This window comes from Klebsiella sp. JB_Kp042 (genome assembly GCF_040065275.1).
GTDB lineage: Bacteria > Pseudomonadota > Gammaproteobacteria > Enterobacterales > Enterobacteriaceae > Klebsiella > Klebsiella quasipneumoniae.
Map to the genome: position 1 here is coordinate 108,423 of NZ_JBEAJL010000026.1, position 57,494 is coordinate 165,916.

50 protein-coding genes and 1 other annotated feature (2 of these 51 cut by a window edge) are annotated in these 57,494 nt (G+C 57.4%); of the genes, 21 read left to right on the forward strand and 29 right to left on the reverse strand.

The genetic code is table 11. The features are described from left to right. Window positions 1-1,485, reverse strand: partial view of an acyl-CoA synthetase FdrA gene (locus ABLV54_RS08850; protein ID WP_050533057.1) — the 5' portion only. The gene continues 183 nt to the left of window position 1, outside the view; the window shows 1,485 of its 1,668 coding nt (coding positions 1-1,485); its start codon is at window positions 1,483-1,485; its stop codon lies off the left edge, out of view. 314 nt (window positions 1,486-1,799) lie between these two features. Between ABLV54_RS08850 and allD the strand changes: the two genes are divergently transcribed. Genes allD through allE form a run of 3 tightly spaced genes read left to right on the forward strand, consistent with a single transcriptional unit; the run spans window position 1,800 to window position 4,899 of the window. Then, a complete protein-coding gene (allD, locus tag ABLV54_RS08855; RefSeq protein ID WP_050533058.1) occupies window positions 1,800-2,849 on the forward strand; it encodes an ureidoglycolate dehydrogenase in 1,050 nt (349 codons plus the stop codon). Between the two features lie 21 nt (window positions 2,850-2,870). Beyond that, a complete protein-coding gene (allC, locus tag ABLV54_RS08860) occupies window positions 2,871-4,106 on the forward strand; it encodes an allantoate deiminase (protein ID WP_050533059.1) in 1,236 nt (411 codons plus the stop codon). Window positions 4,107-4,116: 10 nt separating this feature from the next. Then, the gene (gene allE / locus ABLV54_RS08865) at window positions 4,117-4,899 is read left to right on the forward strand and encodes a (S)-ureidoglycine aminohydrolase (protein WP_050533060.1); all 783 of its coding nucleotides are present in this window, start codon (window positions 4,117-4,119) and stop codon (window positions 4,897-4,899) included. 219 nt (window positions 4,900-5,118) lie between these two features. Here the strand turns inward: allE and glxK are convergent, their stop codons facing one another. The 10 genes from glxK to allA form a co-directional block, all read right to left on the reverse strand. Then, entirely contained in the window at window positions 5,119-6,264 is a 1,146-nt protein-coding gene (gene glxK / locus ABLV54_RS08870) for a glycerate 3-kinase (RefSeq protein ID WP_048334230.1), read from the reverse strand. A gap of 17 nt (window positions 6,265-6,281) precedes the next feature. Continuing rightward, window positions 6,282-7,592: a uracil/xanthine transporter gene (locus ABLV54_RS08875; RefSeq protein WP_050533061.1), complete on the reverse strand. Its 1,311-nt coding sequence runs from the start codon at window positions 7,590-7,592 to the stop codon at window positions 6,282-6,284. A 191-nt stretch (window positions 7,593-7,783) separates the two neighbouring features. Next, window positions 7,784-9,145: an allantoinase AllB gene (allB, locus tag ABLV54_RS08880; RefSeq protein ID WP_050533062.1), complete on the reverse strand. Its 1,362-nt coding sequence runs from the start codon at window positions 9,143-9,145 to the stop codon at window positions 7,784-7,786. A 131-nt stretch (window positions 9,146-9,276) separates the two neighbouring features. Next, entirely contained in the window at window positions 9,277-10,731 is a 1,455-nt protein-coding gene (locus ABLV54_RS08885) for a putative allantoin permease (RefSeq protein WP_050533063.1), read from the reverse strand. Between the two features lie 80 nt (window positions 10,732-10,811). Next, window positions 10,812-12,068 carry an MFS transporter gene (locus ABLV54_RS08890; RefSeq protein WP_050533064.1) on the reverse strand — a complete coding sequence of 419 codons (1,257 nt, stop codon included), beginning with the start codon at window positions 12,066-12,068 and terminating at the stop codon, window positions 10,812-10,814. Between the two features lie 54 nt (window positions 12,069-12,122). Next, a complete protein-coding gene (gene glxR, locus ABLV54_RS08895) occupies window positions 12,123-13,001 on the reverse strand; it encodes a 2-hydroxy-3-oxopropionate reductase (RefSeq protein ID WP_048334220.1) in 879 nt (292 codons plus the stop codon). A 119-nt stretch (window positions 13,002-13,120) separates the two neighbouring features. Next, window positions 13,121-13,897, reverse strand: coding sequence for a hydroxypyruvate isomerase (hyi, locus tag ABLV54_RS08900; protein ID WP_050533065.1), 777 nt, complete (start codon window positions 13,895-13,897; stop codon window positions 13,121-13,123). A 13-nt stretch (window positions 13,898-13,910) separates the two neighbouring features. Beyond that, complete coding sequence (gcl, locus tag ABLV54_RS08905) at window positions 13,911-15,692, reverse strand: glyoxylate carboligase (protein ID WP_050533066.1); 1,782 nt, start codon at window positions 15,690-15,692, stop codon at window positions 13,911-13,913. Between the two features lie 88 nt (window positions 15,693-15,780). Beyond that, window positions 15,781-16,599 (reverse strand): HTH-type transcriptional repressor AllR, encoded by an 819-nt coding sequence (gene allR / locus ABLV54_RS08910; protein WP_048334214.1) that lies wholly within the window; start codon window positions 16,597-16,599, stop codon window positions 15,781-15,783. 91 nt (window positions 16,600-16,690) lie between these two features. Then, window positions 16,691-17,173 (reverse strand): ureidoglycolate lyase, encoded by a 483-nt coding sequence (allA, locus tag ABLV54_RS08915; RefSeq protein ID WP_048334213.1) that lies wholly within the window; start codon window positions 17,171-17,173, stop codon window positions 16,691-16,693. 208 nt (window positions 17,174-17,381) lie between these two features. On the opposite strand from allA, the gene allS reads away from it, so the two are divergent. Next, entirely contained in the window at window positions 17,382-18,305 is a 924-nt protein-coding gene (gene allS, locus ABLV54_RS08920) for an HTH-type transcriptional activator AllS (RefSeq protein ID WP_048334211.1), read from the forward strand. 87 nt (window positions 18,306-18,392) lie between these two features. After that, the gene (gene mnmH / locus ABLV54_RS08925) at window positions 18,393-19,472 is read left to right on the forward strand and encodes a tRNA 2-selenouridine(34) synthase MnmH (RefSeq protein WP_050533145.1); all 1,080 of its coding nucleotides are present in this window, start codon (window positions 18,393-18,395) and stop codon (window positions 19,470-19,472) included. A 107-nt stretch (window positions 19,473-19,579) separates the two neighbouring features. Here the strand turns inward: mnmH and ABLV54_RS08930 are convergent, their stop codons facing one another. Then, the gene (locus ABLV54_RS08930; protein ID WP_101881455.1) at window positions 19,580-20,725 is read right to left on the reverse strand and encodes a porin; all 1,146 of its coding nucleotides are present in this window, start codon (window positions 20,723-20,725) and stop codon (window positions 19,580-19,582) included. Between the two features lie 91 nt (window positions 20,726-20,816). On the opposite strand from ABLV54_RS08930, the gene ABLV54_RS08935 reads away from it, so the two are divergent. Further along, entirely contained in the window at window positions 20,817-20,930 is a 114-nt protein-coding gene (locus tag ABLV54_RS08935) for a hypothetical protein (protein WP_072096483.1), read from the forward strand. Here ABLV54_RS08935 and ybbP read toward each other — a convergent pair. Continuing rightward, entirely contained in the window at window positions 20,907-23,321 is a 2,415-nt protein-coding gene (gene ybbP, locus ABLV54_RS08940) for a putative ABC transporter permease subunit YbbP (RefSeq protein ID WP_050533068.1), read from the reverse strand. The two genes, ABLV54_RS08935 and ybbP, sit on opposite strands and share 24 nt — an antisense overlap. Continuing rightward, window positions 23,318-24,004, reverse strand: a complete 687-nt coding sequence (gene ybbA / locus ABLV54_RS08945; RefSeq protein WP_032454210.1) for a putative ABC transporter ATP-binding protein YbbA — start codon at window positions 24,002-24,004, stop codon at window positions 23,318-23,320. The genes ybbP and ybbA overlap by 4 nt, the downstream gene beginning before the upstream one ends. Between ybbA and tesA the strand changes: the two genes are divergently transcribed. The 3 genes from tesA to ABLV54_RS08960 are packed head-to-tail and all read left to right on the forward strand — an operon-like array spanning window position 23,975 to window position 26,310. Then, a complete protein-coding gene (gene tesA / locus ABLV54_RS08950) occupies window positions 23,975-24,598 on the forward strand; it encodes a multifunctional acyl-CoA thioesterase I/protease I/lysophospholipase L1 (RefSeq protein WP_050533146.1) in 624 nt (207 codons plus the stop codon). The genes ybbA and tesA overlap by 30 nt on opposite strands. Continuing rightward, window positions 24,588-25,397: an SDR family oxidoreductase gene (locus tag ABLV54_RS08955; RefSeq protein WP_072096484.1), complete on the forward strand. Its 810-nt coding sequence runs from the start codon at window positions 24,588-24,590 to the stop codon at window positions 25,395-25,397. Before tesA ends, ABLV54_RS08955 begins: the two co-directional genes overlap by 11 nt. Before the next feature lie 58 nt (window positions 25,398-25,455). Beyond that, entirely contained in the window at window positions 25,456-26,310 is an 855-nt protein-coding gene (locus tag ABLV54_RS08960) for a co-chaperone YbbN (protein ID WP_050533069.1), read from the forward strand. A 106-nt stretch (window positions 26,311-26,416) separates the two neighbouring features. On the opposite strand, the gene fetB is transcribed toward ABLV54_RS08960, so the two are convergent. Together fetB and fetA are read right to left on the reverse strand one after the other, a co-directional pair. After that, window positions 26,417-27,199 (reverse strand): iron export ABC transporter permease subunit FetB, encoded by a 783-nt coding sequence (gene fetB, locus ABLV54_RS08965; protein ID WP_004204721.1) that lies wholly within the window; start codon window positions 27,197-27,199, stop codon window positions 26,417-26,419. Further along, entirely contained in the window at window positions 27,186-27,863 is a 678-nt protein-coding gene (gene fetA, locus ABLV54_RS08970) for an iron ABC transporter ATP-binding protein FetA (RefSeq protein WP_023288661.1), read from the reverse strand. Before fetA ends, fetB begins: the two co-directional genes overlap by 14 nt. Before the next feature lie 140 nt (window positions 27,864-28,003). Between fetA and ABLV54_RS08975 the strand changes: the two genes are divergently transcribed. Beyond that, on the forward strand, window positions 28,004-28,921 hold the full coding sequence (locus ABLV54_RS08975; protein WP_004204723.1) for an SPFH domain-containing protein: 918 nt from the start codon (window positions 28,004-28,006) through the stop codon (window positions 28,919-28,921). Beyond that, a complete protein-coding gene (locus ABLV54_RS08980; RefSeq protein WP_050533070.1) occupies window positions 28,918-29,376 on the forward strand; it encodes an NfeD family protein in 459 nt (152 codons plus the stop codon). Before ABLV54_RS08975 ends, ABLV54_RS08980 begins: the two co-directional genes overlap by 4 nt. Here ABLV54_RS08980 and cueR read toward each other — a convergent pair. Then, on the reverse strand, window positions 29,373-29,783 hold the full coding sequence (gene cueR, locus ABLV54_RS08985) for a Cu(I)-responsive transcriptional regulator (RefSeq protein ID WP_004204725.1): 411 nt from the start codon (window positions 29,781-29,783) through the stop codon (window positions 29,373-29,375). The two genes, ABLV54_RS08980 and cueR, sit on opposite strands and share 4 nt — an antisense overlap. A 106-nt stretch (window positions 29,784-29,889) precedes the next feature. On the opposite strand from cueR, the gene copA reads away from it, so the two are divergent. The 3 genes from copA (at window position 29,890) to ybaK (ending at window position 33,997) form a co-directional block, all read left to right on the forward strand. Continuing rightward, the gene (gene copA / locus ABLV54_RS08990; RefSeq protein ID WP_050533147.1) at window positions 29,890-32,391 is read left to right on the forward strand and encodes a copper-exporting P-type ATPase CopA; all 2,502 of its coding nucleotides are present in this window, start codon (window positions 29,890-29,892) and stop codon (window positions 32,389-32,391) included. A 130-nt stretch (window positions 32,392-32,521) separates the two neighbouring features. Further along, window positions 32,522-33,316 carry a TraB/GumN family protein gene (locus ABLV54_RS08995; RefSeq protein WP_135704115.1) on the forward strand — a complete coding sequence of 265 codons (795 nt, stop codon included), beginning with the start codon at window positions 32,522-32,524 and terminating at the stop codon, window positions 33,314-33,316. 201 nt (window positions 33,317-33,517) lie between these two features. Next, complete coding sequence (gene ybaK / locus ABLV54_RS09000; RefSeq protein WP_004204728.1) at window positions 33,518-33,997, forward strand: Cys-tRNA(Pro)/Cys-tRNA(Cys) deacylase YbaK; 480 nt, start codon at window positions 33,518-33,520, stop codon at window positions 33,995-33,997. An 87-nt stretch (window positions 33,998-34,084) separates the two neighbouring features. On the opposite strand, the gene ushA is transcribed toward ybaK, so the two are convergent. Beyond that, window positions 34,085-35,737, reverse strand: a complete 1,653-nt coding sequence (ushA, locus tag ABLV54_RS09005) for a bifunctional UDP-sugar hydrolase/5'-nucleotidase UshA (protein WP_032734896.1) — start codon at window positions 35,735-35,737, stop codon at window positions 34,085-34,087. 369 nt (window positions 35,738-36,106) lie between these two features. Between ushA and ABLV54_RS09010 the strand changes: the two genes are divergently transcribed. Next, window positions 36,107-37,327, forward strand: coding sequence for an MFS transporter (locus ABLV54_RS09010; RefSeq protein ID WP_023288656.1), 1,221 nt, complete (start codon window positions 36,107-36,109; stop codon window positions 37,325-37,327). Between the two features lie 225 nt (window positions 37,328-37,552). Then, window positions 37,553-39,229 carry a YbaL family putative K(+) efflux transporter gene (gene ybaL / locus ABLV54_RS09015; RefSeq protein ID WP_023288655.1) on the forward strand — a complete coding sequence of 559 codons (1,677 nt, stop codon included), beginning with the start codon at window positions 37,553-37,555 and terminating at the stop codon, window positions 39,227-39,229. 34 nt (window positions 39,230-39,263) lie between these two features. Here the strand turns inward: ybaL and ABLV54_RS09020 are convergent, their stop codons facing one another. The 9 genes from ABLV54_RS09020 to ABLV54_RS09060 all read right to left on the reverse strand — a co-directional run bounded on the left by ABLV54_RS09020 (window position 39,264) and on the right by ABLV54_RS09060 (window position 48,650). Then, window positions 39,264-40,568 carry an inosine/guanosine kinase gene (locus ABLV54_RS09020; RefSeq protein WP_032454205.1) on the reverse strand — a complete coding sequence of 435 codons (1,305 nt, stop codon included), beginning with the start codon at window positions 40,566-40,568 and terminating at the stop codon, window positions 39,264-39,266. A 63-nt stretch (window positions 40,569-40,631) separates the two neighbouring features. Next, entirely contained in the window at window positions 40,632-41,594 is a 963-nt protein-coding gene (gene hemH, locus ABLV54_RS09025; protein ID WP_023288653.1) for a ferrochelatase, read from the reverse strand. Window positions 41,595-41,722: 128 nt separating this feature from the next. After that, window positions 41,723-42,367, reverse strand: coding sequence for an adenylate kinase (gene adk / locus ABLV54_RS09030; RefSeq protein WP_002892184.1), 645 nt, complete (start codon window positions 42,365-42,367; stop codon window positions 41,723-41,725). Between the two features lie 222 nt (window positions 42,368-42,589). Further along, window positions 42,590-44,464, reverse strand: coding sequence for a molecular chaperone HtpG (gene htpG / locus ABLV54_RS09035; protein ID WP_023288652.1), 1,875 nt, complete (start codon window positions 44,462-44,464; stop codon window positions 42,590-42,592). A 111-nt stretch (window positions 44,465-44,575) separates the two neighbouring features. After that, a complete protein-coding gene (gene recR / locus ABLV54_RS09040) occupies window positions 44,576-45,181 on the reverse strand; it encodes a recombination mediator RecR (RefSeq protein WP_002892177.1) in 606 nt (201 codons plus the stop codon). Then, the gene (locus ABLV54_RS09045) at window positions 45,181-45,513 is read right to left on the reverse strand and encodes a YbaB/EbfC family nucleoid-associated protein (protein WP_008805448.1); all 333 of its coding nucleotides are present in this window, start codon (window positions 45,511-45,513) and stop codon (window positions 45,181-45,183) included. The genes recR and ABLV54_RS09045 overlap by 1 nt, the downstream gene beginning before the upstream one ends. 57 nt (window positions 45,514-45,570) lie before the next feature. Next, entirely contained in the window at window positions 45,571-47,478 is a 1,908-nt protein-coding gene (gene dnaX / locus ABLV54_RS09050; RefSeq protein ID WP_050533072.1) for a DNA polymerase III subunit gamma/tau, read from the reverse strand. Beyond that, window positions 46,174-46,238 (reverse strand) — a sequence feature (DnaX frameshifting element). It overlaps the preceding gene by 65 nt. A 92-nt stretch (window positions 47,479-47,570) precedes the next feature. After that, window positions 47,571-48,122 carry an adenine phosphoribosyltransferase gene (gene apt, locus ABLV54_RS09055; RefSeq protein WP_023288650.1) on the reverse strand — a complete coding sequence of 184 codons (552 nt, stop codon included), beginning with the start codon at window positions 48,120-48,122 and terminating at the stop codon, window positions 47,571-47,573. Between the two features lie 150 nt (window positions 48,123-48,272). Further along, the gene (locus ABLV54_RS09060) at window positions 48,273-48,650 is read right to left on the reverse strand and encodes a DUF454 family protein (RefSeq protein WP_004204740.1); all 378 of its coding nucleotides are present in this window, start codon (window positions 48,648-48,650) and stop codon (window positions 48,273-48,275) included. A gap of 69 nt (window positions 48,651-48,719) precedes the next feature. On the opposite strand from ABLV54_RS09060, the gene priC reads away from it, so the two are divergent. The 3 genes from priC to ABLV54_RS09075 all read left to right on the forward strand — a co-directional run bounded on the left by priC (window position 48,720) and on the right by ABLV54_RS09075 (window position 50,400). Beyond that, the gene (priC, locus tag ABLV54_RS09065; RefSeq protein WP_048296890.1) at window positions 48,720-49,247 is read left to right on the forward strand and encodes a primosomal replication protein N''; all 528 of its coding nucleotides are present in this window, start codon (window positions 48,720-48,722) and stop codon (window positions 49,245-49,247) included. 12 nt (window positions 49,248-49,259) lie between these two features. Continuing rightward, the gene (rsmS, locus tag ABLV54_RS09070; protein WP_004204742.1) at window positions 49,260-49,433 is read left to right on the forward strand and encodes a pleiotropic regulatory protein RsmS; all 174 of its coding nucleotides are present in this window, start codon (window positions 49,260-49,262) and stop codon (window positions 49,431-49,433) included. A 67-nt stretch (window positions 49,434-49,500) separates the two neighbouring features. Continuing rightward, window positions 49,501-50,400, forward strand: coding sequence for an Rpn family recombination-promoting nuclease/putative transposase (locus tag ABLV54_RS09075; protein ID WP_050533073.1), 900 nt, complete (start codon window positions 49,501-49,503; stop codon window positions 50,398-50,400). A gap of 35 nt (window positions 50,401-50,435) precedes the next feature. Here ABLV54_RS09075 and mscK read toward each other — a convergent pair whose 3' ends face one another. Beyond that, window positions 50,436-53,783, reverse strand: coding sequence for a mechanosensitive channel MscK (gene mscK / locus ABLV54_RS09080; protein WP_044521298.1), 3,348 nt, complete (start codon window positions 53,781-53,783; stop codon window positions 50,436-50,438). Between the two features lie 129 nt (window positions 53,784-53,912). Then, window positions 53,913-54,563, reverse strand: coding sequence for a multidrug efflux transporter transcriptional repressor AcrR (gene acrR, locus ABLV54_RS09085; RefSeq protein ID WP_023288646.1), 651 nt, complete (start codon window positions 54,561-54,563; stop codon window positions 53,913-53,915). A 142-nt stretch (window positions 54,564-54,705) separates the two neighbouring features. Here acrR and acrA point away from each other — a divergent pair, with 142 nt between their 5' ends. Both acrA and acrB read left to right on the forward strand, forming a co-directional pair. Then, window positions 54,706-55,899 (forward strand): multidrug efflux RND transporter periplasmic adaptor subunit AcrA, encoded by a 1,194-nt coding sequence (gene acrA, locus ABLV54_RS09090; protein WP_023288645.1) that lies wholly within the window; start codon window positions 54,706-54,708, stop codon window positions 55,897-55,899. A 22-nt stretch (window positions 55,900-55,921) separates the two neighbouring features. Further along, window positions 55,922-57,494: the start of a multidrug efflux RND transporter permease subunit AcrB gene (gene acrB / locus ABLV54_RS09095; RefSeq protein WP_023288644.1), read on the forward strand. 1,574 nt of this gene lie beyond the right edge of the window; the window shows 1,573 of its 3,147 coding nt (coding positions 1-1,573); its start codon is at window positions 55,922-55,924; its stop codon lies beyond the right edge, outside the window.

Here is a 57,494-nt window from a genome sequence, read left to right on the forward strand (position 1 = left end):
AGGGCTAATCAGCGCAACAGCAAGCAGCGCGGCTTCCGGGAGGCTATCGACCACCACCACGCCGGCATCTTCCAGCTCGGCAATTTGACGGGAACGACACTGCGGGTCATTTTCGGTACCGGTTACTGTCGCGATAACGTGCAGCGGACTATCGTCGGCCCTGGTCGCCCACGCCCGCTGGCATGCTTCGACCAGCGAGCCCGCCGGTTCGGCGGTGGCGCCATAACCAATCACCACATCCAACAGCAATACGCCCACCTGCGTTTGCTCGCCGAGGTCGGCAATCAGTTGGTTACGCAGGGAGGGATCAATCATCGGGTGTGGACGACCGACGGTGTAGAAATCATCGCCGAGGTCGACGACCTGGTGGCCCATCGCGTTGAGCATCATGCCCTGCGGGTGATGCTCATCGGGAGTGATGTTCAGGCGCTCAGCCAGCAGCCCGGCGGATTCCGCCGCCAGCGTGCCGCCGGTGTATAAACCGCGGATATGCTTACCCGCGACGGCGGTCAGATTTTCCTGATGGCGTACCACTCGCGCCAACAGACACGCCAGCCGACCGGCCTCGTCCAGCGTGCGGGCAAACCAGACGTTTTCATCGCGGTCGACTGGCGAGACATAGCCAAGAAACAGCGCCACCACCGGTTTAGCACTGCGTTTCATTGCGTTAATTATCTTCAGGCGCACCGCCTCAGCAGGTGGCTTGGAAACAAAGGCCAATACCTGGCTCTGCGCATCCTGGGTCAGCATTTCCAGCGCCGTTTGTGCACTAAGGCCCCCCACTTCCGCGCTCAGATCGCGGCCGCCGAGACCTATTGCATGGCTGATCCCTTCCCCGCCGAGGACAATCTGCGAGACAAGTTCCTGAATGCCGGTACCGGAGGCGCCAATCACCCCGATATTGCCCTCCGGTGCGACGTTGGCGAAGGCCAGCGGGGTGCCAGCAATCATGGCGGTGCCGCAGTCCGGCCCCATGACCAGCAGCCCTTTATCGCGGGCGCGGGTTTTGAGCGCGATTTCATCTTCCAGGGTGACGTTGTCGGAGAAAATCATGACGCTTTTCTCGCGACTGAGCGCCTGATGGGCCAGTTCCGCGGCATATTCTCCGGCAACGGAAATTAAGGTCATATTGGCCTGCGGCAGTTTTTGCATCGCACTTTGCCAGCGGCGAACCACGTTCAGACTCAGACTTTGTCCACTTCCCTGCGCCAGGGCGGATAAGGCGTCATCCAGACGGGCGATAATCATTTCCATCACCGTCGCATCTGCGCAATCGGTACGGATCGCCACGCAAATATCATTCGGCGTCGCCGTGGCAAAATCGTCATGCCAAAAACCGGTAGTTTCCAGCAGCGCTTTATTTGCCGGCGTGCCCATCATGACCGAAACATCGTCGACATTTTCTGACTCACTCAGCTTACGTGAAATAATCATTAAACTGACGGAATCCTGAAAACAGCCCTTTTTAATAAAGGCATGGATCATAATAACTCCCCAATAATTGCACCCATTGCAATTGAATGAGCATGGTTAATCTGCCATCAGGCTAACGGGATGGAATTATCAATGGCGTGACCAAAATCACATGAAGATTATTACCACAGGCTTTCAAACAAACCGCCTGACATTAGCAGTGATTTTTTAATAAATCGATTTCACGGTCATTTATGACAAATCCGTTACGATTATCAAATAAAATCTAACACTGGTCATTTAACTATACAGATCACAATTTCAGTTTCTTTTCCCCGTATTTTAGTCAGCAGTCAGGCTCTACACCGTCGTTAAAAGGAAGACAGATGAAAGTCAGTCGGGAAACACTACATCAGCTTATTGCTAATAAGCTGAACGCAGCAGGACTTACTCATAATCACGCGGATATTATTGCCGATGTGTTGGTTTATGCCGATGCCAGAGGCATTCATTCCCACGGCGCGGTTCGCGTTGAATATTATGCGGAACGTATTTCAAAAGGCGGAACCAATCGTCATCCCACCTTCACCTTTGAAAAGAACGGCCCCTGCAGCGGTATTTTGCATGCCGATAATGCCGCCGGTCAGGTGGCCGCCAAAATGGGCATGGAGCACGCGATAGAATTGGCCAGGGAAAACGGCGTGGCCGTGGTCGGCATCCGGCGTATGGGCCACAGCGGAGCGATCTCTTACTTCACCCGGCAGGCCGCCCGAGCCGGGCTAATCGGGATTTCGCTATGCCAGTCGGACCCGATGGTCGTGCCTTTTGGCGGGGCGGAAATCTATTACGGAACCAACCCGCTGGCCTTTGCCGCGCCCGGCGAGGGCGATGATATCATCACCTTCGACATGGCCACCACGGTGCAGGCATGGGGGAAAATTCTCGACGCCCGCTCGCGCCATGAAACCATTCCCGATAGCTGGGCGGTGGATAAAAACGGCGCGCCGACCCGCGATCCTTTTGCCGTTCACGCCCTGCTTCCGGCAGCCGGCCCGAAAGGCTACGGCCTGATGATGATGATCGACGTCCTCTCCGGCATTTTGCTCAATCTCCCCTTCGGCCGCCAGGTCAGCTCTATGTACGACAACCTGAGCCAGGGACGCGAGCTGGGCCAGCTGCATATCGTCATCAACCCGGCATTTTTCTCCTCCAGCGCGCTATTCCGCCAGCATATCAGCGACACCATGCGTGAATTAAACGCCATTACGCCAGCGCCCGGATTTAACCAGGTTTATTACCCCGGGCAGAACCTGGATATCAATGAGAAAAACAGCGCCGTCAACGGGATCGAGATCGTTGATGAGATTTATGACTATCTGGTTTCGGACGCTTTATATAACCGCTCTTATGAAACCAATTCCCCATTTGCTCAATAAATTAAAATACAGGAGTTGCGTATGGCTCATTATTTTCGACAGGCAATAGAAGAGACATTGCCCTGGCTTTCCGCTTTCGGCGCCGACCCGACCGGGGGCATAACCCGCCTGCTCTATTCGCCAGAATGGCTGCAGGCGCAGCAGGCATTCAAACAAAGAATGAGCGAAAGCGGACTAGAAACGCGCTTTGATGAAGTGGGTAACCTCTATGGTCGTCTGCCCGGCACGCGCTTTTCCGATGAAGTTATCCTCAGCGGTTCGCATATTGATAGCGTCGTTAACGGCGGCAATCTTGACGGCCAGTTCGGCGCGCTGGCGGCCTGGCTGGCGGTTCGCTGGCTAAAAGAGACCTACGGGGCGCCGCTGCGCACCGTGGAAGTGCTGGCGTTAGCGGAAGAAGAAGGTAGCCGCTTCCCTTACGTCTTCTGGGGCAGCAAAAATATCGTCGGCATCGCTAACCCGGCGGACGTGCGTGAGATTAAAGACGCCAAAGGCGTGGCGTTTATCGATGCCATGAAGCAGTGCGGTTTCAGCCTACCCGCCGCCCCGCTGGCGCCGCGCCGGGATATTAAAGCCTTCGTGGAGCTGCATATTGAGCAGGGTCGCGTGCTGGAAACCAACAAGCAGTCTATCGGCGTGGTCAACGCTATTGTCGGACAGCGTCGCTACACCATCACCCTCACCGGCGAGTCTAACCATGCCGGCACGACGCCAATGGGCTACCGTCGCGACACCGTCCATGCCTTTAGCCGTATCTGCTGCGAATCTATCGCCAAAGCAAAAGCCCACGGCGACCCGCTGGTGCTCACCTTCGGTAAAGTCGACCCGCAGCCGAATACGGTCAACGTGGTGCCGGGCAAAACCGTCTTCACTATGGACTGCCGCCATACCGATGCGCTGGAGTTAACGGCATTTACTGAGGTCATTGAGGCCGATATGCGGCGGATCTGTCAGGAGATGGATATTGGCATTGAGGTCGATCTGTGGATGGATGAGGCGCCGGTTCCCATGGATAAGAAGCTGGTGGCCCAGCTCACCGCGCTTTGTGAAAAAGAGAAGGTGAATTTCCGTGTGATGCACAGCGGCGCGGGACACGACGCGCAGATATTCGCGCCCTGCTTTCCGACCTGCATGATCTTTATGCCGAGCATCAAAGGCATCAGCCATAACCCGGCGGAAAGCACGCATATCGAGGATCTGGCGGAAGGCGTAAAAACGCTCGCCTTAATGTTGCATCAACTGGCCTGGACTGAATAAGGAAACGATCATGGGTTATTTAAACAATGTGGTTGGCTATCGCGATGATTTACTGGCCAGCCGTTCCATCGTGCGCCACGGCAATTACGCGCTGCTGACGCCGGACGGTCTGGTCAAGAACGTTATTCCGGGTTTTGAACATTGCGATGTGACTATTTTGTCAACGCCGAAATTAGGCGCCACCTTTGTTGATTATCTGGTCACGCTGCATGAAAACGGCGGTCATCAAAGCGGTTTTGGCGGCGAAGGCATCGAGACCTTCCTGTATGTGATTAAGGGAGAAATCATCGCCGGGGCTCAGGGTAAATCCTTCGCGCTGAGCGAAGGCGGTTATCTTTACTGCCCGCCGGGTGAGCGGATGACTTTCAGTAATAACCATTCAGCCGATAGCCAGCTCTTCCTCTATAAGCGCCGCTATATTCCGACAAAGGGCCATGCGCCTTATCTGGTCACCGGCAACGTCAGCCAGCTGGAGCGTATTCATTATGAAGGAATGGAAGACGTTATCCTGATCGATTTCCTGCCAAAAGAGCTGGGCTTCGATATGAATATGCATATTCTCTCTTTCGCACCGGGGGCCAGCCACGGCTACATTGAAACCCACGTCCAGGAGCATGGCGCCTATATTCTCTCCGGCCAGGGAGTGTATAACCTCGACAACCACTGGGTTCCGGTCAAGCAAGGCGATTATATCTTTATGGGCGCTTACTCCCTGCAGGCGGGATACGGCGTCGGACGGGAAACGTTCAGCTACATCTATTCGAAAGACTGCAACCGCGACGTTGAGATCTGATGGCTATCAAACTGCGCACGTCGGTATCGCCCGGCGGCGCTTCGCTTGCGCGGGCCTACGGGGAAATCTCGCCGCTTTCGTAGGCCGGGTAAGGCGTCAGCCGCCACCCGGCGAAATGCGGGCACAATAGCAAGGACGAATTTGTTATCCATCTCATAAAATTCATTTTTGTTTAGCTATGTTGGATTTTGCCACGGTGAGAACCGTGGCATTTTTTATTCAGGCGGGAATGTTCTGACCGATCTTGATAGCACAGGCGATATTGCGCGCGCAGGCATACAGATTTTGCTCGCCGCGATCCAGCACCTCGGCCAGCGGTGCCAGCGCGGGCAGAATGCTAAATACCGCATCAATACCATGCTGATGCACCGCTTCCACGCCGTCCCCCAGCACGCCTGCGATACCGATCACCGGGATGCCATGCTTTTTCGCGAGCCGCGCCACGCCAATCGGCGCTTTGCCGCCGACGGTTTGTGAATCCATTCGCCCTTCACCGGTAATCACCAGGTCCGCGTCGCGCAGCGCCTCCTCCAGTTTCATCGCCTCAATCACGATATCGATGCCCGGCTTCAGCGCCGCGTTAAGGAATACGCAGGCCGCCACGCCCATCCCGCCGGCCGCGCCGCCGCCGACTATCGCCGTCACCTCCTCACCCGTTGCCATTAGCAACACCTGAGCGTAATTTTGCAAACCGCGCTCGAGGGCAGCGACCATCTCAGCGCTGGCTCCTTTTTGCGGGCCAAAGACCGCCGCCGCGCCGCGCTCGCCTAGCAGCGGATTATCCACATCGCAGGCTACGTCAATCCGGCACTCGCGAAGTCTCGGGTCGAGATCGCGTAAATCAACGTTGACCAGCCGCTCTAACGCTCCGCCGCCGAGCCCGACGCTATCGCCGCGTTCATCAACAAAGCGTGCTCCCAGCGCCTGAGCCATCCCCATTCCGCCATCCACCGTGGCGCTGCCGCCAATACCGAGAATGATGTGACGGACGCCGGCGTCCAGCGCATGGCGAATCAGCTCACCGGTGCCGTAGCTGGTGGCCTGCAGGGGGTTGCGTTCGTCGGGGGGAACCAGCATGAGTCCGCTGGCCGCCGCCATCTCAATAAACGCGGTATGTCCGTCGCCGCTCAGGCCATAGAAGGCGCCGACAAAATCGCCCATCGGCCCCATGACCGGCAGCATCACCATTTTACCCTCGGTGGCCTCAACCATTGCCTCCACCGTCCCCTCGCCGCCGTCGGCGATCGGCAGACAGATGCACTCCGCCTGCGGGAAAATAGAGGTAAAGCCCGCCTTAATCGCCTGGGCGCAGCGGCTGGCGCTGACGCTTTCTTTGAACGAGTCCGGTGCAATAATAATTTTCATGGTTCATCCTTTTAATGTCATGACTTAATACGATCCCAGGGAATGAGATTCTCCATGGCTACCGCCAGCAGCACCCCGATTAGTAAGCCGTTACCTACAAGGGGTCTGATTGTCAGAGGCAACGTCTGGAGATAAACCGGCGGCAGGCCCATCAAAAAAATGCCGACAAATAACGGCAGCGCCAGCCGGTAGATATTTCGTGCGGTAAAGGTAATTTGCTTACTGAAAGATAAACTGGAATATAACAACGGCAAATAAGAGACCAGCATGACCGCGCTGCTGATCGGTAAAGGCAGGGTGGTAAAAAAGTGGGTCAGCGGCGTAAATAATCCAACCAGCAGACAGCACAAGCAGCCGATAATAAATGGCCGGCGCGAGGTGTCGCCAGTTTGAGTTAATAAAGCTGTCGACGAAACAAAGGGAGAAAATGGCACCACGTTGAGCGGAACCGTTATTAATGTCATCAAACCGGAGATCATAAAGCTGCGTCGATAGCGGGTATTACTGGCCCCTTGTTCGGGGTAAAAAACATCGGTGCTGCGAATGGCGCCATAGGTATTGGTAATATTCACCAGTCCCGCCAGCAGTGCGGTTAAGATGATGCCGGGTCGTAGCTGGCCGCCGTAACCCAGCGGGAACCACTGCCAGTGAATCGGCCCGGATGCCATCGTGGCAGGCGGAGTGCGAAACAGCAGATACCAGCCAGCCCAACCCGCCAGGGTTCCGATCAGCAGGGCGTAGCGAGCGATACCATCCGGGAGAAAAATGATCATTCCCAGCACCAGAATCATCACCATCAGCGCCAGGCAAAATGGCGCCAGCTGAATACCCGGATTGACCTGCGTTGAACTAAAGGGCAGCCCAAGCATGCCTTTAAAAAAGATGGTAGTCAGTTGGGCCCCCAGCAGCAGCATGAAAAAGACCATGACCGTTGGGCTGAAGAGCTTCGCCAGGCGATGGCCAATGCCGCTCACGCCGATGATGATGGTGAGCGCCGCCGAGAAAAATATGCCGACAGCCAGGCTGGAGGCGATGCTGTCAAAAGGCGTCCCTCGTGCGGCTTCGCCCACGGTGACCGTCAGAATGGTGCTCCACCACAGGCCCGTCGGTCCTTCCATAATCGCCCGACGATGTCCCAGTAACGCCTGCGCCAGACAGGCCAACCCGGTGGTGATAAACCCGTACTGGGTAAGCGTAATTAACGCGTTGGCAGGGAGCTGAAAAGCAGACTGTAATGTTGGCGGTACCACAACGGTGTTGCAGAAAATAAAGAAGAACCATTGAAATCCCGCCAGGGTGTTACGTTTATTTAGCGGCAATACCACCATGATGAAATCCTGAAAAAGCGCCTGCCGTTAAACAGGCGCTAAATATGGAATGGGGGCGAGGAACAGTCCCCTCTTCCCTTTTGGGGAGAGGGTTAGGGTGAGGGTGAGGGGAAATGTCCCCTCCTTGCCCTCACTCCGGCCCTCTCCCAAAGGGAGAGGGAGAAAACCATCCCCAACTGTTTATTCGCCCGTTACTGCTGATGCTTAAGGATAAATTTCCCCTTCGGCGCGCGTGGGAAGCCCTGCTCGATGTCATAGATCACCTCGCCGCGCAGGATGGTTTTAGCAATCCGAGCGCCAATCTTGCGCCCAACGTAAGGGCTGACTTTATGGCGATATTCGAGGTCTTCTGCCCGTAAGACGTAGCTGCTGTTCGGCTGAATAAACACAAGGTCGGCGTCTTTACCCGGCGCGATGCGGCCCTTATGCTTCAGGCCGAAAATATCCGCGGCGTTGGTCGCCATCAGACGGGCAAACTGCGGCAGAGACATACCGCGTTTCTGCACCGCTTCATCGAACATCACGTCCATGCAGTTTTGCAGACCGGCAATCCCGCCCCAGGCCTGCATGATATTGCCCGCCTTCATTTCCGGTGGGCACGGCGAATGGTCGGAGACCAGGCAGTCGATTTCTCCGTTGAACAGCTTTTCCCACATGCCTTTCTGGTTTTCCGCATCGCGGATCGGCGGAGAGCACTTCGCCAGGGTACCGATCTCTTCAAACTGATCGGTATCCAGGACAAAGTAGTGCGGGCAAGATTCGCAGGTGACATCCTGCCCTTCCTGACGGGCGCGGGTCACTTCGGCGACCCCTTCCGGGCTGCTGACGTGGCACACGTGCAGGCGGCAACCGGCGACCTTCGCCAGATACAGAACGCGGCGGATCGCCTCAACTTCGGTGAATACCGGACGGGAGGCGACGTAATCATGGGCGGTCACGCGCCCTTCTCTTTTCGCCTCTTCGCCCAGCTCATCGCAGATCAGCGCGTTTTCGCAGTGCACCAGTACCGTCTGCTTCATCTCGGCCAGCTTTTGTACGCCTTTGAAGAACTGCCAATCGTTGACGTCGCGGAAATCGTTATCGATCCCCCGGTCACCGCAGGTGGCGACGAAGCATTTAAATCCCACCACCCCCACTTCATCCAGTTCATGCAGCCGGTCGAGGTTATAAGAGACCAGGCCGCCAAGCTGCGCGGCATCGATAGTCAGTTTGCCTTTCGCCGCGTCGAACTTCAGCTCAATGGTCTGCCGGTCAACGGTGGCCGGTAGCTGATTCAGCGGCATTTCGATCATCGTGGTGATGCCGCCTTTTGCCGCCGCGCGGGTTCCGGTTTCGTAACCTTCCCAGTGGGTACGGCCCGGCTCAGAGATGTGCGTATGCGCATCGACCATCCCCGGCGAAACGATCAGCCCCGTGGCATCTATGATCTGCTTCGCGTCCCCCAGGTTTTCACCGATAGCGGCAATTTTGCCGTCAGCAACCGCGATATCGACCACCCGGGATTCGTTTTCCAGAATGACGGTGCCGTTTTTAATGATTAAATCAAAAGACATATAAAACTCCTTGTATGTGTACAGACGATTAAGCCGCCATACTTCTGTTTGCAGCCACGTACACCGCAATACCAATGGCTTTGGCTCTTGAAGCTTCATCCATGAAATAAACTTTCCTGGTTGTAATAAAATCAATTCACAGCATTGGGGCGCGCCAGGTTATTCGGCTGGGCCCGTTTTTTCAGCAAGGCGTAGGCGGCAAAAGCGACAATAACACCAACAAACCACGACACGCGGGAGAACGGTTCGAGCAGCGGGATAAATTTTCCGCCGAGCGATAAAATAACCGCCACAATCGTTACCAGGAATGCAGTAACGTTAAATCCATTATCGAAATATTTATAATCTCCAGGCGCGGTGTAAAGTTCATCAAGATTAATTTGCCCACGCATGACGATAAAATAGTGCGCCATCATTACGCCAATAACCGGACCCAGCATGCCGCCGATAATATCGAGAAAAAGATAAATACTGCCCTGATTTTCCATTAATTTCCATGGACAAATCAGCAAGCTAATAATACTGGCGATGAGCACGCCATTTTTATAGGTCAGTTTGGCTGGGGCAATCGCCGCGATCTGATAGCCTGCCGGTATAATATTACCGGTAGCGTTGGTGGAGATCGTGGTCATCAATATCACCAACACCGCAAAGAACGAGGCAAACAGGCTGTCCCATTTCTGCACAATATCCAGTACGTTCCAGGTATCCATACCGTAATGGATACTGGCGCCGGCGATAATACAGACGCCGGCGACCGCAAACAGAATATAGGCCACCACGAGTCCAAGCGTCTGACCAATAGCCTGCTCGCGAAACGAACGCGCGTTCTGGGTGAAATCCGAGGCGCTGACTGCCGGAGCGGCCCAGACGGCCACCACCGCATTGATCACCACCAGGAACAAGAAACCGGTATGTTCCGCTTTTGCCACCCCGGTCGGCAGGTAGTCGAGGATCGGGCCGAATCCTACCAGCGAAATGGCCCAGATAGCCATCCCGCCGAAGACGATATAGATGCAGGGGTTGAGGATTGCGGTAAATTTATTCAGCACTTTTCCGCCGCCAAAGCCAATCCCGACGTTAATCAACCAGAACACCAGAAAGGCGATCAACCCCGGCAACGACAACCCCAGCAGCTTAAAATCACCGCCAAGCGTCAGAAACGCAGGCCATAATTTGCCTAATAAGATCAAAAATGCCAACGATCCAGCGTAGCATTGCAAGCCAAACCACATAATCGCTGCGATACCGCCTCTGAGCAGTCCGGGTAATAATGCACCGCGTACTCCATATGAGGCTCTTAATATCATCGCGAAGGGTACGCCATACTTACTTCCGGCAGCACCATTAAACACCATAACCAGGGCAATTATAAAGGCACTTAATATTATCGCCATCATAATGCTAAAGGTGGAAAGACCAAGGATAAAAAAACCACCAACCATCACATAATTTGGTACGTTGTGTACAGAACCCATCCACAACGTGAAATAGTTGAATGTTTTCCAGTTACGCTGTGTGTCTGATTTCGGCAATAGATCATCGCTATAGCCCCTGGTTTTGTACAGGTCTTGAGTTTGTTCCATAATTCCCTCTTAATACGCATCGGATTACGTTTGTAGGTTTAGCTATGTGGAACAACAAATTTTAATTATTTATTTTTTTATTATACTGGGATTGTCTTTGACTGTATTTTGTTCTTACGCAAGGTAATTAGCGCAAACAGTATCGTTCCGGTAATAACCAACCCGGCAGACATCACAAAACTAATTTCTTTTGAACCGGTCAGGTCGGAAATAAAACCGGTGAGCGTCGGTGCAACTACTGCAGAACTCATACCAAAGAAATTAAATAAGCTGAAGGCGCGGCCTAACGTTTTCGCTGACGCCTGCTCGGAGACGAACGAGATAAGAATCGGATCAACGGCCATTTTGCCCAGCAACCCGTACAGTACCAGGCTAATCATCAGCATGGTGGTATTCGGCGACAGAACGGTAAACATCAACATGGCCGCCGCGACTATCTCAAGCCCGAGAATAACTTTGACTTTACTGTCGCGGAATTTATCCGAGAGATGGCTAAAGAACAGCGCGCCCGGGACCCCGACCACCGCCACCAGCGCGGAAGCAAAACCAATCGCCCCACCGTCAAACCCGCGTTCGGTCTGAAGATAAGAGGGTAGCCAGGTCACAATCAGATAGTAGCCGTAGCAGGTGCAGAAATAGAGGAAATACACGCTGCACAGTAATGGCGAGAATAGCGGCGCCGATTTCTCTTCTGCAACCGGCGCTGACGCCGCTGCACTCGTTTTATTTTCAGCTGCAGCGGGTGCTTTCAGTTTGCGGCGAATAACCAGGGTAAACACGCAGAGCATCACCAGCAGAATCGCAGCGACGATAAACAACACGTTTTGCCAGGCCATGTGCATGCTTTTGACCAGAATACTTGAACCAATCAGGCCAATCCCCATACCAATGGCAGAGCCGCTGTTGATGATGGCGTTCGCCAGCGCACGGCGTTCTTGCGGCACGTTGGCTGAGGAGAGCGAATAGGCGGAACTAAAGAAGGAGGCACAACCGGCGCCGGCCAGTAGTGAGCCGATATAAATCAACGTCAGATTTCCGGCATTAGCGATACTCAGGGTACCGATAATAAATAGCGAAAAACCGCACATCAGCATAATTTTCTGGCCCAGTTTATCCACCAGAATGCCGCAGGGGATCTGCATGCCGCAGTAGGCCAAAAAATAGAAGCTGGCAATCGCGCCAATTTCAGCATTACTGACGTTACCTAATGACGCCTGAATCTCCGGATAAATCGGCGTTAATACGGTACGATAGATCCAAATTGCCACCCAGCCCAGACTCATTACCACGACTATTTTTTTCCAATAGTCGACACCTTTTTTATTGATCGTATCCATAAAGTCACCTGTGAGGTTCAAATAAAGCTGCCGGTTTCGGCAGCTTTACGCTTATTACGCTATTTGATGATTTGCCATTAATTCCAGAGCCTGAATCAGAGACGAATGATCTAACTCGCTACCTCCATTGGCGGCACAAGTATTAAACAGTTCCTGACAGGTAGCAGTATTCGGCAGATTAAGCGCCAGGGCTTTAGCGCTCTGCAGAGCCAGATTGAGATCCTTCTGGTGCAGAGAAATTTTAAAGCCTGGATTAAAGGTACGGTTGAGCATTCTTTCACCGTGCACTTCCAGAATACGAGAGGAAGCGAAACCGCCCATCAAAGCCTGACGAACGCGAGCAGGGTCCGCCCCAGCTTTAGAGGCAAAAACCAGCGCTTCGGACACCGCTTCAATATTCAGCGCGACGATAATTTGATTGGCGACTTTACATGTCTGACCGTCGCCGTTCCCGCCGACGAGGGTGATATTTTTACCCAAAATATCAAACAGCGGTTTCACGCGGGCAAAGATGTTTTCATCGCCGCCAACCATAATGGAGAGCGTGCCTTCACGTGCGCCAATTTCACCGCCCGAGACCGGCGCATCAAGGTAATCGGCGCCGAGATCCCGCACCTGCTGCGCAAAACGTTTCGTTTCTATCGGCGAGATAGAGCTCATATCCACGATAATTTTGCCCTTCAGCGCCGCTTTAGCACAACCATGTTCGCCAAACAGCACTTCGGCAACCTGCGGGGTATCGGGTACCATGATAAAAATAATGTCTGACTGCTCCGCCACCTGTTCTGCGCAGGCCAGATGTTGTGCCCCGTGCTTGAGCAATTCGTCAGCAACAGGCCCAATGGTAGTAACGTGCAGTGCGTGGCCTGCCCTGGCAAGTCGGAGCGCCATCGGGGTGCCCATAATACCCAGACCAATAAATCCCAGTTTCATAAGTTTCCTCTCAGAATTTCTGTTTCGATTTACCCGGGCAATAGTTATCCCTTCCTGTTGTCAGGAAATAAAACCCCTGCGTCTGGAATAATAAATACTGCCCAACGATAAATTAAAAATTAGCGGTAACGATTAAACCATGTTAGTCCCGCTTCGGTGGTGGTCAATGGTTTATATTCACAACCTACCCAACCGTCATAGTTTGATTTATCGATGAAATTAAAAAGATATTCATAATTAATTTCACCGGTCCCGGGCTCACCTCGATTCGGATTGTCCGCGATCTGTAAATGGCCAATACGATTAGCGTAAGTTTGCATCGTATGGGTTAATTCCCCCTCCATACGCTGCATATGGTAAATATCGTACTGGATTTTCAGATTATCATTACCCACTTCATCAATCAGCGCTAACGCCTGATGCGTGGTATTCAGATAAAAGCCCGGCATATCGAAGTAATTGATCGGCTCAATTAGCAGCAGAATACCTTCCTGGGCCAGCGCGGCGGCGGCAAAACGTAAATTCGCCACCAGCGTTGAGCGAATATGTTCTTCGCGATAGCCCACCGGAGTTTTGCCGACCAGGCAGTTAATTTTACAATTGCCCAGCGCTTTGGCGTAGCGGATTGCGGCATCGACACCTTCGCGAAACTCCGCTTCGCGGCCTGGAATACAGGCGATGCCGCGTTCCCCTGCCGCCCAGTCGCCAGCGGGTAAATTATGTAAAGTATGCTCCAGCTGGTTGTCTCTCAGCTTTTGCTTTAATACCTCGGGCGCATAGTCATACGGAAACATAAATTCAACAGCACGAAAACCACAGGCCGCCGCTTTCTCAAAGCGCTCCAGAAAATCATATTCCTGAAATAACATGGAAAGATTGGCAGAAAAGCGCAACATAGGTTCACCTCATTTATTCATATTTCATAAAGCAGGTTTCGGTTGGCGCATCGATGGCGCTATCGGCAACATCTTCAAATTCCATCACGTTATCCAGCTCGCTACCCATGGAGATATTGGTGACCCGCTCAAGGATCACTTCCACAACAACCGGCACGCGATAGGCTTTCATCCAGGCTTTGGCCTGCTCAAACGCGGGGGCAATATCCTCAGGCTTGAAGACGCGAATCGCTTTACAACCGAGTCCCTCCGCGACCTTCACATGATCGACGCCGTAGCCGTTTACTTCGCTAGAGTTAATATTTTCAAACGCCAGCTGAACGCAGTAATCCATGTCAAAGGCGCGTTGCGACTGACGGATCAAGCCGAGATAGGCGTTGTTTACCAGAACATGGATATACGGAATATTGAACTGGGCGCCTACCGCCAGCTCTTCAATCAGAAACTGGAAGTCAAAATCACCGGAAATCGCGACCACGTTGCGCTCAGGATCGGCAGCGCAAACGCCCAGCGCAGCGGGAAGCGTCCAGCCCAGCGGTCCCGCCTGGCCGCAGTTGATCCAGTGGCGGTCTTTGAACACGTGCAGCATCTGGGCGGCGGCGATTTGCGACAGGCCGATGGTGGTGACATAGCATACGTCCCGGCCAAACGCTTTGTTCATCTCTTCATAGACGCGCTGCGGTTTAACCGGCACGTTATCAAAGTGGGTTTTACGCAGCAGCGTACGCTTGCGCGCCTGGCACTCGCTAACCCAGCTCTCGCGGCGCGGCAGACGCCCTTCTTTTTGCATCTGCTGCGCAATCTCTACCAGCTGAATTAACGCCGCTTTGGCATCGGAGACAATGCCTAAATCCGGGCACAGCACACGGCCAATTTGCGTCGGTTCAATGTCGATATGAATAATTTTGCGGCCTGCGGTGTACTTCTCAACCGAGCCGGTATGACGATTCGCAAAGCGGTTGCCAATCCCGAATACCAGATCTGAGGCCAACAGCGTGGCGTTACCGTAGCGATGCGCGGTTTGTAAGCCGACCATTCCGGCCATCAGTTCGTGGTCATCCGGGATACAGCCCCAGCCCATCAGGGTTGGGATCACCGGGACATGGGTGATTTCCGCAAATTGTTGCAGCAGCGCAGCGGCATCGGCGTTAATCACCCCGCCACCGGCAACAATCACCGGGCGTTCAGCCTGAGCTAACAGCGTCAGTGCCTTTTCGATTTGCGGACGCGTGGCGACCGGTTTATAAGCCGGAAGCGGCGAGTAAAGCTCAGGATCGAATTCGATTTCTGCCACCTGGACATCATAAGGCAGATCGATGAGCACTGGTCCCGGCCTGCCGGATCGCATCAGATGGAAAGCCTGCTGTAGCACGCCAGGAACCAGCGCCGCCTCACGCACAGTCACCGCCATCTTGGTGACCGGTTTAGCAATGGATTCAATATCCACCGCCTGAAAATCCTCTTTATGCAGGCGCGCACGCGGTGCCTGGCCGGTGATGCACAGAATGGGAATCGAGTCCGCGGAGGCAGAATACAGCGCGGTGATCATATCCGTACCGGCCGGACCGGAGGTCCCCAGACAAACCCCGATATTACCGGCGGTCGCACGAGTATAGCCTTCAGCCATATGAGACGCGCCTTCAACATGGCGGGCAAGAATATGACGGATCCCGCCGTGCTTACGCATCGCAGAATAGAATGGGTTAATTGCCGCGCCAGGCACGCCAAATGCAGTGTTAACCCCTTCTTTTTCGAGAACATACATTGCCGCGTCAACGGCTCTCATTTTTGCCATTTTTTACTACCTCACTATATTGGAAAATTTTTCCAAATTTAAACATAACCAAAAAAGTCCCGCTCAAGTGAGCGGGTTGGATCGGCGATCAGTCGGCCTGGGGTTTAAGGCCCAGCGCGGTACTGATATTCCTTGCCGTCTCCCTTACCAGCTCGCCCTGACTGACAAAACGGTCCGGGGTTAACCTGGACGCAGGTCCGGAAATCGAAATGGCCGCTACCACGGAGCCCACATCATCGTAAACCGCTGAAGCAATACAGTTTAATCCTGTAACATGCTCCTCCTGGTCAATGCTGTAGCCGCAGGCTCGCGCCTCATCCAGATTTCGCTGCAGGACCGGTAAATCCACAATCGTCGTCGGCGTAAACCGCTGCAGGCCAGTCTTCACAATCACATCCACCAGCTCTTCCGCAGACAGCGGATACAACAGCGCTTTCCCCGCGCCTGAAGCATGCAGCGGGAGTCGACTGCCGAGCGGCGCGCACATTCGCACCATCGACTTGCACTCCTGCTGGCCAATCAGCACCGCTTCGTTGCCGTTGCGAATCGCCACGTTGACTGTCTCCCCCGACATCAGCATCAGCCGCCGCATAAAAGGTCCGCCGACGGATAAAACATCCCGGTTATGGATGTACGCCGAGCCGATATTGAATGCGCCAAGCCCGATGTGCCACCAGCCTAGCTGCGCGTCCTGATAGACAAAATCCGCGCCTTCCAGCACTTTTAGCAAGCGAAAGGTGGTCGATAACGGTAAGTCCAGATTCAGGGAAATATCGCTAACCGACGAGCTGCCGCCGCTCTTCTCAAGGTATTGCAATATCGCGATCCCTCTCTCCAGCGCCTGTGCGCCTTTTTGCGCGGAAGGCTCCTGCTGGCCTGGCCTTCCACGCCTTCTCACTTCTGTCATACCTCGATTATCTCCGGCTCAAAACCTGAGCATAAATAGTGTGTAAGCGCCCACATGTTATGCAAGATAATCGACAGCGTCACGTGCAACCTCACGCAAAGCTCAGCTCCACGGTCGGGATCTCCACGACATCGCAGTTATCTTTTCCACCGCGATCGACGGTTAAAAAATCGGTTTCGCTCTGCCAGGCAAACAGCGGATGGTGCCAGACATTGCGATGATAATTTACCCCCTGGCGGCCATTGGAGATAAACGCGCGCAGCGTGGTCATGTCCGGCTCATCGCCTCCTGCCGCAACCACCACGACAAAAGTCTCCCCCCGCATCGGCACAAATGCCTGGGTACCCAGCGGATGGCGCTCCAGTTCGGTGACAATAATCGGCAGCACGGCGGGTTGCGCACGATTAATGCTGATGAGCGTACGATCCTGCTGTAATGTCTCCACCATCGCCAGATCGTGAAAACGCTGTACTTTGCCATCATTGATGTGAAAAAAATCCTGTCCTTCCGTTTCGATAACATCCCCATACGGGCGGAATGCATCTCGCGTCAGGGGCAATACTTCAAGCTTCATGACCAGTTCCTTATTCATTAAAAACCGTTCCCCTTCCCAACGTCGAAGGGGGTAGAGAAGCTGCGCAATCCACAGCCATCTAAGCATGGCAACACTATAAGTTGGAATAATTTTCCAAAATCTGATTTAAACCACATTATTGAAAAGGTTATTGTGAAAAAATACTTAAAAATCATGGGTGAATTATTAAATAACGAGGAATGTGGCGATGCTCGATCCCGAAACATTACGCACCTTTGTCAGCGTCGCTGAGACCGGCAGCTTCTCAAGAGCAGCGGAAAAACTTTATAAAACAACCGCCACCATCAGCTATCGCATCAAATTACTGGAGGACAACACCGGTGTCGCACTCTTTTCCCGTACAACGCGCAGCGTATTGCTAACGCCGGCCGGGATGCACCTGCTGGCGCAAGCCAGAGAGTGGCTGGGGTGGATTGATAGTATGCCCGGCGAGCTTCAGCAGATAAATGACGGGGTAGAGCGTCAGGTCAATATTGTGGTGAATAACCTGATGTACGACCCGCAGGCCATTGCCCGGCTGCTGGCCTGGCTCACCCAGCGCTACCCTTTTACGCAATTTCATTTTTCACGACAAATCTATATGGGCGTCTGGGATACGCTGCTGCATGACGACTTTTCGCTGGCCATCGGCGTGACCGGCACCGAACCGTTAGCGGAAAATATGGCGGTTTACCCACTGGGTGAGGTGACCTGGCTGTTCGTGATGTCGCCGCATCACCCGCTAAGCCAGCAAACCGACCCGCTATCAGAGGCTCAATTGCGGCGCTATCCGGCAGTGAATATTGAGGACAGCGCCCGAAGGCTGACGAAGCGCGTCGCCTGGCGTCTGCCCGGGCAAAAAGAGATAGTGGTTCCCGATATCGAAACCAAAGTTGCCGCCCATCTCGCCGGCGTCGGCATCGGCTTTTTACCAGAACCGCTGTGCCTGCCGCTTATCGCTCAGGGCAAGCTAATCGCCCGACACATTCCGACCATGCGCCCTCCTTCGCCATTGAGTCTCGCCTGGCGTAAAGATCATCATGGTAAAGCGGTGCAGGACATCGCTTCATTGTTCAGCCATTCTGCACCGGAAATTGAGGGATTCCTGACGCTATTCAGCAATACACCGTGAAAAATCAATCCTCACAGGCGCTCACCGCGTACAATAGGAGAATTATCGCGTCGAGCGACGCGTCTGGATTGCCTAACGGTTTAAATGATGGAATCAGTACCAAAAAATATTCTGCAGATCCTTGCCAGCGATACGCCACTGATTGACGTGCGCGCCCCGGTGGAGTTTAGCCAAAGCGCGATGCCGGCGGCGATCAACCTGCCGCTGATGAATGATGAAGAACGCGCCGCGGTCGGCACCTGCTACAAGCGCCAGGGGCCGGAAGCGGCGCTGGCGCTCGGCCATAAGCTGGTCCAGGGCGACCTGCGCGCCAGCCGGATCCAGGCCTGGCTGGAAGCGTGCGCCCGTTACCCGCACGGTTTCCTGTGCTGCGCTCGCGGCGGCCAGCGCTCGCATATCGTCCAGCAGTGGCTGAAAGAAGCTGGTGTGGATTACCCCCTGATCGTCGGCGGCTATAAAGCGCTGCGCCAGGCGGCAATCCAGGCCACCGACGCGCTGGTACAGCGACCGATCGTGCTGATTGGCGGCTGCACCGGCAACGGCAAAACCCAGCTGGTCTGCTCGCGCCCGGACGGTATCGATCTGGAAGGCCATGCCCACCACCGCGGCTCTTCGTTTGGCCGCACGCTACAGCCGCAGCATCCGCAGGCCACCTTTGAAAACCATCTGGCGGTTAGCCTGCTCAAAAAAGCCGAACAGCAGACGCGCTGGGTGCTGGAAGATGAAGGCCACATGATCGGCGCCAACCATCTGCCGGAGTGCCTGCGCATCCGCATGGCGCAATCGCCGCTGGCGGTGGTGGAAGATCCGTTTGACGTTCGCCTCGAACGGCTGCGCGAGGAGTATTTCGATCGCATGTATCGCGACTTTATCGCCGCCTATGGCGAAGAGAAAGGCTGGCAGGCATATGGCGAGTATCTGCATCACGGCCTGTTCGCCATCCGCCGTCGCCTGGGACTGCAGCGTTTTGCTCAGCTCACTGAACGCCTCGATGAGGCGCTGGCGCAGCAGCAGCGCACCGCCAGCACCGAGGCGCACTTCGCCTGGCTGGTGCCGCTGCTGGAAGAATACTACGACCCGATGTATCGCTATCAGTTGGGTAAAAAAGCCGGGAAGATTATTTTTCGCGGCAACTGGCAGGAGGTCGCCGCCTGGCTGGCGAAGTAATTGCATGCTCTATTGTCCCGGCTTGCGGCGTAAACGCCTTAGCCGGGCTACCGCTCGGTGCGATTTGTAGCCCCGGTAGCGCAGCGCGACCGGGGAGTTGTGACCGCTTAGAAGTCGTAACGCAGACGCACCAGGTTCATATCGCCCAGGTTGTCGGTGCTGGAGGTAAACACGTGCTCGTAGTCAACGCGGAAACCATAATCCAGCTGGAAGCTGATCCCCAGACCGTTATCAATACGCTGGTAGTTACGGCCGTTCACATATTCCAGGCGGTCGCCCATAAAGTACGGCTGAATAGATTTAACGGCATATTGATTGATCGGGAATTTATAGCCCGCAAAATATTCAATCCCCCAGGCGTCGCCGGCGAAGTAATTATGGACATCGGTTTTTTTGGTAGTGAGGAAGTTCTGATACCAGCCGCCACCGAAGGAGAAAGTCCAGTTATCCGGGGTCCAGCTCAGCGCGGTACCGACGATGTTCTGGTCATAGGTTTTGCTGTCGGAACTTGACGGGTCGCGCATTTCGGCGCGGGTGTAGTTCCACGCGGTCCCCCAGGTCAGATCCTTCATGATGTGGTAGTCCGCGCCAACAGAACCGCCGCCTTTACGTTTATAGCGCAGACCATTACCCGGCAGGTATTCGCTGTCTTCGAACAGATAGGAGCCGTAAAGATCGACATCGCCAACGGTTTTCTTATATTTCAGCATATTACGGGAACGATAAGAACCATCGTAATCGCCGTTAATACCGTTGCCCGGCGCTTGGGCAATCATATCGTAGTCCCAGATATCGGTTTTCACCCCGACCACATCATAGTAAATACTGTTTTGCTGACCGTAGGTTAACGTCCCCCAGGTATCGCTTTTCAGGCCGGTATACAGCATGCGGCGGGTGGTATTGTTCGCCCCTTCCGCGTAGTGATTATCCCAGTCGAACAGCGCCGGAATATTCACCCCCAGCTCGTAGTAGCTGATCCAGCTAATATCATCGAACAGATAGTAATCCGCGGCGAAACGGAAGCGGGTGCCGCCGTCAAAACCGTTGCGCTTATAGGAGCCTTTATCCCCGTCGCCGGTCATCATATTGAACTGCGGGCGGATACTTCCGCCGACGGTAAAGTTAAGCCGGCTTAACGGATCCCCCGCCTGCGGATCCTGTTTTAGCAGGGTGATCTCCGCGTGGGCAGCCAATGACGTTAACACTAATGCTGCGCCGATCGAGATCGCCAGCGTTTTTATTGTGTGTGCCATAGTTTTTCCTTGATTAATAAGCAATCTTATATTTTCCAGTTGAATATTAACCGCGAATCAGCACAGCGTGTTGCTGGGTTTTTAATGTTTCGTGCGCTTAAAAATCAATGGTTTATCAATTTGTGCGCTTAAAATAAAAGCGCCGCCAAAAACGGCGGCGCATCATCAACATTCAATATTCTTACTGGCTAAACTGACGGAATAGCGCTTTCCCTTTTAATAAACGCAGCCCCAGCCCGCCGCCGCACAGGGATAACAACACCGCTCCCGTCATCGGCAGCATCACCCACAGCCGCCAGTCCGGCGCCCAGGGAAAATCAAAGACTTTGGTCTGCAGCATCGCCAGCGCCACTTCGGCGCCTATCGCCGCCACCAGGCCGGAGACCAGCCCCAACAGGGCAAACTCCGCCCACAGCGTGGCGCGCAGCAGCGATTTCCCGGCCCCCAGCGTGCGCCAGACCACCAGCTCCTGATGACGCTGACGCATACCGACCTGCACCTGCGCCAGCAACAGCAGCACGCCGCAGGCCGTCACCAGGCCTACCATCACCTCCAGCGCCCGGCTGACCTGGGAGAGCACCTGGCCGACCTGGCGCAGGATAGCGCCAATATCCAGCAGACTGACGGTGGGAAACTCGCGGTTCAGCTGGGTCAACATCGCAGGACCGTTATCCCAGCGGAAGCTGGTGAGCCAGCTCTGCGGCTGCCCGTCCAGCGCCCCGGTGGGGAAAATAAAGAAGAAGTTTGGCCGCAGGCTCTCCCAGTCGACTTTGCGCACGCTGCTCACCTTCGCGCTGAACTCCTGCGTATCGCCGGTAAAGGTCACCGTATCGCCGATTGTCACTCCCAATCGCTGCGCCAGCCCCTCCTCAATCGATACCTCGCCCTGCTTCGGCGGCCAGCTGCCGGCCACCAGCGGATTATGATCCGGACGCTGTTCGCTCCAGGTGAGATTAAGCTCGCGATTCAGTGCTTCGTCTTTATTCCCGTCCGTGGACTGGCCGTTGATCTGCGTCAGACGAGCCCGGACGATCGGATAGAATTCCGCCGCCCGCGTCTGATGTTCGGCGAGGAAGGTCTTCACCGGCATTATCTGCTCAGGGGCGATATTGATCAGGAAGTAGTTCGGGCTCTCCGGGGGCAGCTGCTGCTGCCAGCGGTCGAGCAGATCGCCGCGCAGCACCAGCAGGAGCGCCAGCAGCATAAATGACAGGGAAAACGCCGCCAGCTGGCTGAGGGTCGACCACGGCTGGCGCAGCAGGCGATTCACCGCCAGACGCAGCGGCAAGGCTCTGAGCGTCAGGCGTTTGAGCAGCCACAGCAATCCCCAGCCCACCAGGCCGCACAGCAGCGCCAGCACCACCGCCCCGGCCAGCACTGACCACAGCAGCGGACTGCCGCCCATCAGCCACGCCAGCAGGCTCACCACCACGGCGCTGACCGTCGGGATCCAGATTTTTAACGGCCAGACGCTGGCCACCACGTCCTGGCGCAGCACTCGCAGCGGCAGGGTCGCCAGCAGCAGCCGATACGGCCGCAGGCCCACCAGCAGGGAAATCACGCCGGTCGCGCCCACCGCCCACAGCCACGGCCAGCCGCTGGCCGGCGGGAGCGCGGCGGGAAGAACCGGTTTGAGCACCAGCAGCAGCAGGCGCTCCAGCGCCAGCCCCGCCACCCCGCCGGTTATCACCGACAGCGCCAGCAGCAGCAGCCACTGACCGACAATCAGCTTGCGCAGCTGCGCCCGTCCGGCGCCCAGCGTCTTGAGTATGGCGACCAGATCGTAGCGGCTGCGGCAGTAGTGGCCCATCGCCACGGCCACCGCCGCGACGGCCAGCAGCAGCGTCAACAGCGCGGATAACAACAGGAATTGCTGCGAGCGTTCGAGGGATTTGCCCAGTGCGCTGTCGTCCTGTTCAAGACCAATCCAGCGATGCTCCGGGCCGAGTTTCGGCAGCAGCCACTGCTCATAACGGGCCAGCTGTTCAGCGTCGCCGGCGAACTTATATCGCCATGCGACGCGACTGCCGGGCTGCACGGCGCCGGTCTTTGCCACGTCGGCCATATTCATCATCAGCCGCGGCGCCATCTGGAAGGGGTTAAACCCCGCATCCGGCTCCTGAATCACTTCCCCGGCAATGCGCAGCGTGGCGTCGCCAACGTCAATCGTATCGCCGGTTTTCAGGTTCAGCAGTGCCATCAGCCTTGGCGCCAGCAGGACGCTGCCCGCCCGGGGCTTCAGCCCCGGCGGCTGCGTCTCGAGAGTGCCATACAGCGGATAGCGGTCATCCACTGCCTTGACGTCCGCCAGCTGCGGCGTATCGCCCGCAAAGGTCATGGTGGCGAAGCTCAGCTGTTCGCCGACACTCAGCCCTGACTTCCGCGCTTGCGCGATCCACTCAGCGGGCACCTCGCGCGAACTGCGCAGCGTCCGGTCGCCCGCCATAAACTCACGGCTTTGCTGGCTGAGACCTTTCTCCATTCGATCGCTTATCGACCCCAGGGCCAGCACGCAGGCCACGGCGAGGCTTAACGCCAGCCAGACGATCAGCAGCGACGGCGAGCGCCATTCGCGCCAGAACCAGCGGGCGATCATGCTTCCTCCCGCAGCTGGCCATCCACCAGGCGCAGACGGCGGTCGCAGCGCGCCGCCAGCAGCGGATCGTGAGTGACGAGGATCAGGGTGGTGCCGTGTTCGCGATTAAGCGAGAACAGCAGATCGGCAATTTTGTCCCCGGTCTGGCGATCGAGGTTGCCGGTGGGCTCATCGGCGAACAGAATGGCCGGACGCCCATTGAAGGCCCGGGCCAGCGCCACCCGCTGCTGTTCGCCGCCGGAGAGCTGCGCCGGCAGGTGGTGCAGGCGTTTGCCAAGCCCCAGCTGCTCAAGCAGCGCCCGGGCATCGCCCCGGCTCTGGCTATCACTGGCGCCGCGCAGCAGCGCTGGCAGCTCGACGTTCTCCAGGGCGTTGAGCGTTGGGATCAGCATAAACGACTGAAATACAAAACCGACGTGCTGCGCCCGCAGCGCCGCCCGCGCCTCCTCATCCATCCGATGCAGCGGTTTGCCCAGCATCGATACTTCCCCGCTGCTGCCATCGTCCAGGCCGGCGAGGATCGCCAACAGGGTCGATTTACCGGAGCCCGACTCGCCGATCAGGGCGATGGTCTGCCGCGGTTTGACAACCAGCTCAACTCCGGTAAGGATGGTGAGCTGATGCTCCCCCTGACCGACGGACTTCTTAAGATGATGAACTTCAAGTATGTTTTCCGCTGGCATGTGCCTTTCCTGTTTTTGTTCCTGTTTACCTGCCGCGCGATGGCGGCGGACACGCTGCTGATCCTCGGCGACAGCCTGAGCGCTGGCTATCGGATGGCGGCCAACGCCGCGTGGCCTGCGCTGCTCAATGAGAAGTGGCAGGCGAAAACGCCGGTGGTGAACGCCAGCATCAGCGGCGATACCTCCCAGCAGGGACTGGCCCGTCTGCCAGCGCTGCTTAAGCAGCATCAGCCGCGCTGGGTGCTGGTTGAGCTCGGCGGCAACGACGGGCTGCGCGGCTTTCCGCCGCAGCAGACCGAGCAGACGCTGCGCACCATCATTCAGACGATCAAAGCGGCCAACGCCGAACCGCTGCTGATGCAAATTCACCTGCCGGCGAACTATGGCCGCCGCTATAATGAAGCCTTCGGCGCGATTTACCCGGCCCTGGCCAAAGAGTTCGCTATTCCTCTCCTGCCCTTTTTTATGGAGGAGGTGTATCTGAAACCCCAGTGGATGCAGGACGACGGCATTCACCCGAATCGCGACGCGCAGCCGTTTATCGCCGACTGGATGGCGAACCGGCTGGCTCCCTTAGTTAATCATGACTCCTGAACGCCAGGGGTCGCTGACAGGTAAAGTTATGCAAAAAACGGTTTTAGTGACAGGCTGTTCCAGCGGAATTGGTCTGGAAAGCGCGCTGGATTTAACCCGCGAGGGCTTTCGCGTGCTGGCGGCCTGCCGCAAAGCGGAGGACGTGGCGCGGATGCAGGAGCTGGGGCTAACCGGTATTTTGCTCGATCTGGACGACCCGCAGAGCGTGGAGCGCGCGGCGGCGGAGGTGATTGCGCTGACCGATAATCGTCTCTACGGCCTGTTCAATAACGCCGGATACGGCGTCTATGGCCCGCTGAACACCATCAGCCGCCAGCAGATGGAACAGCAGTTTTCCGCCAACTTTTTTGGCGCCCATCAGCTCACCATGCTGCTGCTGCCGGCGATGACCCCGCACGGCGAAGGGCGCATCGTGATGACCTCCTCGGTGATGGGGCTTATCGCCAGCCCCGGCCGCGGCGCCTACGCCGCCAGCAAATATGCCCTTGAGGCATGGTCCGATGCGCTGCGCATGGAGCTGCGCCACAGCGGTATTCAGGTCAGCCTGATTGAACCGGGCCCGATCCGCACCCGCTTTACCGATAACGTCAACCAGACGCAAAGCGACAAGCCCGTTGAAAACCCGGGCATCGCCGCCCGTTTTACCCTCGGGCCGGAGGCGGTGGTGGAAAAAGTGCGCCACGCTTTTACCAGCGATAAGCCGAAGCTGCGCTACCCGGTCACCCTGGTCACCCACGCGGTGGCGCTGCTCAAACGCCTGCTGCCAGCCCGCGCGATGGACAAAATTATCCACGGCTGAGTTGAAGCGCGGAATGCCGCCCCCATGTAAAACAGAAATCGACTAACGAGAAATGCCCATGTCCGAACAGAATATTGTCAACATTAGCGAAGCGAACCTGCAGCAGACGCTACAGCAGTCTATGAACGTCCCAGTGCTGTTTTACTTCTGGTCTGCCCGCAGCCAGCACTGCGAACAGCTGACCCCGGTTCTTGAGCGTCTGGCCGCGCAATACAATGGCCAGTTTATGCTGGCGAAGGTCGATTGCGACGCTGAGCAGATGCTCGCTTCACAGTTTGGTCTGCGCGCCATCCCTACGGTTTATCTGTTCCAGAACGGCCAGCCGGTGGACGGTTTTGAAGGCCCGCAGCCGGAAGAAGCGATCCGCGCCCTGCTGGATAAAGTCCTGCCCCGCGAAGAGGAGCTGAAAGCTCAGCAGGCGCTGGCCCTGATGCAGGAAGAAAAATACGCCGATGCCCTGCCGCTGCTGAAGGAAGCCTGGCAGCTGTCGAATCAGGAGAGCCAGATTGGCCTGCTGCTGGCGGAAACGCTGATTGCCCTGCACCGTTCCGATGAAGCGGAAAGCGTGCTAAAAACCATCCCGCTGCAGGATCAGGATACCCACTATCAGGGTCTGGTGGCGCAGATTGAGCTGCTCAAACAGGCCGCCGACACGCCGGAAATCCAGCAGCTGCAGCAGCAGGTGGAACAGAATCCGGAGGATGCGCTGCTGGCCTCCCAGCTGGCGCTACAGCTGCATCAGGTCGGGCGTAACGAAGAAGCGCTGGCGCTGCTGTTCAGCCATCTGCAGAAGGATTTAGGCGCCGGCGACGGCCAGGCGCGCAAGATGCTGCAGGAGATCCTCGCCGCCCTCGGTACGGGCGATGCGCTGGCCGCCAAATACCGCCGTCAGCTCTATTCGCTGCTGTACTAATTCGTTGCCTGCCCCGGATAGCGCTGCGCTATCCGGGCTATGCGAACGAGGCGCAACGCAGCCTTAGTAACCCGGGTGAGGCGTGAACGCCGCAACCCGGGATCGTTCACGGGCGTTTTTTCAGCTGCGTCACCACCAGCTGATGGCGGGCGTTGAAGAACTTCCGGTAGGTCAGATAGCCGGCGATAATCGTCGACAGGCTGGCGGTCGACAGCAGCATAAAAGTTACCATGATCTGGTACTTAATCGCCTTCACCGGGTCAATACCGGCAAAAATTAGTCCCGACATCATCCCTGGCAAACTCACCAGGCCGACCGTTTTCGCTGAATCGACGGTGGGAATCAATGACGCGCGGATGCTGTCGCGGATCAGCCGCGCCGAGGCCATCTTCGGCGTGGCGCCGAGGCTGAGCTTCTCCTGAATCTGCTGCTGCTCGCTGCTGAAGCGCTGGCCCATATTGTTGTAGCACAGCCCCACCGCCACCATGGCGTTCCCGGCCACCATCCCGGCAATCGGGATCACCTGCATCGGCACGAAGGCTATCGATCCAGAGAACACCAGCACCGCCAGCGTCAGCCCGGCGCCGGTGGTGATGGCGATAAATGACGAGACAAACGCCTTATCGATATATTTACTGCGCTTTTTGGCATTCCACGCCGCGTTAAAGCAGATAAACAGCACCATCAACAGCGTCAGAACCGCATGGTTGACGTTAAAGATATATTTCAGCACATAGCCGACGATAATCAGCTGCACGATCGCCCGGCAGATGCTCCAGAGAATATCTTTTTCCAGCGCCAGCTTTTCCCGATAGCTCACCAGAATAGCGATCAGCACCAGCACCATCGACAGCGCCAGCGATTCGTTCGTAATGTTATGCCCGTTCATGCTGTGCCTCCTGCATGTTTCCGCCGGCAGGTTGCAGCGTAATTACTTCATCGGCATGCGAAATTTCATTGCGATCGTGGGTGACCCATAGAACAGCGACCTGTTTTTCCGTCGCGTAGCCATGAATAATGTCATTCACATTCTGTTTATTACTGTCATCCAGCGCGCTGGTAATTTCGTCCAGCAGCAGCACGCGCGGCAGAAATTGTAAATTGCGAATCAGCGATACGCGCTGCTTTTCACCGCCCGACAGTTCGTTAATCGATTTTTCCAGCATATTTTCGCCAAGACCAAAGCGCTGCAGATCGGCCACCAGCGCCTGCGGATCCGGTTGTTTATTACGGATCTGCCACGGAAAAATCAGGTTATCGTAAACCGAATCCCCGAACAGCGCCGGCGTCTGCGCACAATAAGAGACCTGCTGGCGATACCTTTCCGGCGACAGCGTCGCGACATCGGCATCGTCGAAAAACAGACGTCCGGAGGTCGGGCTGAGCAGCGAGGCGATAATTTTCAGCAAGGTGCTTTTCCCGCAGCCGGAAGGCCCGGTAATCAACTTGAATTCCCCGGGTCTGAGCTGAAGGTTGATATTATGTAAAATAACTGCGTCGTCGGTCTTAAATCCCACATCCTCGAGACGCAAAAGCGCGTTATTTTCCTTCATGAGTCTTCCTGATTATTTTCTGAAACACCGCTAGTTTACCCCACTTTCCTTTCTCCAGGATGAGGAGAAAGATATACTCAATTTAAACATGCGCTATTTCCTTGTAGCGCCCCACCAGGCAACAAGACAGGAGGTTTTTGATGCTGATTTTTATTCCTATCCTTATTTTCGTCGCGCTGGTCATTGTGGCCGCGGCGGTGAAAATCGTCCCGCAGGGCTACCAGTGGACGGTGGAGCGCTTCGGGCGTTTTACCCAGACGCTGCAGCCGGGATTAAGCTTAGTCGTGCCGTTTATGGACCGCATCGGCCGCAAAGTGAACATGATGGAGCAGGTGCTCGACATCCCGTCACAGGAGGTGATCTCCCGGGATAACGCCAACGTCACTATCGACGCCGTTTGCTTTATTCAGGTGGTTGACGCGCCGAAGGCCGCCTACGAGGTCAGCAATCTTGAGCAGGCGATCGTCAACCTGACGATGACCAACATCCGTACCGTGCTCGGCTCGATGGAGCTGGACGAAATGCTCTCCCAGCGCGACAGCATTAACACCCGCCTGCTGCATATCGTTGACGACGCCACCAACCCGTGGGGGGTGAAAATCACCCGCGTCGAAATTCGCGACGTTCGCCCACCAGCGGAACTTATCGCCTCGATGAACGCTCAGATGAAAGCCGAACGAACCAAGCGCGCTTATATTCTCGAGGCCGAAGGGGTGCGTCAGGCGGAAATACTGAAAGCGGAAGGGGAAAAGCAGTCGCAGATCCTCAAGGCGGAGGGCGAGCGGCAGTCCGCATTCCTGCAGGCGGAGGCCCGCGAGCGTTCCGCTGAAGCGGAAGCCCGCGCCACCCAGATGGTCTCCTCGGCGATCGCCTCAGGCGATATTCAGGCGATCAACTACTTCGTGGCGCAGAAATACACCGATGCGCTGCAGCAGATTGGCGCCGCCAACAACAGTAAAGTGGTGCTGATGCCGCTGGACGCCAGCAGCCTGATGGGATCGATCGCCGGGATCAGCGAGCTGATCAAAGAAGGCGCTGGCGATCGGAAAAAATCATGATCGACATGATCCTCGCCCACCCCCATCTGTTCTGGCTTAGCCTCGGCGGGCTGCTGCTGGCGGCCGAGATGCTGGGCGGCAGCGGATACCTGCTATGGAGCGGCGTCGCCGGCGTGGTGACCGGCGCCCTGACCTGGCTCCTGCCGCTGAGCTGGGAATGGCAAGGCACGCTGTTTGCCATCCTCACTCTGCTGGCGGCGTGGCTGTGGTCGAAGTGGCTGCGCAAGCGCGTCAAACTGCAGCGTCCTGCCGATGCTCAACTCAACCAGCGCGGGTTACAGCTGATTGGCCGCCGTCTGACGCTGGATACCCCCCTGGTAAACGGCCGCGGCCACGTGCGCGTGGGCGACAGCTCCTGGCCGGTGATGGCTGACGAGGACCTCGCCGCGGGCAGTCAGGTCGAAGTGGTCGCCGTGGAAGGGATTACGCTGCGGATCAGACCCGTTGTTCGTTAAGCCTGCGCCTTGCGATGACAACAGCCGGAAAGATTATCGATAATCGGGCACTCCGCGCTGTCGTCGCCGGGGCAGGATTCAGCCAGCGCCAGCAGGTGCGCGCGCATATTTTGCAGCTCGCGGATATGGTTCTCGATATCCGCCACTTTCTCCAGCGTGCGTTTTTTCACATCGGCGCTGTGCCGTGACGGGTCGTTGAATAGCGCCACCAGCTCGCGGCACTCTTCCAGATTAAACCCCACCTGCCGCGCCTGGCGCAGCAGCGTCAGCTCATCGAGATGCTGCTGACCGTAGGTGCGGTAGCCGTTTTCGCTCCGCAACGGCGGCGTCACCAGCCCCTTCTCTTCGTAAAAACGAATCGCTTTGCTGGTTAAACCGGTTTTTTTCGCCACATCGCTGATATTCATTTTTTCTCCTTGACCTTCCCCTTGCTGGAAGGTTTAACCTTCTTAATACTCGATGAAAGAGTGGTTCTGGTCAATCGTTGACCGGAAAATTATTCAGGAGTTATTTATGTCTAACACTATCGACCTGACGCTGGATGGCCTCTCCTGTGGCCACTGCGTTAAACGCGTGAAAGAGAGTCTGGAGCAGCGTCCTGACGTTGAGCAAGCGGAAGTCACCCTCACTGAAGCCCATGTGACGGGCAGCGCCAGCGCACAAGCGCTGATTGAAACCGTTAAACAAGCCGGATACGGCGCGGAGCTCAGCCACCCAAAGGCTAAACCGCTGGCAGAATCATCAATCCCGTCGGAAGCACTGACAGCGGCCACTCCTGAGCTTCCGGCAGCCCATGACGAAGATGACAGTCAACAGCTGCTGATCAACGGCATGAGCTGCGCCAGCTGCGTCTCCCGGGTACAGAACGCGCTTGCCGCGGTGCCGGGCGTCTCACAGGCGCGGGTTAACCTGGCGGAACGCACGGCGCTGGTGATGGGCAGTGCGTCCGCCGCAGAATTAGTGCAGGCGGTGGAGAAAGCGGGCTACGGCGCGGAGGCGATCGAGGACGATCTGGAACGCCGCGAACGGCAGCAGGAAACCGCCATCGCCACCATGAAACGTTTTCGCTGGCAGGCGATTGTCGCCCTGCTGGTCGGCGTGCCGGTGATGGTTTGGGGCATGATCGGCGATAACATGATGGTCAGCGACGACAACCGTTCGCTGTGGCTGGTCATCGGCCTCGTCACCCTGGCGGTGATGGTCTTCGCCGGCGGCCACTTCTACCGCAGCGCGTGGAAAAGCCTGAAAAACGGCACTGCCACCATGGATACGCTGGTGGCGCTCGGTACCGGCGTCGCCTGGCTGTACTCGATGAGCGTCAACCTGTGGCCACAGTGGTTCCCGATGGAAGCCCGCCATCTCTATTACGAAGCCAGCGCAATGATTATCGGCCTGATTAACCTCGGTCATATGCTGGAGGCCCGCGCCCGCCAGCGCTCCTCAAAAGCGCTGGAAAAACTGCTCGACCTGACGCCGCCTTCGGCGCGGGTCGTTACGCCCGACGGCGAGAAAGATCTGCCGCTCGCTGAAGTTCAGGCCGGCATGACGCTGCGCCTGACGACCGGCGACCGCGTCCCGGTCGACGGCGTGATAAGCCAGGGGGAAGCCTGGTTTGATGAAGCGATGCTCACCGGCGAACCGGTACCGCAGCAAAAAGGCGATGGCGACGCCATTCACGCCGGCACCGTAGTGCAGGACGGCAGCGTGCTGTTCACCGCCAGCGCCGTCGGCAGCCAGACCACGCTGGCGCGTATTATCCGCATGGTGCGCCAGGCGCAGAGCAGCAAGCCGGAGATCGGCCAGCTGGCGGATAAAATCTCCGCGGTGTTTGTCCCGGCGGTGGTCGCCATTGCGCTGATTAGCGCTGCGATCTGGTACTTCTTCGGCCCGGCGCCGCAGATCGTCTATACCCTGGTGATCGCCACCACGGTACTGATTATCGCCTGTCCGTGCGCATTAGGCCTGGCGACGCCGATGTCGATTATATCCGGCGTTGGCCGGGCGGCGGAGTACGGCGTACTGGTGCGCGACGCCGATGCTCTGCAGCGCGCCAGTGAACTCGACACCCTGGTGTTCGATAAAACCGGCACCCTGACCGAAGGCAAGCCGCAGGTGGTGGCGGTGAAAACTTTCGCAGACGTTGATGAGATGACCGCGCTGCGTCTTGCCGCCGCGCTTGAGCAGGGTTCAAGCCATCCGCTGGCGCGAGCGATCCTTGATAAAGCCGGAGACAGCCCGTTGCCGGAAGTGAGCGGCTTCCGCACCCTGCGCGGCCTGGGCGTCAGCGGCGAAGCGGAAGGCCATCGCCTGCTGCTCGGTAACCAGGCGCTGCTCAACGAGCAACATATCGCCACCGGCGATATAGAAAGCGAGATGATGGCGCAGGCCTCGCGCGGGGCTACGCCGGTGCTGCTGGCGGTAGATGGTCAGGCGGCCGCGCTGTTCGCCATCCGTGACCCGCTACGCGAAGACAGCGTCGACGCTCTGGCGCGCCTGCATCGTCAGGGCTACCGCCTGGTGATGCTCACCGGGGATAACCCCACTACCGCGAATGCTATCGCCAAAGAAGCCGGCATTGATGAAGTGATTGCCGGCGTGCTGCCGGACGGTAAAGCCGACGCCATTAAGCGTCTGCAGAGCCAGGGGCACAAAGTGGCGATGGTGGGTGATGGGATTAACGACGCCCCGGCGCTGGCGCAGGCGGATGTCGGGATCGCCATGGGCGGCGGCAGCGATGTTGCCATTGAAACGGCGGCGATCACCCTGATGCGCCATAGTCTTCACGGCGTGGCCGATGCGCTGGCGATTTCGAAGGCGACCTTACGCAATATGAAGCAGAACCTGCTGGGGGCCTTTGTCTACAACTCGCTGGGCATCCCGATTGCCGCCGGGATCCTCTGGCCGCTGACCGGCACGTTGCTCAATCCGGTGGTCGCCGGCGCGGCGATGGCGCTGTCGTCGATTACCGTGGTGAGTAACGCTAACCGCCTGCTGCGCTTTAAACCAAAAGCGTAAGCGCTGTCCAGGAAAGCGGGCGCTGACAGGGTCGGCGCCCGCTTTTTTACCGGGACAAGAAAAGCCCGCCGGAAGGGTGACGTGTATCACCATATGCGCTAGCATGAATGCCTCACACTTCGGAGCGCGTATGGGCCTGTTAAACCGGATAAAAATGCTGTGGCGAGCCGCCGTCGGCTCGTCTTATTCCTGGCCTGCGATGGATATCGTCCTGCCCGGCAAACGCTATCTGCACCTCGTCGGCAGCATCCATATGGGCACCCGCGATATGGCGCCGCCGCCAGCGAAGCTGCTGAAAAAAATACGCCAGGCCGATGCGTTAATCGTTGAGGCCGATATCAGCGGCAATGAAACCCCGTTTAGCCATCTCCCCGCTTATCCGCCGCTGGCGGAGCGCCTGAGCGACGCGCAGCTGAGCGAGCTACAGTCGCGAGCCGGTGAACTCGGCCTGTCGGTCGCGCTATTCGACAGCCAGCCGCTGTGGCAGGTGGCGATGGTTCTGCAGGCCACCCAGGCGCAGAAGCTGGGGCTGCGGCCGGATTACGGTATCGATTATCAGTTGCTGATGGCCGCCCGCGAGAGCAACATAGCGGTGATGGAGCTGGAAGGCGCCGACAGCCAGATCGCGCTGCTGCGCGACCTGCCCGATGGCGGAATGGCGCTGCTGGAGGATACGCTGACCCACTGGCGCACCAACGCCCGTTTACTGCAGGTCATGATCGGCTGGTGGCTGGAGCAACCGCCGTCGCGCGGCGCGGTATCGCTGCCGACGACCTTCAGCCAGTCTTTATATGATGTGCTGATGCACCAGCGCAATCTCGCCTGGCGCGAGACGCTGCTGGCCCTGCCGCCGGGGCGCTACGTGGTCGCCGTCGGCGCGCTGCATCTGTATGGCGAAGGGAATCTGCCGGATATGCTGACATAAAAAAATGGCCAATATTGCTATTGGCCCGTCAAAGAGGAATTTCATCATTATTATTATCCCGGGATTTGCATCCCGGATCGTCTGATTGTCGCTCAAAGTGACCATCACTGCCAACACTATTGCGCAAGATGGTACTATTTTTTAGACAACCTGCGGGCGTATTCTGACGTCACGCAAAACCGGTTGGTAAGAAGGATAGCTATGACTCCCGCCGTTAAATTACTCGAAAAAAACAAAATCCCCTTTCAGATCCACAGTTACGATCACGATCCCAATGAGACCAACTTCGGTGATGAAGTGGTGCGCAAGCTCGGCCTCAATGCCGACCAGGTTTACAAGACCCTGCTGGTCGCCGTAAATGGCGATATGAAGCATCTGGCGGTCGCCGTCACCCCGGTCGCCGGGCAGCTGGATTTGAAGAAAGTGGCGAAAGCGCTGGGCGCCAAGAAAGTCGACATGGCCGACCCGATGGTGGCGCAGCGTATCACCGGCTATCTGGTGGGCGGTATCAGTCCGCTGGGGCAGAAGAAGCGTCTGCCGACGGTGATAGACGCCCCGGCGCAGGAATTTGCCACCATTTACATTTCCGGCGGCAAACGCGGGCTGGATATTGAGCTGGCGGCCAGCGATCTGGCGCAGCTGCTGGATGCGAAGTTCGCCGATATCGCCCGCCGCGATTGATGACGCGCCCCGTGCCCGGTAAGCGCAGCGCCACCGGGAAAGCGCCCGGATAGCGACGCAGCGCTTTATCCGGGCTTCCCCTCAGGGTTACTGCCAGCTCACCTCGCCTTTCGGCTCATAGGCGGCGGCATCCAGCGGCGAGTTCTTCTCGATATACTCTTTCAGCACTTCGGCATCGATAAAGCCGGTATTCACATACCCGGGTTTATCGGCAATGTTCGGATAGCCATCGCCGCCGGTGGCGTTAAAGCTCAGCGTCGCCATCCGGTAGGTCTTCGCCGGATCCACCGGTTCGCCTTTGATTTTCAGATCGTTCAACTTGCCGTCTTTGGCCACAAAGCTGACGTTCGCAAACTGCGGATAGGCGCCGGAATCCGGCTTCATCTGCGCGACGGCGGTCAGGTAATCCACCACCTCTTTGCCGCTCATATCGACATAGGTCAGCACATTGCCGAACGGCTGGACCTTCATCACATCCTTGTAGGTGATATCGCCCGCCTCGATGGAGTCGCGGATCCCGCCGCCGCTCATCACCGCGAAATCCGCGTTACTGCGCGCCATCTGCGCCGCCAGCAGCAGGTGGCCCATATTGGTCTGTACGAAGCGCACTTTACTGCGATCGCCCTCCAGATGACCATTCACGCTGCCGATTTTGACCTGCAGTTGCGCCTTACCTTTGTTCTGGAACGGCGTCAGCAGCGACATCATCTGCGGGTTCTCCGCGATCTGCGGCGTATACAGCACCCGCTCGCTTTGGCCGTTATCGTATGTCACTTTTTTCTTCAGGTTGACCGGGATCAGCTGATAGTGCACCAGTTTCATCTCGCCGTTGCGGAACTCAAAATCGGCGCGGCCGACGTATTTGCCCCACTCATGCGCCTGGACGATCCAGATGCCATTCTGGCGATCCGGGGCGCACGGCGTCCCTGGCACATAGTCGACCTGTTTTTTATTTTCCGACGCCATGCACACCGGATCCTGCGAGTGGCCGCCGACGATCATCGCCAGCGAGCCCGCGGGTAAACTGCGTGCCATCTCGACATCCCCCGGCGCGTTAGAGCCGTGGTTGCCGTTGTCATAGTGGCCCATATGGGTGGTGGCCAGGATCACGTCCGGCTTTTCATTCTGCTGCAGCTCCTGGATCACCAGCTTCGCCTCTTCCGCCGGTTTGCGGAATTCGATATCGGTGAAATATTCCGGATTGCCAATCTTGGCCGTATCGTCAGTGGTTAAGCCAATTACCGCGATTTTTAACCCGCCGCGTTTAAACAGCGCCCAGGGTTTGAACAGCCGTTCGCCGGTGCTTTTCTGATAAATATTGGCCGACAGGAACGGGAACTTCGCCCACTTTTCCTGCTGGCGCAGCACGCTCAGCGGATTATCAAACTCATGGTTCCCCACCGCCATCGCGTCGTAGCCGATCAAGTTCATGCCGCGAAAATCGGGCTCTGCATCCTGTAAATCAGACTCCGGCACCCCGGTATTGATATCCCCGCCGGACAGCAGCAGAACGCTACCGCCTTCGGCCGCCACCTCTTTACGAATACCGTCCACCAGCGTTTTCTGCGCCGCCAGGCCATATTCGCCGTAGTCATTGCGCCAGAAATGGCCGTGGTGATCGTTGGTGTGCAGGATGGTAATTTTATAGGTTTTATCCTGCTCATAGGCCTGCGCGGACAGGCTGCCCAGCGATAAAGCGGCGAATAACGCCAGCGCCACGCTGTGTTTGAAATAATGCATGCTTCACTCCCTGACTTAATCCCAAGTGCCGAAAGTATAGCGAGTTAGACGCGTTGACAAATATGTTTTCAGAATTGCGACTTCCTTCAAACCTTATCTGCAGGTATGTTAGTCGGATAATAATTCTACCCGTCATACTTCAAGTGGCATGTGCGTTGGCAATAACTCGGCCCATCCCTGGGCCTCGCCCTTACGGGCGCAGTGAACTGCGTTCAAATTCGTTCCTGACGAATTTGTCCTCGCTCACCCCAGTCCCTTACGAGAGTAAGCTCCTGGGGATTCGCTGCGTCGCCGCCTGCCTGCAACTCGAATTATTTAGGGTAACAACCTGCATTCTCTACAACAAATCGAACTCGCTGAAGTGAACCTATGACAACCAACCAATCCGCTCAGACCTTACCCAGTACCGACGCGCCGCCGCAAAAAGCACGCACCTCGTTTGGCATCTTAGGCGCGATCAGCCTGTCCCATTTGCTTAACGATATGATCCAGTCGCTCATACTCGCTATCTACCCGCTGCTGCAGGCCGAGTTCTCCCTTACCTTCGTGCAGATTGGGATGATCACCCTCACCTTCCAGCTCACCTCATCGCTGTTCCAGCCGGTGATTGGCTACATCACCGATAAACGATCGATGCCGTGGTCGCTGCCGGTGGGCATGTGCTTTACCCTCTGCGGTTTGATCCTGCTGGCGCTGGCCGGTAGCTTCGGTATGGTGCTGCTGGCCGCCGCGCTGGTGGGTACCGGCTCCTCGGTTTTCCATCCGGAATCATCCCGCGTGGCGCGAATGGCCTCCGGCGGCCGTCACGGCCTGGCCCAGTCGCTGTTCCAGGTCGGCGGCAACTTCGGCAGTTCGCTTGGCCCGCTGCTGGCGGCGGTGATCATCGCCCCGTATGGTAAAGGCAACGTCGCCTGGTTCGTGCTGGCCGCCCTGCTGGCTATCGTCGTGCTGTCGCAAATCAGCCGCTGGTACGCCGCGCAGCATCGGATGAATAAGGGCAAACCGAAGCCGGCGATCGTCAATCCGCTGCCGCGCAATAAGGTGATTCTGGCGGTAGGTATTCTGCTGATGCTGATTTTCTCGAAATACTTCTATATGGCGAGCATCAGCAGCTATTACACCTTTTATCTGATGCATAAGTTCGGCTTATCGGTGCAAAACGCCCAGCTGCATCTGTTTGCCTTCCTGTTCGCGGTGGCCGCCGGGACGGTGATTGGCGGGCCCGTTGGCGATAAGATTGGACGAAAATATGTTATTTGGGGCTCTATCCTCGGCGTGGCGCCTTTCACCCTTGTTTTACCCTATGCCAGCCTTGAATGGACCGGGATTTTAACGGTGATCATTGGTTTTATCCTCGCCTCGGCCTTCTCCGCTATTCTGGTCTATGCCCAGGAGCTGCTGCCGGGACGTATCGGCATGGTTTCAGGCCTGTTTTTCGGCTTCGCCTTTGGTATGGGCGGCCTTGGCGCCGCGGTGCTGGGCCTGCTGGCGGACCATACCAGCATCGACCTGGTATATAAAATCTGCGCCTTCCTGCCGCTGCTGGGATTCCTGACGATATTTCTTCCTGATAACCGGCAAAAAGCCTGATTATCCGGCGGCCAAAGTGTAACGCTGGCCGCCGTTACCCCTTGCGCCATCGGCCTGATGCGCGCATTCCTCTCTCGATTTTTCCTTCTGTGCCTTTTCAGCGGCCAATTGCATTTTTTTGCACAATTCAAGAATTATTCATAAACAAAGTGAACGTTTTTGTCATAAACTATTACGCGGACAGGGTAGCAAAATGGACCGATTCACCACTGGAAAGGAGACGGAATGCACCACGCAACACCGCTAATCACCACCATTGTCGGCGGCCTCGTGCTCGCCTTTATTCTCGGCATGATTGCCAATAAGCTACGTATTTCTCCTCTGGTGGGATATCTCTTAGCGGGCGTGCTGTCCGGACCTTTCACCCCTGGCTTTGTTGCTGACACCAAACTGGCTCCGGAACTGGCGGAGCTCGGCGTGATCCTGCTGATGTTCGGCGTCGGCCTGCATTTCTCCCTCAAGGATCTGATGGCGGTAAAGTCGATCGCCATTCCCGGGGCCATCGCCCAGATAGCCGTGGCGACGCTGTTGGGTATGGCGCTCTCCGCCGCCCTTGGCTGGTCGCTGATGACCGGCATCGTCTTTGGTCTGTGCCTCTCCACCGCCAGTACCGTGGTGCTGCTGCGCGCCCTGGAGGAACGACAGCTGATTGACAGTCAGCGCGGGCAGATCGCCATCGGCTGGCTGATTGTGGAAGACCTGGTGATGGTCCTGACGCTGGTCCTGCTGCCGGCGGTGGCCGGTATGGCGGAGAAAGGCAACCTCGGCTTCGCTTCCCTGGCCCTCGACCTCGGGATCACCATTGGCAAAGTGGTGGCCTTTATCGCCATTATGATGCTGGTCGGCCGTCGGCTGGTGCCGTGGATCATGTCGCGCAGCGCGGCCACCGGCTCGCGCGAGCTGTTCACCCTGTCGGTGCTGGCCCTGGCGCTGGGCATCGCCTTCGGCGCCGTGGAGCTGTTTGATGTCTCCTTCGCCCTCGGCGCCTTCTTTGCCGGCATGGTGCTTAACGAATCCGAGCTGAGCCACCGTGCCGCTCATGACACCCTGCCGCTGCGCGACGCCTTCGCGGTGCTGTTCTTTGTCTCCGTCGGCATGCTGTTTGACCCGATGGTGCTGGTCCAGCAGCCGCTGGCGGTGCTGGCGACGCTGGCGATCATTATCTTTGGTAAATCCGCAGCCGCCTTTTTCCTCGTGCGTATGTTTGGCCACTCGCCGCGTACCGCATTGACCATTGCCGCCAGCCTGGCGCAGATTGGTGAATTTGCCTTTATTCTCGCCGGCCTGGGGATGGCGCTTAACCTGCTGCCGCAGGCCGGGCAAAACCTGGTGCTGGCCGGAGCGATCATCTCGATTATGCTCAACCCGGTACTGTTCACTCTGCTGGAGAAATATCTCGATAAAACCGAAACCCTCGACGAGCAGACCCTGGAAGAGGTGCTGGAAGACGAGAAGCAGGTGCCGGTCGATATCTGCAACCACGCGCTGCTGGTCGGTTTTGGCCGCGTCGGCAGCCTGCTGGGCGAGAAGCTGATGGCCCAGGGGATCCCGCTGGTGGTGGTTGAAACCTCGCGCACCCGCGTGGATGAGCTACGCGAGCGCGGGATCAGCGCGGTGCTGGGCAATGCCGCCAATGAAGAGATCATGGAGCTGGCGCATCTCGACTGCGCCCGCTGGCTGCTGCTGACCATTCCCAACGGCTACGAGGCCGGCGAGATTGTCGCTTCCGCACGGGAAAAATGTCCGCATATCGAGATTATCGCCCGCGCCCATTATGATGACGAAGTGGATTACATTATCGACCGTGGGGCCAATCAGGTGGTGATGGGCGAGCGGGAAATTGCCCGCGCCATGCTGCAGCTTCTGGAAACGCCACCCGCCGGTGAAGTGGTCACCGGCTGATGTTCTGCCCTCTCCCGTCGGGAGAGGGACTCGCTTACCGATCCCAGTACGCCTCTTCCAGGCTGTCCTCACGTTCCGGCAGGCCGCGGGTTAAGCGCGGCGAGTGCTGGTTCAGCACCTGATAGCTTACGCGGTTGGCATATTTACACACCTGCGCCAGCGAGGAGTAGGTCAGCCATTTGCATTTGTGTTTGCTGGAGTTGGGGACGTTATTGCGATGGTAGTTATTGGCGGTGATGTCATGCAGCAGCGCCGCCAGCGCGCCGTCCCCTGCGCCGTTGGTGTTCATGATCTTCTCCGGGCCACCCATATACGGCGCAATATGCGAATAAATCCGCAGCGGATTGACGCAGTCCTGGTGACGCATCGCGCGACTGAATTCGAACTGGTTAAATTCCGGGATCGCCCCCGGCAGCAGCGGATGCTGGGTCTTACGCTTCGCCTCTTCTTCAGTGAAGCCCGCCATATACAGCCCCGCCGGTCCGGCGGTGCACAGCACCAGGTCGACCCAGTCCAGCGCTTTATCCGCCGCCGACAGCGGATCGGCAAAGCCGGTCAGCGCTTCCCCTTCCTCTTCATTCATCGCCAGAATCGAGACATGCTCCTGCAGGAACTGCTGCCACCACGCCGGGTTATCGGCAATCACGTATTTGGTTCCAAGAGTCAACACCACCGGCACATCATGCTTTTTGGCATACTCGATGGCTTTCATCGTCGCGTCCGGCATCGGCTCGCCCGGCTTGCAGCGTACCAGGTAGGAGGTCAGCACCAGCGCCGAGGCGCCGGCGATCACCGCTTCCGGAATGCTTTCCGGGCGCAGCTTGTTCATATGACCCGGGCTGATGGCGAAGGTGCGCTCGCCGCTGTCGCTGATCAGGGTGAAGCAGCGGCCAATGGCGCCGTCGACGCCCTGCAGATAGTTCAGATCGGTACGGCTGGAGGTATTGCACAGGTAGCGATAGGCATAGCCGCCGATTTCGATATTGCTGCACATGACGCCAAGCAACACCGAGCGATCGTCCGCCAGCACCGAGTAGTTGTGCATGGTATTGCCGATCGTGCCGCCGGCAAACTGATGGGTAATAAGATTATTGCGCACCAGCTCCTGGTACAGCGCCTCAGCGACGTCATCTTCAATCACCAGCGAGTGGCCCGCGCTCAGGCCGTAGCGCACGATAAACGCCTCATCCACTTTCGCTTCGATATCCACCAGCGTCTGGTCGATACCCACCACCCAGGAGACGCTGGATTCATTCTCCGGCTGAATTTGCTGCAGCAGCGGATCGCGGGCGTTAACGGGAAAATAGTGTTTGGATTTGCGTTTACCGGGAAATTTCATAGTGGCGCTTAAATAACAGGGAACAAGCGGGAAATAGTAGCATATTCCCCGCCCTGCGCGCGATCAGCGATAAGGCGCCGTCAGGTTGACCATCATCTCAATATGCGCGGCGTCCGCGTTAAGCGCCGGAATGTATTCATATTGCTTTCCGCCCGCTTCGAGGAATATTTCCCGGTTCTGGACGGCGATCTCTTCCAGCGTTTCGAGACAGTCGGCGGCAAACCCCGGGCACAGCACCTGAATATGCTTCGTCCCTTTCTCGCCGAGCATCTTCAGCGTCTCATCGGTGTACGGCGTCAGCCAGGGTTCCCGACCAAAGCGCGACTGGAAGGTCATCATCACCCGCTCCGGCGGCAGCCCCAGCGCGGAGACCAGTTCCCGCGTGGTATCGCGACAGCGCTGAGGATAATCATCCCCTTGATTGGCATAGCGCTGCGGGATCCCATGATAGGAGAGCAGCAGCAGATCCGGTTCCCCATGAACGGCAAACGAGGCGCGCACGCTGGCCGCCAGGGCATGGATATAGTCCGGGTGCCCGGCGTAATCGCGAATAAACGAGATACCGGGAATGGCGCGTTTCTTCGCGAGGATCCGCGCCAGCTCATCCCAGACGGCAGCCACCGTCGAGCAGGAATATTGTGGATACAGCGGCAGCACTACGATGTGCCCCACCCCCTGCGCCAGTAAATCATCCACCGCGCTGGCCAGCGACGGCGATCCATAGCTCATACCCAGCGCCACCGGGGTATCCGGCAGTCTGGCGGCCAGCGCCTGCTGCTGACGACGGCTGTATACCATCAGCGGCGACCCCTCTTCCATCCAGACGGACTGATAGAGTTTAGCCACGCGGGGAGAGCGAATCGGCAGTATGACGCCGCGCAGCAGCGGCCACCATAGCAGACGAGACGTATCCACCACCCGTTTGTCGCTGAGGAATTGTCGCAGATAGCGCTTCACCGCACCGGGGGTGGGCGCATCGGGAGTGCCTAAATTGGCCAGCAAGATACCTGTTTTCGTCTGATGCATTACCGCCTCTTAACCATTTGAATCGCAGCCAATTGTAGCTGAAATGGCGCTAAACGGAACCAATCATAGCAAAAGGTAGGAATGAGAGAAGTTCTCATCCTGCCGCAGCAGGATGAGAAAAGGCTTTATCAGCCGAGGATTTTTTCCAGTTCGGCGCGCACGTCAGCCACCGCTTTGGTGCCGTCGACTTTGGCGTATTTGGTGTTGCCCGCCTGCGCTTCTTTGGTGTAGTAGCCGATCAGCGGCGCCGTCATCTGATGATATTCCACCAGACGCTTACGCACGGTCTCTTCCTGGTCGTCTTTACGGGTGGTCAGCTCTTCGCCGGTCACGTCGTCTTTGCCTTCCACCTTCGGCGGATTAAATTTGATGTGGTATACGCGACCGGATGCCGCGTGAACGCGACGGCCAACGATGCGGTCGACGATCAGTTCGTCCGGCACATCGAATTCCAGCACGTAATCAACGGTAATGCCCGCTTCTTTCATGGCGTCAGCCTGCGGAATAGTGCGCGGGAAGCCGTCCAGCAGGAAGCCGTTACGGCAATCTTCCTGGGCGATACGCTCTTTAACCAGCGCGATAACCAGCTCATCGGTCACCAGCTTGCCGGCGTCCATGATGTCTTTCGCTTGCTTACCGAGCTCGGAGCCGGATTTTACCGCAGCGCGCAGCATATCGCCGGTGGAGATTTGCGGAATACCGTATTTCTCCATGATGAACTGAGCCTGAGTTCCTTTACCCGCGCCCGGAGCGCCAAGCAGAATAATACGCATTACGAAAATCCCCTCAAAAGTCGATTCAATTTTTCAAAAACGCTAAACCATACCACCAGAACGGCGATGGCTCAAGGAAGGCGGTGCGGCTGAAACGGTTAATGGTGAGATATTTTATGCCATCCAATGTGAAATGCCCCGCCGGAGCAAATCGCTCAGACGGGGCATTTATCCCGTTCCCGGCGTCGCGTCGCTCGGCCGGGCTACTCATTCAGGTTCGCGTCAGGAAGCCAGCAGCTGGTTCATACGGCGGATAAACTGGTTCGGATCTTCCAGCGTGCCGCGCTCGGCCAGCAGCGCCTGATCCAGCAGCAGTTCCACCCATTCGCCGAACTGCGCGTCATCCTGGGTATCGGCTGCGCGTTTCACCAGCTGATGCGCCGGGTTCAGTTCGAAGATGTATTTCACTTCCGGCGCCGCCTGGCCCGCAGCCGCGAACAGCTTCGCCATCTGGGTGCTCATCTCGTCGGCATCGGTGGTGACAATCGCCGGGGTGTCGGTCAGACGATGGGTCAGACGCACCTCTTTGACCCGGTCGCCAAGCAGGTTTTTCACACGCTCAACGAACGGCTCCAGCGCTTTTTCGGCTTCTTTGGTGGACTCGTCCACTTCGTCCGCCAGTTTGTCCAGCGACTCGTCGGCTTTAGCGACAGACTGGAACGCTTTGCCGTCGAATTCGGTCAGGTAGCTCATCATCCACTCGTCGATGCGATCGGAGAGCAGCAGCACTTCGATCCCTTTCTTACGCAGCAGTTCGAGGTGTGGGCTGCTTTTCGCCGCCGCATAGCTGTCGGCAGTGATGTAGTAGATCTTCTCCTGACCGTCTTTCATACGCGAGACGTACTCTTCCAGCGACACGGTCTGCGCGGAGGAGTCGGTATGGGTGGTCGCGAAGCGCAGCAGTTTGGCGATCGCCTCCTGGTTGCTCGGATCTTCCGCCGGGCCCTCTTTCAGCACCAGGCCGAACTGTTTCCAGAAGGTCTGATATTTTTCGGCGTCGTCTTTCGCCAGCTTATCCAGCATCTGCAGCGCGCGTTTGGTCAGCGCGGTGCGCAGGTTACGGGTCACGCTGCTGTCCTGCAGGATTTCACGGGAGACGTTCAGCGGCAGATCGTTGGAGTCTATCAGGCCGCGTACGAAGCGCAGGTAGTTCGGCATAAACTGCTCGGCGTCGTCCATAATGAACACGCGCTGGACGTACAGCTTCAGGCCGTGTTTATGATCGCGGTTCCACATATCCCAAGGCGCCTGCGACGGGATATACAGCAGGCTGGTGTACTCCTGCTTACCTTCCACGCGGTTGTGGCTCCAGGTCAGCGGGTCGCTGTAGTCATGGGCAATGTGCTTGTAGAACTCTTTGTACTCGTCGTCGTTAACTTCAGACTTGCTGCGGGTCCACAGGGCCTGCGCCTTGTTGATTTTTTCCCAGCTGATAACGGTTTCGCCGTCTTTCTCTTCCTGTTTTTCAATCTCAACCGGCAGCGCGATATGATCGGAATACTTGCTGATGATGGAGCGCACGCGCCAGTCGTTGAGGAAATCGTCCTCACCTTCGCGCAGATGCAGGGTGATTTCGGTCCCGCGATCGGCTTTGGTGATGTCGGCCACGGTATATTCCCCTTCGCCGGCGGATTCCCAGAACACGCCGTTTTCAGGTTTATCGCCTGCCGCACGGGTGCGCACGGTCACTTTATCCGCCACGATGAAGGCCGAATAGAAGCCGACGCCGAACTGGCCAATCAGCTGGCTATCTTTTGCCTGGTCGGAACCCATGGATTCCAGGAACGCTTTGGTGCCGGATTTGGCGATGGTGCCGAGATGATCGATAACCTCTTCCCGGTTCATGCCGATACCGTTATCGGCGATGGTCAGGGTACGGTTGTCTTTATCAAACGAAACCCGCACGCGCAGCTCGCCGTCTCCCTCATACAAATCCGGCTGCGACAGCGCGCGGAAACGCAGCTTATCGGCCGCATCAGAGGCGTTGGAAATCAGCTCACGCAGAAAGATTTCTTTGTTGGAATAGAGGGAATGGATCATCAGGTGCAGAAGCTGTTTTACTTCTGACTGAAAACCACGAGTTTCTTGTCCTTTCATCTGATTCAACCTCAACAATGCCATTTTAAATGGGTAAAAAACCGTTGAGTGGGAGATGGGGACAGCGGGGAAATTTTTCAAGCGGAGGCGGCGATGGCCGCCTCCATTTGTTCAGAAAGTAATCTTGTGGCGACCGGCCAGCGAGTGGGACAGCGTGGTGCCGTCGACCATCTCCAGCTCGCCGCCCACCGGCACGCCGTGGGCGATTCGGCTGGCGTCGACGCCATACTGCGCGCACAGCTCTGCGATGTAGTTGGCCGTCGCCTCGCCCTCAACGGTCGGGTTGGTGGCAAGGATCACCTCGGTGATCGACTCCGCCTCCAGCCGTTGTTCCAGGCGATCGAGCCCGATGTCGTCAGGCCCGATGCCGTCGAGCGGCGACAGGTGCCCCATCAGCACGAAGTAGCGGCCGGAATACTGCCCGGTCTGCTCAATGGCGTAAATGTCCGCCGGACTCTCCACCACGCAGATTTGGCCGTTTTCCTGGCGACGCGGGTTGCTGCAGATATTGCACACCTCCTGCTCGGTGAAGGTGCGGCAATCGGCGCAGTGGCCGATCTCCGACATCGCGCGCGTCAGCGCCTGCGCCAGACGCATCCCGCCGCTGCGATCGCGCTGCAGCAGGGTAAACGCCATGCGCTGCGCGGACTTCGGGCCGACGCCCGGCAGACAGCGCAGCGCTTCCATAAGCTGAGTTAACAGCGGGCTGGTTTGCATCAGAACGGCATCTTGAAGCCTGGCGGCAGCTGCATACCGGCAGAGACGGAAGCCATCTTCTCTTTCTGGGTCTCTTCGATACGGCGCGCGGCGTCGTTGAACGCGGCAGCCACCAGATCTTCCAGCATCTCTTTGTCATCTTCCAGCAGGCTTGGGTCGATCTCCACGCGGCGGCAGTTGTGCGCGCCGTTGATGGTCACTTTCACCAGACCCGCGCCGGACTCGCCGGTCACTTCCAGCTGAGCGATCTCTTCCTGCATCTTCTGCATTTTGTCTTGCATCTGCTGGGCCTGCTTCATCAGGTTACCCAGGCCGCCTTTTCCACCAAACATAGGCTTCTCTCTCAGTCAGTCATCATTAAAGGTACTGACTGCAAGTCAAACTTGCAGTCAAATGGGGCGGATACTCTCTTCATCCAGATCGGCGTCGAAGAAACGACGCAGGGTCTGAATGTTATTATCCGCAATAATCGCGTCGCGCGCCTGCGCGAGCTTCTCTTCATAAATAGCCTGCCGCCACTCCAGCGGCGTGCGCATCGCGGGATTATCGTCTTCCACGATGGTCAATTCAACCGGCGTACCGTACAACACCCCCAGCGCTTCAGCCAGCTTTTGCTGCGCGCCGGCGGAATTGAGGTGGCGCTGACTGGGGCGCAGATGCAGACAGACGCGATTGCCCTCCTGCTCTTTCCACGCGTTGAGCGCCACCTGCTCGACCAGCTTCGGTACCGCCAGCTGGCTCACTTCCGCCGCCCAGCTGTCGCGCTCGACCGCTTCAACGGCAAGCTTAGCCGCCAGCTCCGGCGTTTTTTCATGCTCCAGCGCTTTTTTCAGCGCTTTAGGCGTGGCGACTTCGACTTTGGTCTCTTCAACCACCGTCGTCGCCTTCCAGCGATAGGCCTCTTTCTTCGCCGGGGCCTGCTCCAGCGCCGCCGCGGCCGGACGAGCCTGGACGCGCTCGGTAATCGAACTCAGTCGCTCCAGCGCAGCGTTATTCACCGGCCGCGCGCGGGAAGCGGCTGCCGGTTCACTCTTTTTTGGGGTGGTTGCTCCCTGGCTGCGCTGCAGGTGGCTGCGGGCCGCCAGCACCTGGCTGGTGGTCGGCGGCAAACTCTGCGACGGCTGCGGCGGCGGCGCTGCGGGGGAAACCGGCTGGCGCGGCGCGGGCGCGGCGGCCAGTGCCGGCTGCACCTCCGGCTCGGGCAGCGGCTTACGCGGATGAAACGCCAGGGCGCGCAGCAGCGTCATTTCGACGCCCATCCGCCGGTCCGGGGCATAGGGCAGCTCTTTGCGGCCAATCAGCAGCGTTTGGTAGTAGAGCTGAACGTCGCCCGGCGGTACGGTGCGCGCCAGTTCGCGCATTCGCACTTCGACCGCGGCCATGTCGGCGCCCAGCGCTGAAGGGGACAGCTGAACCATGGCGATGCGGTGCAGCAGGCTCTGCATCTCCACCAGCAGCGCCTCCCATTCAACGCCGCGCGCGGCGGCGTCATTGACGCCCGCCATGACCCGCTCGCCATCGGCGGCGACCAGGGCTTCAATCAGCGACAGCGCCTGATCGTCATCGAGGGTGCCGAGCATGGCGCTCACCGACGCCGCCGTCAGTTGCCCTTCTCCACTGGCAATAGCCTGATCGGTCAGACTTAAGGCATCACGCAGGCTGCCGTCGGCGGCGCGCGACAGAAGCTGCAGCGCGCGGGGCTCGAAGGCAATCTGCTCTTCGCCAAGAATATGCTCCAGCTGATGGCGGATCTGTTCAACGTCCAGCGCCTTCAGGTGGAACTGCAGGCAGCGGGATAAGATCGTCACCGGCAGCTTCTGCGGATCCGTCGTCGCCAGCAGGAATTTGACGTGCGCCGGCGGCTCCTCCAGCGTCTTTAATAACGCGTTGAAGCTGTGGCGCGACAGCATATGGACTTCGTCGATGAGATAGACCTTAAAGCGGCCGCGGGCCGGCGCGTACTGGACGTTATCCAGCAGGTCGCGAGTATCTTCGACTTTGGTTCGCGAGGCGGCGTCAATCTCAATCAGATCGACAAAGCGCCCCTGTTCTATTTCCCGGCAGTTATCGCACATGCCGCAGGGGGTGGCGGTGATGCCGGTTTCACAGTTTAACCCTTTCGCCAGCAGGCGGGCGATGGAAGTCTTACCGACCCCGCGGGTACCGGAAAAGAGATAAGCGTGATGAATGCGCCCTAACGACAAGCCGTTCGCCAGTGCGGTCAGCACATGTTCCTGGCCGACGACGTCAGCAAAGGTTTGTGGGCGCCATTTACGGGCTAAGACCTGATAACTCATGGGCTGGCTCTGAAACGCTGGAAGGTGAAATCACGAAGGGGTCATGCTATCACAGCCCCGCCCGATCGGCGAGGCTATGTGGAGGGATTTGCTTAGTGGCCCGGGAACGGCACCAGACTGTAGCAGTGGACCCCCAGCTTCTCCAGGCGCTGTTCGCCGCCCAGATCGAAGAGATTGATAATGAAAGCGGCATCCTGTACTTCGCCGCCGAGACGGCGGATCAGTTTGACCGTCGCGTCGATGGTTCCGCCGGTCGCCAGCAGATCGTCCACCACCAGCACTTTGTCGCCCGGTTTGATGGCGTCAACGTGGATCTCCAGCTGATCGGTGCCGTACTCCAGCTCATAGCTCTCAGCGATGGTTTCACGCGGCAACTTACGCGGCTTGCGTACCGGAACAAAGCCCACGCCCAGCGCCAGCGCAACCGGTGCGCCGAAAAGGAAGCCACGCGCCTCAGTCCCTACCACTTTGGTAATTCCCGCGTCTTTGTAGCGCTCGGTCAGCAGTTCAATGCTGAGCGCGTAAGCTTTCGGGTCTTCCAGTAAACTGGTGACATCGCGGAAAAGAATGCCAGGTTTTGGATAATCCTCGATACTCTGGATGCTGTTCTTCAGATATTCAAGCTGCTGTGCAGTTGCGGTCATAAGTGTATGCCTGATTGAAACGGTGTTACCCACGGGCGTGCAAAAGGGGCCAAAGAAACATTTGTTTAACCTTTGACCAGGCTTACCCGCGCTCGAAAACGCCAGAATTTACTGGCTGTCAGCAACAATTGCAACAGGCTTTATTGCGCATCAGTGCTTTTGTTGCTTTGCGTCAACCACCGGAATGCGCCACATAAAGATCAGCAGACAGGCCAGAATGACCAACAGCATAATGCGCACCCACGTAAGCTTAACCAGCCACAGTGAAATAGCAAAAGTCGCTACGATCATGGCAATGGCGCGCGGTTTGGCGCCGCGGGGCATGGCGCGGTACTGCTGCCAGTGGCGAAGATAGCCGCCGAACCATGAGCGATACAGCAGCCACTGGTGAAAGCGCGGCGATGAGCGGGCAAAGCACCAGGCGGCGAGCAGAATAAACGGCGTCGTCGGCAGCAACGGTAAGAAAACGCCCAGCGTACCCAGCGCTACCGCCAGCCAGCCGATAATGGTTAAAATAACAGGTGGCATAATGCGAATCGTTATCAAACAGATACGGCTACTGTAGCACAGTTGGCTGATGGAAAATGGAGGGGGTGGGTGAAAACAGCTCAACTTTTACAAACGCTGAACAATCAGCTCAGCGAGCTGGCCGCGCTGGTGGCGCCGCTGGCGGAGCACGCGACCCTCAGCCCGCGCTTTGACCGCCAGCTCTTCCACACCCGCAGCACGCTGATGCAGGCCTATCTGGCGGAAGCCCAACACAACTTCAGCCAGCTCCGCCAGGCCGTCGAGCGCCAGCAGCTGCCGCAGGTAGCCTGGATCGCCGAGCGGCTGGCGGCGCAAATCGCCGCGCTGCGTCGCGAAACCGCCACCTGGTCGCTGCGCAGTTGGGACCATGCCTCGCCAACGCTGAGCCGCTGGCAGCGCCGTCGCCTGCAGCATCAGGAGTATGAGCGCCGCCTGCTGGCGATGCGCGACCAACGCCAGCGCCAGCTGACGCAGGCTACCAGCCTTGACGAGCAGCAGCGGCTGGCCAGCGAAGTCGAGGTCTACAGCGGACGGCTGGCGCGCTGTCGACAGGCGCTGGACAAGATTGAAAACGTACTGGCGCGGCTGACGCGCTAACAGGAGAGTCCGATGTCGCTGGAAAATGCCCCCGATGAGGTCAAACTGGCCGTCGATTTAATCATGTTGCTGGAGTCGCATCAGATCCCGGCGCAAACGGTGCTGGACGCGCTGGAAATTGTCAGGCGGGATTATGCAAACAAGTTAAAAAACGCGGAAAGCGCCTCGCAAACGCCGCAGAAGTAAGATGTTGCCCACGACGACGTGCTGGCAGAGTGGTCCTCTGCGCATGACGCCGATGGAGGCAATATTGATGGAAAAGGTCAGTCAAACCCCGCACGATGCGGTTTTTCGCCAGATGCTGATGCATCAGGCGGTGGCGAAGGATTTCCTGCAGCTGTATCTGCCCGCGCCGTTTCTGGCAATTTGCGAGCTGGATTCACTGCAGCTGGTCTCCGGTAGCTTTGTTGAAGAGGACCTGCGCGCCAGCTATTCCGATATCCTTTACTCACTGCGCACCCGCCACGGACCGGGCTATGTTTACGCGCTGATTGAGCACCAGAGTACCCCGGACAAGCTGATGGCGTTTCGCCTGCTGCGCTACGCGCTGGCCGCCATGCAGCGTCATCTGGACGCTGGCCACGACACGCTGCCGCTGGTGGTACCAATTCTGTTTTATCACGGCAAGGCCAGCCCCTGGCCCTGGCCCCGCAACTGGCAACAGCTATTCGCCGAACCGGCGCTGGCGAAGGCGCTCTATAGCGGTGATTTTCCGCTGGTGGACCTCACCATTATGCCAGATAATCAGATCGTCCGTCATCGGCGTATGGCCATGCTGGAGCTGTTGCAAAAGCATATCCGCCATCGCGATCTGGCCGAGCTGCAGGTGCCGCTGATTGCGCTGATGACGCAAGGCTATCTGACAGAAGCGCAGTTAAATACGCTGCTGCGCTATATGTTGCAGGCGGGTACCACGGAACATCCGGGGGCGCTGATCCGCGCGCTGGCGGCGCAGTCGCCCAGACATAAGGAGCTGATGATGACCATTGCCGAATGGCTGGAAGAGAAAGGCCGTAAACAGGGGCAGCAGGAGGGCGAACAGGAAGCCACTCGCAGCATCGCCGCCAGAATGCTGGCGCGCGGCCTCGAACGTCAAATCGTGCGGGAACTCACCGGGCTTAGCGACGAAGAGCTCGCCGCGCTGACGCCCTGATGCAGCAGGGGCGGCTTTGCGCCGCCCCTTTTCAGTTAAGACGCGACGGAGGGAGCTAAATCGTCACCCTTTCCGTCCCGCTTCACTTCCGTGACCTCGTCGCCCTTTTCATTTCGCAGATGGACTTCCAGCTGGTTAAAGGCAATGTTGATGTCATTCTCCCGGCACAGACGGTCGATGGCGCGGTTGAGCTCATCCACCGTGTAGCTGCGATCGCGCAGTTCACGGACATACAGACGCAGTTCATGATCCAGGGTACTGGCCCCGAAGGTGGTGAAGAAGACCGCTGGCGCTGGCTCCTGCATCACTTTCGGATGATCGTGCGCGACCTTCAGCAGCACCTCCTTCACCTTATCCAGATCGGAACCGTAGGCGACGCCGAGGCGGATCACCACGCGGGTCACGGTGTCGGAGAGCGACCAGTTGATCAAGCGCTCGGTAACGAACGCCTTGTTCGGGATGATCACCTCTTTGCGATCGAAGTCGGTGATGGTGGTGGCGCGAATACGGATTTTGCTTACCGTACCGGAGAAGGTGCCGATAGTCACCGTATCCCCAATGCGCACCGGACGTTCGAACAGAATAATCAGGCCGGAGACGAAGTTACCGAAGATCTCCTGCAGACCAAAACCTAAACCAACCGACAGCGCGGCCGCCAGCCATTGCAGTTTATCCCATGAGACGCCCAGCGACCCGAATACCGTCATCGCCCCGATGGCGATAATCGCATAGTTAAGAATGGTGGTAATGGCGTAGGAAGTCCCCTGGCGCATGTTGAGCCGCGACAGGACCAGCACCTCCAGCAGCCCCGGCAGGTTGCGGATCAGCGCCCAGGCAACCATCGACGCCACAATGGCAAACAGCAGGCTGCCCATCGTAACGCTGCGCACCACGCTGGCCCCTGCCTCGGTGCCGTTGTAATGCCAGAGGGTAATGCTGTCGAGATAGGCGAAAACGGTGATCAAATCCGACCAAATCGCCCAGAACATGACCGCGAACAGCGCGATCATCACCAGCATGGTGATGCGTAACGTCTGCTGGTTGACCTGCTCGAGGGCGATAGTCGGCTCCTCCTGCGGCTCGGCGCCTTCCGCGCCCTCCTTCACCAGATGCTGACGGCGCGCCAGCGCCCGGCGCCAGGCGATGCGCCGCGCCGCCACGCTCAGGCCGCGCAGCACAGTCTGGTACAGCAGGTTCCAGATCATGACCAGATAGACGGTCTCGATCCAGCGTCCCGCCAGGCGCAGCGTGGTGTAGAAGTAGCCGGTCGCCGTCAGCACCATCAGGGCCACCGGAACGATAGACAGCACCGTGATCGTCAGCAGGCGCAGGCTGTGCGACTCTTTATCGCGCCAGCTTTCCCGGCACATCGGCCAGACCAGCACCGCTATCAGCAGTAAGTTGAAGAAAATCACCAGCTGCCCCAGCACGTCGTCCATCAGGTTCAGCGGCGACAGCTCGGAAATCACCGACCAGAAATTCAGCGGCAGCAGCGCCAGGCTGACGCGAACAATCTGCCGCCGCCAGTGGCTGGTCAATTGCGCCGGCATATTAAAGTGGCTGACCGCTACGCCGTTCTTTTCCAGCACTTTCCAGCACAGGCCAAACACCAGCCAGAACATCGCCAGCTTTTTACTGTATGCCCACAGTAGAGCACTGATATTGAGCTGCATGGTGAGTAAGATCAGGCCAATCGCCAGAATCACCAGCACCACCGGTAAGGCGCGGATCAGGTCGATAAGGATCGCCTTCGGCGTATGCAGTTGGGTATCATTCCGCAGCTGGCCTACCTGGGAGGCAAGCTTTGCCTGATAATCCTTGAGCCACTGCAAACGCCAGCGGATCAGGCCGGCAATCAGCAGCAGCGGTAATCCGGCAAGAAAAGCGACAAACACCGCCGGCCACGCTTTTTCCCAGTTCACGGTGATTTTCATCGCCTTAAACTGACCTTTCAGCGCTTCCGGGAAGGCCTTAATCCACTCCCAGTCCATCGGTTTATTGCTGTTCACCCAGAAAATTTGCTGGGTCAGAATTTCTTTCAGGCTGCTCGAGACGCTCATCAGCTGCTGCTGGTTGATCTGCAGGTTGATGGCCATCATCAGCTGATTCCCCAGCTGTTTATTGAACTGGTCGAGCAGCTCCCGGCGCATGTCGATCACTTCCAGCAGCGCGGCGTGCACTTCATCGTTTACTTCAGCGCTGTGCCCCTCTTCCAGCTTGGCGACATAGGCATCGCTCTGGAACAGCGCGTCGCGTTTCTGATTCACCTCGAACTGTTCGAGCCGCAGATCGGCAATGCGATTGGTCATATCCTGCAGCTCATCCGCCGACGGCAGAGTCTGCTGCTGCTGGTAGAGAATGCGCGACAGCAGCAGGCTGCCCTTGAGCACGGAAATTTGCTCTTTAATATCCCGTTCAGACTGCAGGGCGCGGTCGAGCCAGTTCTTCACCTGAATATTGCGCTGCACCAGCTGGTTGCCGTTCTCCGTCGCCTGAATCAGCTTCTCGCTCAGCTGGTGGTTGATATCCAGCTCCTGCTTGACCAGCGGGTTGGCCTGAATACGCGCCGTTTCGTCGGGCGTGACCGCCTCCTGGGCGGTTTTCTCAGTCAGGGTCAGCCGCTTGCTGTTCACCGCCTCCTGCAGCAGCTGCAGCTGATGCTCCAGCCGGTTGCTCCAGGCGGTGACGTAGTCACGCTGCTTCTGCAGGGTATCCTGCAGCACCGTATTGCCTTCGAGGCTCTTGCGCTGCTGCTCGATCTGCGCGTTAAGCAACGCCTGCTGGGCCTGCAGCAGCACCTGCTGGGTCGGACGCAGAGTCTCATCCCCCACCGAGGTGCCATTCAGACGATTGCGGATCTGCTGCAGCTGCTGGGAGGCTTTGTACATCGCATTTTGCACGCGTTCCGGCTGCGTTTGCAGGGAAACCAACTGGCTGTTGTAGGTCGCCAGATCGTTTTGCGCATTCTGCAGATCGTCCAGCGTTTGGGTGACGCGTGATTCCAGCTGACGCAGGGAGAGCGTGCTCAGCGTTTTGCGCGTCGCATCGTCGTTCGGGACATCGCTCAGATTGTTAAGGCTGTCCACCGCCTGGCGCAGCTTCGCCGGGGCTTGCTCGACCTGCTGGCGGAGCTGCGTCGTCTCGCTCTTGATGCGATCGATTTTATCCAGCGTTTCCAGGGTCTGGGTCAAATCCTGCTGGACCAGTTTATCCTGCGGAGTCAGTTCTTTTTGCTTGTTTAATGTATTGAGCTGACTCTGCACCTCCGCCCGGTCAGGGAGGTCCGCGGCGCGGCCCTGAACTGGACTGAAAAGGCCAATAAAACAGAGCAGTATAATGATAAAGATGAACGTGGCGCGTTGCCTGGAGATCGTGTGCAGCATAGTTAATATGAATGAATGCAAATGCCGGAGAATACCGGGGGTCGTCGCAAGCGCGAAGAATAGCACTTCTCATCGCTGGCGAATAGCGGCGGACGGCGCTAAAAATTCACGTCCCCCCGCGCGCGACGTTTACGCTGACAGGTTCTCCGGGCCGCGCAGCGTGGGGCAGAACTGATACATCTCCAGCAGGATGGCAACATAATCGCGCGCTTCCGCATGCAGGTCGAACGAGTCGGGGGCAAACAGCCAGTTCTCCATCAGGCCGGAAAGATAGCTGCGCATTAAAATCGCCGCTCGCCGGGTGAGTAAATTGGCGGGCAACAGCTTCGCGGCGATGCACTCTTTCAAGGTCTGCTCAATGCGCTCGTAGCTCGCCAGGGATAACTGCCGCTGGGCCTGCTGCACCACGGTCATTTCACCGACGAATTCGCACTTATGGAAGATAATCTCCATCATCAACCGACGGCGCTCCTCTGTCACCGTCGCTTCAAGAACATAGACTAGTATCTCCCTGATAACTGAGAGTGGATCGTTAGGGAATTTTGCCCGATACTCAATTTCGAGATCGCTAATACTGGCGTCTGACAGCTCCCAAATTTCGTTGAATAAATCTGATTTATTCTTGAAATGCCAGTAGATAGCCCCCCTCGTTACACCCGCAGCTTTTGCAATTGTTGCCAACGAGGTAGATGATACGCCTTGCTGCGAAAACAGACGCAGAGCAACATCCAGAATCAGTTGCCGGGTTTCACGTGCCTGTTGTTTGGTTTTTCGTGCCATAGGTTAATGACTTTACAGAGGTTACGTTTACATACATTTGTGAATGTATGTACCATAGCACGACCATAATAGAAAGACTGTAGTGGGTTTGTGGTTGTTTGAGCCACTGAACATTTTGAAATTGGACACTCGAGGTTTACATATGAACAAAAACAGAGGGTTAACGCCTCTGGCGGTCGTTCTGATGCTCTCAGGCAGCTTAGCGCTAACAGGATGTGACGATAAACCGGCTCAACAGGGAGCCCAGCACATGCCGGAAGTCGGTATTGTGACGCTCAAATCCGCACCTCTACAAATGACCACCGAACTGCCAGGCCGCACCAGCGCCTATCGCATTGCGGAAGTCCGCCCTCAGGTCAGTGGCATTATTTTGAAACGTAACTTCGTCGAAGGTAGCGATATCCAGGCCGGCGTCTCCCTGTATCAGATCGATCCAGCCACCTATCAGGCCAGCTATGACAGCGCCAAAGGCGACCTGGCAAAAGCCCAGGCGGCGGCAAACATGGATCAACTGACGGTCAAGCGTTATCAGAAACTGTTAGGCACTAAGTATATCAGTCAACAAGACTACGATACCGCCGTCGCAACGGCGCAGCAGAGCAATGCGGCCGTGGTCGCGGCGAAAGCGGCCGTGGAAACCGCGCGCATCAATCTGGCCTACACCAAAGTCACCTCGCCGATCAGCGGCCGCATTGGTAAATCCGCGGTGACCGAAGGGGCGTTGGTGCAGAATGGTCAGTCAACCGCTCTGGCAACCGTTCAGCAGCTGGATCCGATCTATGTTGACGTCACCCAGTCGAGCAATGATTTCCTGCGCCTGAAACAGGAGCTGGCCGATGGCCGTCTGAAACAGGAAAACGGTAAAGCGAAAGTGGAGCTGGTGACTAACGACGGTCTTAAGTATCCGCAGTCCGGCACCCTGGAGTTCTCGGATGTGACCGTCGACCAGACCACCGGCTCTATCACGCTGCGCGCCATTTTCCCCAACCCGGATCACACCCTGTTACCGGGGATGTTTGTCCGCGCGCGTCTGGAAGAAGGGGTTAACCCTGACGCCCTGCTGGTGCCGCAACAGGGCGTGACCCGTACGCCGCGCGGTGACGCCAGCGTCATGGTAGTGGGTGAAGGCGATAAGGTCGAAGTCCGCCAGGTCACTGCTTCTCAAGCGATTGGCGATAAATGGCTGGTCACTGACGGTCTGAAATCCGGCGATCGCGTTATCGTCACCGGCCTGCAAAAAATCAAACCAGGCGTGCAGGTAAAAGCGCAGGAAGTAGCTTCTGATGATAAACAGCAAGCCGCAGGCAACGCGCCATCAGAACAAACCAAGTCTTAACTTAAACAGGAGCCGTTAAGACATGCCTAATTTCTTTATCGATCGCCCCATATTTGCATGGGTGATCGCCATCATCATCATGCTGGCTGGGGGATTATCGATCCTCAAATTGCCGGTGGCGCAATATCCGACGATTGCGCCGCCAGCAATTTCCATTACCGCCATGTACCCCGGTGCTGACGCCGAAACCGTGCAGAACACCGTGACTCAGGTTATCGAACAGAATATGAACGGTATCGATCACCTGATGTACATGTCCTCGAATGGCGACTCCACCGGTACGGCGACCATCACCCTGACCTTCGAATCCGGTACCGATCCGGACATCGCCCAGGTTCAGGTTCAGAACAAGCTGGCCCTGGCCACCCCTCTGCTGCCGCAAGAAGTACAGCAGCAAGGGATCAGCGTTGAGAAAGCGTCCAGCAGCTTCCTGATGGTTGTCGGCGTCATTAACACCAACGGCACCATGAACCAGGACGACATTTCGGACTACGTGGCGGCCAACATGAAGGACCCGATCAGCCGTACCAGCGGCGTCGGCGACGTTCAGCTGTTCGGTTCCCAGTACGCGATGCGTATCTGGATGGATCCGAATAAACTGAATAACTTCCAGCTCACGCCGGTGGACGTGATCAGCGCGCTGAAAGCGCAGAACGCCCAGGTAGCCGCTGGTCAGTTAGGCGGTACGCCGCCGGTGAAAGGCCAGCAGCTCAACGCCTCCATCGTCGCACAGACGCGTCTGACCAATACGGAAGAGTTTGGCAACATTCTGCTGAAGGTGAACCAGGATGGTTCCCAGGTTCGTCTGCGTGATGTCGCCAAAATTGAACTGGGTGGCGAAAGCTATGACGTGGTGGCGAAGTATAACGGCCAGCCTGCGTCCGGTCTGGGTATTAAACTGGCTACCGGCGCGAACGCGCTGGATACCGCCAACGCGATCCGCGCTGAACTGGCGAAGATGGAGCCGTTTTTCCCGTCGGGGATGAAAATCGTTTACCCGTATGACACCACCCCGTTCGTGAAAATCTCTATTCACGAAGTGGTTAAAACGCTGGTGGAAGCGATCATCCTGGTCTTCCTGGTGATGTATCTGTTCCTGCAGAACTTCCGCGCCACCCTGATCCCGACCATCGCGGTGCCGGTGGTCCTGTTAGGGACCTTCGCGGTGCTGGCGGCGTTTGGCTTCTCGATAAACACCCTGACGATGTTCGGGATGGTGCTCGCCATCGGCCTGCTGGTGGATGACGCCATCGTGGTGGTCGAGAACGTCGAGCGCGTCATGGCCGAAGAAGGCCTGCCGCCGAAAGAAGCGACGCGTAAATCGATGGGGCAGATTCAGGGCGCGCTGGTAGGTATCGCCATGGTGCTGTCGGCGGTATTTATCCCGATGGCGTTCTTCGGCGGCTCAACCGGGGCCATCTATCGCCAGTTCTCCATCACCATCGTTTCCGCGATGGCGCTATCGGTACTGGTCGCGCTGATCCTGACGCCGGCGCTGTGCGCCACGATGCTGAAGCCTATTCAGAAAGGCAGCCATGGCGCGACCACGGGTTTCTTCGGCTGGTTTAACCGCATGTTCGATAAGAGCACGCACC

Excerpts from the sequence above, each read along its gene's own strand:
- allD (WP_050533058.1), top strand. The coding sequence starts at position 1,800 with ATGAAAGTCAGTCGGGAAACACTACATCAGCTTATTGCTAATAAGCTG.
- allC (WP_050533059.1), top strand. The coding sequence starts at position 2,871 with ATGGCTCATTATTTTCGACAGGCAATAGAAGAGACATTGCCCTGGCTT.
- allE (WP_050533060.1), top strand. The coding sequence starts at position 4,117 with ATGGGTTATTTAAACAATGTGGTTGGCTATCGCGATGATTTACTGGCC.
- glxK (WP_048334230.1), bottom strand. The coding sequence starts at position 6,264 with ATGAAAATTATTATTGCACCGGACTCGTTCAAAGAAAGCGTCAGCGCC.
- ABLV54_RS08875 (WP_050533061.1), bottom strand. The coding sequence starts at position 7,592 with ATGGTGGTATTGCCGCTAAATAAACGTAACACCCTGGCGGGATTTCAA.
- allB (WP_050533062.1), bottom strand. The coding sequence starts at position 9,145 with ATGTCTTTTGATTTAATCATTAAAAACGGCACCGTCATTCTGGAAAAC.
- ABLV54_RS08885 (WP_050533063.1), bottom strand. The coding sequence starts at position 10,731 with ATGGAACAAACTCAAGACCTGTACAAAACCAGGGGCTATAGCGATGAT.
- ABLV54_RS08890 (WP_050533064.1), bottom strand. The coding sequence starts at position 12,068 with ATGGATACGATCAATAAAAAAGGTGTCGACTATTGGAAAAAAATAGTC.
- glxR (WP_048334220.1), bottom strand. The coding sequence starts at position 13,001 with ATGAAACTGGGATTTATTGGTCTGGGTATTATGGGCACCCCGATGGCG.
- hyi (WP_050533065.1), bottom strand. The coding sequence starts at position 13,897 with ATGTTGCGCTTTTCTGCCAATCTTTCCATGTTATTTCAGGAATATGAT.
- gcl (WP_050533066.1), bottom strand. The coding sequence starts at position 15,692 with ATGGCAAAAATGAGAGCCGTTGACGCGGCAATGTATGTTCTCGAAAAA.
- allR (WP_048334214.1), bottom strand. The coding sequence starts at position 16,599 with ATGACAGAAGTGAGAAGGCGTGGAAGGCCAGGCCAGCAGGAGCCTTCC.
- allA (WP_048334213.1), bottom strand. The coding sequence starts at position 17,173 with ATGAAGCTTGAAGTATTGCCCCTGACGCGAGATGCATTCCGCCCGTAT.
- allS (WP_048334211.1), top strand. The coding sequence starts at position 17,382 with ATGCTCGATCCCGAAACATTACGCACCTTTGTCAGCGTCGCTGAGACC.
- mnmH (WP_050533145.1), top strand. The coding sequence starts at position 18,393 with ATGGAATCAGTACCAAAAAATATTCTGCAGATCCTTGCCAGCGATACG.
- ABLV54_RS08930 (WP_101881455.1), bottom strand. The coding sequence starts at position 20,725 with ATGGCACACACAATAAAAACGCTGGCGATCTCGATCGGCGCAGCATTA.
- ybbP (WP_050533068.1), bottom strand. The coding sequence starts at position 23,321 with ATGATCGCCCGCTGGTTCTGGCGCGAATGGCGCTCGCCGTCGCTGCTG.
- tesA (WP_050533146.1), top strand. The coding sequence starts at position 23,975 with ATGAACTTCAAGTATGTTTTCCGCTGGCATGTGCCTTTCCTGTTTTTG.
- ybbA (WP_032454210.1), bottom strand. The coding sequence starts at position 24,004 with ATGCCAGCGGAAAACATACTTGAAGTTCATCATCTTAAGAAGTCCGTC.
- ABLV54_RS08955 (WP_072096484.1), top strand. The coding sequence starts at position 24,588 with ATGACTCCTGAACGCCAGGGGTCGCTGACAGGTAAAGTTATGCAAAAA.
- ABLV54_RS08960 (WP_050533069.1), top strand. The coding sequence starts at position 25,456 with ATGTCCGAACAGAATATTGTCAACATTAGCGAAGCGAACCTGCAGCAG.
- fetB (WP_004204721.1), bottom strand. The coding sequence starts at position 27,199 with ATGAACGGGCATAACATTACGAACGAATCGCTGGCGCTGTCGATGGTG.
- fetA (WP_023288661.1), bottom strand. The coding sequence starts at position 27,863 with ATGAAGGAAAATAACGCGCTTTTGCGTCTCGAGGATGTGGGATTTAAG.
- ABLV54_RS08975 (WP_004204723.1), top strand. The coding sequence starts at position 28,004 with ATGCTGATTTTTATTCCTATCCTTATTTTCGTCGCGCTGGTCATTGTG.
- ABLV54_RS08980 (WP_050533070.1), top strand. The coding sequence starts at position 28,918 with ATGATCGACATGATCCTCGCCCACCCCCATCTGTTCTGGCTTAGCCTC.
- cueR (WP_004204725.1), bottom strand. The coding sequence starts at position 29,783 with ATGAATATCAGCGATGTGGCGAAAAAAACCGGTTTAACCAGCAAAGCG.
- copA (WP_050533147.1), top strand. The coding sequence starts at position 29,890 with ATGTCTAACACTATCGACCTGACGCTGGATGGCCTCTCCTGTGGCCAC.
- ABLV54_RS08995 (WP_135704115.1), top strand. The coding sequence starts at position 32,522 with ATGGGCCTGTTAAACCGGATAAAAATGCTGTGGCGAGCCGCCGTCGGC.
- ybaK (WP_004204728.1), top strand. The coding sequence starts at position 33,518 with ATGACTCCCGCCGTTAAATTACTCGAAAAAAACAAAATCCCCTTTCAG.
- ushA (WP_032734896.1), bottom strand. The coding sequence starts at position 35,737 with ATGCATTATTTCAAACACAGCGTGGCGCTGGCGTTATTCGCCGCTTTA.
- ABLV54_RS09010 (WP_023288656.1), top strand. The coding sequence starts at position 36,107 with ATGACAACCAACCAATCCGCTCAGACCTTACCCAGTACCGACGCGCCG.
- ybaL (WP_023288655.1), top strand. The coding sequence starts at position 37,553 with ATGCACCACGCAACACCGCTAATCACCACCATTGTCGGCGGCCTCGTG.
- ABLV54_RS09020 (WP_032454205.1), bottom strand. The coding sequence starts at position 40,568 with ATGAAATTTCCCGGTAAACGCAAATCCAAACACTATTTTCCCGTTAAC.
- hemH (WP_023288653.1), bottom strand. The coding sequence starts at position 41,594 with ATGCATCAGACGAAAACAGGTATCTTGCTGGCCAATTTAGGCACTCCC.
- adk (WP_002892184.1), bottom strand. The coding sequence starts at position 42,367 with ATGCGTATTATTCTGCTTGGCGCTCCGGGCGCGGGTAAAGGAACTCAG.
- htpG (WP_023288652.1), bottom strand. The coding sequence starts at position 44,464 with ATGAAAGGACAAGAAACTCGTGGTTTTCAGTCAGAAGTAAAACAGCTT.
- recR (WP_002892177.1), bottom strand. The coding sequence starts at position 45,181 with ATGCAAACCAGCCCGCTGTTAACTCAGCTTATGGAAGCGCTGCGCTGT.
- ABLV54_RS09045 (WP_008805448.1), bottom strand. The coding sequence starts at position 45,513 with ATGTTTGGTGGAAAAGGCGGCCTGGGTAACCTGATGAAGCAGGCCCAG.
- dnaX (WP_050533072.1), bottom strand. The coding sequence starts at position 47,478 with ATGAGTTATCAGGTCTTAGCCCGTAAATGGCGCCCACAAACCTTTGCT.
- apt (WP_023288650.1), bottom strand. The coding sequence starts at position 48,122 with ATGACCGCAACTGCACAGCAGCTTGAATATCTGAAGAACAGCATCCAG.
- ABLV54_RS09060 (WP_004204740.1), bottom strand. The coding sequence starts at position 48,650 with ATGCCACCTGTTATTTTAACCATTATCGGCTGGCTGGCGGTAGCGCTG.
- rsmS (WP_004204742.1), top strand. The coding sequence starts at position 49,260 with ATGTCGCTGGAAAATGCCCCCGATGAGGTCAAACTGGCCGTCGATTTA.
- ABLV54_RS09075 (WP_050533073.1), top strand. The coding sequence starts at position 49,501 with ATGGAAAAGGTCAGTCAAACCCCGCACGATGCGGTTTTTCGCCAGATG.
- mscK (WP_044521298.1), bottom strand. The coding sequence starts at position 53,783 with ATGCTGCACACGATCTCCAGGCAACGCGCCACGTTCATCTTTATCATT.
- acrR (WP_023288646.1), bottom strand. The coding sequence starts at position 54,563 with ATGGCACGAAAAACCAAACAACAGGCACGTGAAACCCGGCAACTGATT.
- acrA (WP_023288645.1), top strand. The coding sequence starts at position 54,706 with ATGAACAAAAACAGAGGGTTAACGCCTCTGGCGGTCGTTCTGATGCTC.